At 61.6% G+C, this 56429-nt stretch carries 53 protein-coding genes and 1 tRNA gene (2 of these 54 cut by a window edge); 27 read left to right on the plus strand and 27 right to left on the minus strand.

Going from position 1 to position 56429, the window contains the following annotated elements; translation table 11 throughout:
* The 3 genes in view from AD928_RS11325 to AD928_RS11335 are tightly spaced (at most 27 nt apart) and all read left to right on the plus strand, a layout consistent with a single transcriptional unit that may run on beyond the window.
* Nucleotides 1–106: the 3' portion of a hypothetical protein gene (locus AD928_RS11325; RefSeq protein ID WP_062250626.1), read on the plus strand. The gene continues 1016 nt to the left of window position 1, outside the view; 106 of the gene's 1122 nt are visible here — the last part of the coding sequence; its start codon lies beyond the left edge, outside the window; it ends in the stop codon at nt 104–106.
* Nucleotides 106–1605: an NADH-quinone oxidoreductase subunit D-related protein gene (locus AD928_RS11330; protein ID WP_062250628.1), complete on the plus strand. Its 1500-nt coding sequence runs from the start codon at nt 106–108 to the stop codon at nt 1603–1605. The genes AD928_RS11325 and AD928_RS11330 overlap by 1 nt, the downstream gene beginning before the upstream one ends.
* A 27-nt stretch (nt 1606–1632) precedes the next feature.
* Nucleotides 1633–2145, plus strand: coding sequence for an NADH-quinone oxidoreductase subunit B family protein (locus AD928_RS11335; protein ID WP_043552111.1), 513 nt, complete (start codon nt 1633–1635; stop codon nt 2143–2145).
* Here AD928_RS11335 and AD928_RS11340 read toward each other — a convergent pair.
* The 6 genes from AD928_RS11340 to aroB form a co-directional block, all read right to left on the minus strand.
* The gene (locus AD928_RS11340) at nt 2112–3017 is read right to left on the minus strand and encodes a CDP-alcohol phosphatidyltransferase family protein (protein WP_062250630.1); all 906 of its coding nucleotides are present in this window, start codon (nt 3015–3017) and stop codon (nt 2112–2114) included. The two genes, AD928_RS11335 and AD928_RS11340, sit on opposite strands and share 34 nt — an antisense overlap.
* Nucleotides 3018–3021: 4 nt before the next feature.
* Entirely contained in the window at nt 3022–3711 is a 690-nt protein-coding gene (locus AD928_RS11345) for a phosphatidylserine decarboxylase (RefSeq protein WP_062140758.1), read from the minus strand.
* 81 nt (nt 3712–3792) lie between these two features.
* The gene (alaS, locus tag AD928_RS11350) at nt 3793–6438 is read right to left on the minus strand and encodes an alanine--tRNA ligase (protein WP_062250632.1); all 2646 of its coding nucleotides are present in this window, start codon (nt 6436–6438) and stop codon (nt 3793–3795) included.
* Between the two features lie 168 nt (nt 6439–6606).
* The gene (locus AD928_RS11355; protein ID WP_062250710.1) at nt 6607–7119 is read right to left on the minus strand and encodes a GtrA family protein; all 513 of its coding nucleotides are present in this window, start codon (nt 7117–7119) and stop codon (nt 6607–6609) included.
* 117 nt (nt 7120–7236) lie between these two features.
* Nucleotides 7237–8379 carry an OmpA family protein gene (locus AD928_RS11360; RefSeq protein ID WP_062140923.1) on the minus strand — a complete coding sequence of 381 codons (1143 nt, stop codon included), beginning with the start codon at nt 8377–8379 and terminating at the stop codon, nt 7237–7239.
* A gap of 339 nt (nt 8380–8718) precedes the next feature.
* Nucleotides 8719–10452, minus strand: coding sequence for a 3-dehydroquinate synthase (gene aroB / locus AD928_RS11365; protein WP_082779324.1), 1734 nt, complete (start codon nt 10450–10452; stop codon nt 8719–8721).
* A gap of 63 nt (nt 10453–10515) precedes the next feature.
* On the opposite strand from aroB, the gene AD928_RS11370 reads away from it, so the two are divergent.
* Genes AD928_RS11370 through AD928_RS11380 form a run of 3 tightly spaced genes read left to right on the plus strand, consistent with a single transcriptional unit; the run spans nt 10516 to nt 12856 of the window.
* On the plus strand, nt 10516–10905 hold the full coding sequence (locus AD928_RS11370) for a hypothetical protein (RefSeq protein WP_082779870.1): 390 nt from the start codon (nt 10516–10518) through the stop codon (nt 10903–10905).
* The gene (locus AD928_RS11375) at nt 10902–11840 is read left to right on the plus strand and encodes a tyrosine recombinase (protein ID WP_264821245.1); all 939 of its coding nucleotides are present in this window, start codon (nt 10902–10904) and stop codon (nt 11838–11840) included. The genes AD928_RS11370 and AD928_RS11375 overlap by 4 nt, the downstream gene beginning before the upstream one ends.
* Before the next feature lie 59 nt (nt 11841–11899).
* On the plus strand, nt 11900–12856 hold the full coding sequence (locus AD928_RS11380; protein ID WP_062250637.1) for an acetyl-CoA carboxylase carboxyltransferase subunit alpha: 957 nt from the start codon (nt 11900–11902) through the stop codon (nt 12854–12856).
* 27 nt (nt 12857–12883) lie between these two features.
* Here the strand turns inward: AD928_RS11380 and AD928_RS11385 are convergent, their stop codons facing one another.
* Entirely contained in the window at nt 12884–13639 is a 756-nt protein-coding gene (locus AD928_RS11385; protein WP_062250639.1) for a competence/damage-inducible protein A, read from the minus strand.
* A gap of 165 nt (nt 13640–13804) precedes the next feature.
* Here AD928_RS11385 and AD928_RS11390 point away from each other — a divergent pair, with 165 nt between their 5' ends.
* Genes AD928_RS11390 through AD928_RS11400 form a run of 3 tightly spaced genes read left to right on the plus strand, consistent with a single transcriptional unit; the run spans nt 13805 to nt 18294 of the window.
* Nucleotides 13805–15427, plus strand: a complete 1623-nt coding sequence (locus AD928_RS11390; protein WP_043553235.1) for a lysine--tRNA ligase — start codon at nt 13805–13807, stop codon at nt 15425–15427.
* Nucleotides 15428–15481: 54 nt separating this feature from the next.
* Nucleotides 15482–17518: a lysylphosphatidylglycerol synthase domain-containing protein gene (locus tag AD928_RS11395; protein WP_233420053.1), complete on the plus strand. Its 2037-nt coding sequence runs from the start codon at nt 15482–15484 to the stop codon at nt 17516–17518.
* A 47-nt stretch (nt 17519–17565) separates the two neighbouring features.
* Complete coding sequence (locus AD928_RS11400; RefSeq protein WP_062250641.1) at nt 17566–18294, plus strand: MarC family protein; 729 nt, start codon at nt 17566–17568, stop codon at nt 18292–18294.
* 87 nt (nt 18295–18381) lie between these two features.
* On the opposite strand, the gene AD928_RS11405 is transcribed toward AD928_RS11400, so the two are convergent.
* Together AD928_RS11405 and tsaD are read right to left on the minus strand one after the other, a co-directional pair.
* Entirely contained in the window at nt 18382–19203 is an 822-nt protein-coding gene (locus AD928_RS11405) for a 23S rRNA (adenine(2030)-N(6))-methyltransferase RlmJ (protein WP_062250643.1), read from the minus strand.
* Nucleotides 19200–20312, minus strand: a complete 1113-nt coding sequence (gene tsaD, locus AD928_RS11410) for a tRNA (adenosine(37)-N6)-threonylcarbamoyltransferase complex transferase subunit TsaD (RefSeq protein WP_062250645.1) — start codon at nt 20310–20312, stop codon at nt 19200–19202. Before tsaD ends, AD928_RS11405 begins: the two co-directional genes overlap by 4 nt.
* A gap of 172 nt (nt 20313–20484) precedes the next feature.
* Here tsaD and hemC point away from each other — a divergent pair, with 172 nt between their 5' ends.
* Together hemC and AD928_RS11420 are read left to right on the plus strand one after the other, a co-directional pair.
* Nucleotides 20485–21558 carry a hydroxymethylbilane synthase gene (gene hemC, locus AD928_RS11415; protein WP_062250647.1) on the plus strand — a complete coding sequence of 358 codons (1074 nt, stop codon included), beginning with the start codon at nt 20485–20487 and terminating at the stop codon, nt 21556–21558.
* A 9-nt stretch (nt 21559–21567) separates the two neighbouring features.
* Nucleotides 21568–22302 (plus strand): uroporphyrinogen-III synthase, encoded by a 735-nt coding sequence (locus tag AD928_RS11420; RefSeq protein WP_062250649.1) that lies wholly within the window; start codon nt 21568–21570, stop codon nt 22300–22302.
* A gap of 115 nt (nt 22303–22417) precedes the next feature.
* Here AD928_RS11420 and secB read toward each other — a convergent pair whose 3' ends face one another.
* Both secB and AD928_RS11430 read right to left on the minus strand, forming a co-directional pair.
* Nucleotides 22418–22915: a protein-export chaperone SecB gene (secB, locus tag AD928_RS11425; protein ID WP_062250651.1), complete on the minus strand. Its 498-nt coding sequence runs from the start codon at nt 22913–22915 to the stop codon at nt 22418–22420.
* Nucleotides 22916–23039: 124 nt separating this feature from the next.
* A complete protein-coding gene (locus tag AD928_RS11430) occupies nt 23040–23618 on the minus strand; it encodes a histidine phosphatase family protein (RefSeq protein WP_233420054.1) in 579 nt (192 codons plus the stop codon).
* 102 nt (nt 23619–23720) lie between these two features.
* Here AD928_RS11430 and AD928_RS11435 point away from each other — a divergent pair, with 102 nt between their 5' ends.
* From AD928_RS11435 to AD928_RS11450, 4 genes are all read left to right on the plus strand, one after another.
* Nucleotides 23721–24398 carry a Tim44/TimA family putative adaptor protein gene (locus AD928_RS11435; RefSeq protein WP_062250654.1) on the plus strand — a complete coding sequence of 226 codons (678 nt, stop codon included), beginning with the start codon at nt 23721–23723 and terminating at the stop codon, nt 24396–24398.
* Nucleotides 24395–25240 carry a DNA-methyltransferase gene (locus AD928_RS11440; protein WP_062140786.1) on the plus strand — a complete coding sequence of 282 codons (846 nt, stop codon included), beginning with the start codon at nt 24395–24397 and terminating at the stop codon, nt 25238–25240. Before AD928_RS11435 ends, AD928_RS11440 begins: the two co-directional genes overlap by 4 nt.
* A gap of 125 nt (nt 25241–25365) precedes the next feature.
* Entirely contained in the window at nt 25366–26799 is a 1434-nt protein-coding gene (locus AD928_RS11445) for a cytochrome-c peroxidase (protein WP_062250657.1), read from the plus strand.
* Between the two features lie 113 nt (nt 26800–26912).
* Nucleotides 26913–27536, plus strand: a complete 624-nt coding sequence (locus tag AD928_RS11450) for a Smr/MutS family protein (protein ID WP_062250659.1) — start codon at nt 26913–26915, stop codon at nt 27534–27536.
* Here the strand turns inward: AD928_RS11450 and AD928_RS11455 are convergent.
* The gene (locus AD928_RS11455) at nt 27501–28661 is read right to left on the minus strand and encodes a response regulator transcription factor FixJ (RefSeq protein WP_062250661.1); all 1161 of its coding nucleotides are present in this window, start codon (nt 28659–28661) and stop codon (nt 27501–27503) included. The genes AD928_RS11450 and AD928_RS11455 overlap by 36 nt on opposite strands.
* 134 nt (nt 28662–28795) lie before the next feature.
* On the minus strand, nt 28796–29710 hold the full coding sequence (hemF, locus tag AD928_RS11460) for an oxygen-dependent coproporphyrinogen oxidase (RefSeq protein ID WP_062250663.1): 915 nt from the start codon (nt 29708–29710) through the stop codon (nt 28796–28798).
* Between the two features lie 176 nt (nt 29711–29886).
* Here hemF and AD928_RS11465 point away from each other — a divergent pair, with 176 nt between their 5' ends.
* From AD928_RS11465 to AD928_RS11480, 4 genes are all read left to right on the plus strand, one after another.
* On the plus strand, nt 29887–31149 hold the full coding sequence (locus tag AD928_RS11465; RefSeq protein WP_082779874.1) for a cytochrome b: 1263 nt from the start codon (nt 29887–29889) through the stop codon (nt 31147–31149).
* A 137-nt stretch (nt 31150–31286) separates the two neighbouring features.
* Nucleotides 31287–32039, plus strand: a complete 753-nt coding sequence (locus tag AD928_RS11470; protein WP_062250716.1) for a cytochrome c1 — start codon at nt 31287–31289, stop codon at nt 32037–32039.
* Nucleotides 32026–32910: an S-methyl-5'-thioadenosine phosphorylase gene (locus AD928_RS11475; RefSeq protein WP_062250665.1), complete on the plus strand. Its 885-nt coding sequence runs from the start codon at nt 32026–32028 to the stop codon at nt 32908–32910. Before AD928_RS11470 ends, AD928_RS11475 begins: the two co-directional genes overlap by 14 nt.
* 81 nt (nt 32911–32991) lie before the next feature.
* Nucleotides 32992–33804, plus strand: coding sequence for an SDR family NAD(P)-dependent oxidoreductase (locus tag AD928_RS11480; RefSeq protein ID WP_233420056.1), 813 nt, complete (start codon nt 32992–32994; stop codon nt 33802–33804).
* Between the two features lie 229 nt (nt 33805–34033).
* On the opposite strand, the gene AD928_RS11485 is transcribed toward AD928_RS11480, so the two are convergent.
* A tRNA-Tyr gene (locus AD928_RS11485) sits at nt 34034–34119 on the minus strand.
* Between the two features lie 165 nt (nt 34120–34284).
* Between AD928_RS11485 and panB the strand changes: the two genes are divergently transcribed.
* A complete protein-coding gene (gene panB, locus AD928_RS11490; protein ID WP_062250668.1) occupies nt 34285–35106 on the plus strand; it encodes a 3-methyl-2-oxobutanoate hydroxymethyltransferase in 822 nt (273 codons plus the stop codon).
* Nucleotides 35107–35358: 252 nt separating this feature from the next.
* On the opposite strand, the gene AD928_RS11495 is transcribed toward panB, so the two are convergent.
* Nucleotides 35359–36450 carry an NADH:flavin oxidoreductase/NADH oxidase gene (locus AD928_RS11495; protein ID WP_062250669.1) on the minus strand — a complete coding sequence of 364 codons (1092 nt, stop codon included), beginning with the start codon at nt 36448–36450 and terminating at the stop codon, nt 35359–35361.
* A gap of 95 nt (nt 36451–36545) precedes the next feature.
* Here AD928_RS11495 and AD928_RS11500 point away from each other — a divergent pair, with 95 nt between their 5' ends.
* Entirely contained in the window at nt 36546–36875 is a 330-nt protein-coding gene (locus AD928_RS11500; RefSeq protein WP_062250671.1) for an ArsR/SmtB family transcription factor, read from the plus strand.
* A 115-nt stretch (nt 36876–36990) separates the two neighbouring features.
* Here AD928_RS11500 and AD928_RS11505 read toward each other — a convergent pair whose 3' ends face one another.
* The 6 genes from AD928_RS11505 to argH all read right to left on the minus strand — a co-directional run bounded on the left by AD928_RS11505 (nt 36991) and on the right by argH (nt 44808).
* Nucleotides 36991–37593 (minus strand): trypsin-like serine peptidase, encoded by a 603-nt coding sequence (locus AD928_RS11505; protein ID WP_233420057.1) that lies wholly within the window; start codon nt 37591–37593, stop codon nt 36991–36993.
* 225 nt (nt 37594–37818) lie between these two features.
* Nucleotides 37819–38805 carry a UDP-glucose 4-epimerase GalE gene (galE, locus tag AD928_RS11510; protein ID WP_062250719.1) on the minus strand — a complete coding sequence of 329 codons (987 nt, stop codon included), beginning with the start codon at nt 38803–38805 and terminating at the stop codon, nt 37819–37821.
* A 90-nt stretch (nt 38806–38895) separates the two neighbouring features.
* Nucleotides 38896–41730 (minus strand): DUF4175 domain-containing protein, encoded by a 2835-nt coding sequence (locus AD928_RS11515; protein WP_062250676.1) that lies wholly within the window; start codon nt 41728–41730, stop codon nt 38896–38898.
* The gene (lysA, locus tag AD928_RS11520) at nt 41727–43070 is read right to left on the minus strand and encodes a diaminopimelate decarboxylase (RefSeq protein ID WP_062250678.1); all 1344 of its coding nucleotides are present in this window, start codon (nt 43068–43070) and stop codon (nt 41727–41729) included. Before lysA ends, AD928_RS11515 begins: the two co-directional genes overlap by 4 nt.
* A 134-nt stretch (nt 43071–43204) precedes the next feature.
* Nucleotides 43205–43348 (minus strand): hypothetical protein, encoded by a 144-nt coding sequence (locus AD928_RS14995; protein ID WP_167347365.1) that lies wholly within the window; start codon nt 43346–43348, stop codon nt 43205–43207.
* 2 nt (nt 43349–43350) lie between these two features.
* Complete coding sequence (gene argH, locus AD928_RS11525) at nt 43351–44808, minus strand: argininosuccinate lyase (RefSeq protein WP_062250680.1); 1458 nt, start codon at nt 44806–44808, stop codon at nt 43351–43353.
* A 247-nt stretch (nt 44809–45055) separates the two neighbouring features.
* On the opposite strand from argH, the gene AD928_RS11530 reads away from it, so the two are divergent.
* From AD928_RS11530 to AD928_RS11555, 6 genes are all read left to right on the plus strand, one after another.
* Nucleotides 45056–45379, plus strand: coding sequence for a hypothetical protein (locus AD928_RS11530; protein WP_062250682.1), 324 nt, complete (start codon nt 45056–45058; stop codon nt 45377–45379).
* Between the two features lie 93 nt (nt 45380–45472).
* Entirely contained in the window at nt 45473–46330 is an 858-nt protein-coding gene (locus AD928_RS11535) for an N-formylglutamate amidohydrolase (RefSeq protein ID WP_082779872.1), read from the plus strand.
* A gap of 245 nt (nt 46331–46575) precedes the next feature.
* Entirely contained in the window at nt 46576–47451 is an 876-nt protein-coding gene (locus tag AD928_RS11540) for a shikimate dehydrogenase (protein ID WP_062250684.1), read from the plus strand.
* 50 nt (nt 47452–47501) lie between these two features.
* Nucleotides 47502–48089: a dephospho-CoA kinase gene (coaE, locus tag AD928_RS11545; protein ID WP_062250686.1), complete on the plus strand. Its 588-nt coding sequence runs from the start codon at nt 47502–47504 to the stop codon at nt 48087–48089.
* Nucleotides 48086–48763, plus strand: a complete 678-nt coding sequence (gene dnaQ / locus AD928_RS11550) for a DNA polymerase III subunit epsilon (protein ID WP_062250689.1) — start codon at nt 48086–48088, stop codon at nt 48761–48763. The genes coaE and dnaQ overlap by 4 nt, the downstream gene beginning before the upstream one ends.
* A 145-nt stretch (nt 48764–48908) precedes the next feature.
* Complete coding sequence (locus tag AD928_RS11555; protein WP_231866209.1) at nt 48909–49415, plus strand: hypothetical protein; 507 nt, start codon at nt 48909–48911, stop codon at nt 49413–49415.
* Between the two features lie 109 nt (nt 49416–49524).
* On the opposite strand, the gene AD928_RS11560 is transcribed toward AD928_RS11555, so the two are convergent.
* From AD928_RS11560 to purM, 6 genes are all read right to left on the minus strand, one after another.
* Nucleotides 49525–50637: a glycosyltransferase family 4 protein gene (locus AD928_RS11560; protein ID WP_062250692.1), complete on the minus strand. Its 1113-nt coding sequence runs from the start codon at nt 50635–50637 to the stop codon at nt 49525–49527.
* A gap of 8 nt (nt 50638–50645) precedes the next feature.
* Nucleotides 50646–52808 carry a heparinase II/III family protein gene (locus AD928_RS11565; protein WP_062250694.1) on the minus strand — a complete coding sequence of 721 codons (2163 nt, stop codon included), beginning with the start codon at nt 52806–52808 and terminating at the stop codon, nt 50646–50648.
* Between the two features lie 93 nt (nt 52809–52901).
* Nucleotides 52902–53573, minus strand: a complete 672-nt coding sequence (rpe, locus tag AD928_RS11570; RefSeq protein ID WP_062250696.1) for a ribulose-phosphate 3-epimerase — start codon at nt 53571–53573, stop codon at nt 52902–52904.
* A 63-nt stretch (nt 53574–53636) separates the two neighbouring features.
* On the minus strand, nt 53637–54965 hold the full coding sequence (locus tag AD928_RS11575; protein ID WP_062250699.1) for an RsmB/NOP family class I SAM-dependent RNA methyltransferase: 1329 nt from the start codon (nt 54963–54965) through the stop codon (nt 53637–53639).
* Between the two features lie 75 nt (nt 54966–55040).
* Nucleotides 55041–55667, minus strand: coding sequence for a phosphoribosylglycinamide formyltransferase (gene purN / locus AD928_RS11580; RefSeq protein ID WP_062250701.1), 627 nt, complete (start codon nt 55665–55667; stop codon nt 55041–55043).
* Nucleotides 55664–56429, minus strand: the 3' portion of a protein-coding gene (purM, locus tag AD928_RS11585) for a phosphoribosylformylglycinamidine cyclo-ligase (RefSeq protein ID WP_062140831.1). It continues 317 nt past the right edge of the window; only the last 766 of its 1083 coding nucleotides appear in the window; its start codon lies off the right edge, out of view; its stop codon occupies nt 55664–55666. Before purM ends, purN begins: the two co-directional genes overlap by 4 nt.

The raw sequence follows: 56429 nt of genomic DNA on the forward strand, positions 1-56429 counted from the left end.
CACGCAGGATTTGTGGCCTGAAGATGCTGCGGGTCGGGTGGCCTGTTCCGTGCTGGTGCTGACCGGATTTCTGGTGCCGCTGGCCATGATGCTGGGAGCGTTCTGATGGATGCTGTAAGCCTGATCCGCGCCGGGCAGGAGACGGACACCCCCTGGCGCTTCCGGCTGGATGAACTCGGCTGGCGCGATATGGTCGCAGCGCTTGAAAAGGATACGCTGCCGTTTGTCGGCCTGTGGTGTGACGGCACGGATGTGCATGCCCTGTTCATGCTCTCCCCCACGCAGCCGCTGGCAGCCACGCTGGCACTCGAGGATGGGCGGTATCCGGCACTTTCCCCCGTAAGACCGGTCTCGAGCCTATATGAGCGCAGAGCGTATGATCTGTATGGTGCGGAAGGCATGTGGGCGGTCGATGTGCGCTCGCTGGTGGACCATGATGTCTGGTCCGCGACTGCACCGCTGGCCGCCACCCCCGGTCCTGCTGGCGGCCATAAAGGGCAGATCGGCTTTCAGCCGTCTGACGCCTTGCTGGCGGCTGGCGGTGTGAACGCGGGCGCGGGGCCAGCAACCGGCGGCATGGAAACGCCCTTGCATGTGGCGATGGCCGTGGCGGGCGAGACCATCGCGCAGGCGGAAACGGTGTCCGGCTATGCGCATCGGGGGCTTGCGGCCCGCTGGCGGAATAGCCGTCTGGAGGATGCCTGCCGGTTGAGCGGGCGTGTGGCGGCCGGGTGCTCTGTGGTGCATCAGGCGGCCTTCTGTCAGGCCGTTGAAGCCGCGTGTGGTAGTGCTGTGGGGCCGGAAACGTCGCTGATCCGTGTGGTGTTGCTGGAACTGGAACGCATTCTGCTGCATCTGCACACGCTGGCCGGGCTGGCGCGGCGGGCCGGAGCGCTGGTGGTGGCGTCGCGTTGTGCGTGGTTTCGGGAACAGTTGCTTGCAAAGTCTGCGCCGATCATTGGGTCGCGTTTGCTCATGGACCATTGTGTGCCCGGCGGCACCAGTTTGCGTGAGGCGACAGGTCTGGGCGATCTCTGCATCAGTCTGGCAAAGCTCGGTGAAGAGATTTATCCCGGACTGGCCACGCTCTGGCGCACCTATCCAGCACTTTCTGTTCGTCTAAGTGGGGTAGGCAAGGTGGATGCTGCCCTGCTTGACCGTGTGGGGCTGGATGGGCCGGTGGCACGAGCCAGTGGGAAGGATTGTGACGGGCGGCGCACGCAGCGCGTTTACCAGACCCTCTGGCGGCTGACCGCTGGCCGACACGGCGGCACGGCGGAAGATCGGGCTCTGGTTCTGCTGGATGAAATTGGTGAAAGCCTGCGCATGCTGGGCGAAGCAGGCCCCCGGTTGGGGCTGACTGCCGGTGGCCGTGTGGACCTTACTCTTGAGGATGGAGAAGGGCTGGGGATGACGGAAGGCCCGTGGGGTAACGTCCTCTATTGGGTGCGTCTGCATGCTGGCCGCGTCGCGCAGGTCTTTGTGCATGACCCGGCCCCTGCCGCGCTGATGGTCTTTGAAGAGACGCTGGCAGGGCAGGATGTGGCGGATCTGGCTCTCGTGCGCCAGTCCCTCGGGGTGAATGCGGCGGCACTTGATGGCTAGAGAACAGGACAGGAAGGGTTTGCAGTCATGGGGCTGATCCGTGCAGTGTTTGATGCCGCTTTCCGGCAGGGTGGCCCGCGTCTGAAACCCGTTGGGCCGCGCTGGCCGTTGCTGCTGTTCCATGTGGATACCGGTGGTTGCGGCGGGTGCGGGATGGAGTTGGAAGCCCTGGCGACTGGCCCGTATGACATGGAAGGCGCAGGCTTTGGGTTTGTGCAGTCTCCACGCTCTGCGGATGTGTTGCTGGTGACAGGCACGCTCACCCGCACCATGGCCCCCGTGCTGGAAGCGGCGTGGCAGGCTATGCCGAAACCCAAAGGGGTGATTTGCGTGGGGGGCTGCGCCATGGATGGCGGCTATTTCCCGGAAAATTATTCCGTTCTGGGTGGGCTGGACCGCAAGGCGAAAATTGACCTGCAAATTCCCGGTTGCCCACCATCCCCCCAGCAGGTGCTGGACGGATTGTGTTCTCTGTTCGGGCAGCGCGTGCCGCCCGCCAGAGGGGCTCAGGCTGAGGGGTCGTCCTCAACCTCTTCCTGAAGATCTTCAGCCGCTTTTTTCAGCTTGAGAAAGCTGAAATGGCTGAGGGGCAACAGGATCATATAAATCACGCCAGCGGCGGCCAATGCGCCCCAGGGGTCTGCTACCAGCACGGCTGTATAAGCCCCCGTGCCCAGCATGACGGGCAGCACATACTGTGCCGGCACCTTGAAGTTCTTGAAAGACCAGACCCGCAACGTGGACACCAGCAGAAATGCTGTGCTGATGAGTGTGAAGGCAGGCAGCCAGGGCAGGCGGGTCAGGCGATAGAGCCAGTCGATCCCCAGCTTTTGCGCTTCCAGCCCCAGAAAGAGCGGGAAAAGCGCCAGACCGGCCCCGGCAGGTGCTGGAACGCCCGTAAAGAAGTTACTGGCGTATTTCGGCTTTTCTTCCTCACCATCCAGCGTGGCGTTAAAGCGCGCCAGACGCAGGGCCATACAGACCGTAAACATCAGGCACGGCAGAAACGCGTAGCGTCCGCCATCCTGCAACGCCCAGAAAAACAGCAGGAACGAGGGGGCTACGCCAAAGCAGACAAAGTCTGAAAGGCTGTCAAACTCTGCGCCAAACCGTGTGGAACCCCGCAGCAGGCGCGCAATGCGCCCGTCCAGCCCATCAATAAAGGCGGAAAGCAGTAAGGCGATCCCGGCTGCCTGAAAGCGGCCTTCCACAGCAAAGCGCATGCCCGTCAGGCCCGAGCAAAGCCCCAGCATGGTGAGAATGTTGGGGATCAGCCGGTTGAAGGACGGGCCACGGATTTTTTTGGTCCGCACCCGTTTGCGCAGCCGTTTGCGGCGCAGCCCTCGGGGGGTAAGCGGTGCCTGAGATGGCGAGGCAGCGGGAAGCTGCGCTGGTGTCTGCGGATCTGTCACGGGATCAGAGGCGCGCCATCACGGTTTCACCACCCACCATGGTCTGGCCGGCTGAAACCAGCGGTTCCACGCCCGGCGGCAGATACAGGTCCGTGCGGGAGCCAAAGCGGATCAGGCCGAAGCGTTCACCAGCCTCCACCTTCATGCCTTCGGACACGCTGCACACAATACGGCGGGCAATCAGACCGGCAATCTGCACCACGGCCATCATTCGGCCATCGGGCAGGGTCAGGCTGAGGGCATTACGCTCGTTCAGTTCAGACGCCTTATCAAGGCTGGCATTCAGGAACTGGCCGGGGTGGTAGGCAATGCGCGTCACCGTGCCAGCGGCGGGCATGCGGTTGATATGCACATCCAGCACGGACAGGAACGTGGCAATGCGCCAGACCGGAGCCGTGCCCATGCCCAGCTCGGCCGGGGGAGCAATTTTTTCAACAGACACCACACGGCCATCAGCCGGGGCCACAGCAACATCGCTGCGGGCAGGGGTGGTGCGTTCCGGGTCCCGGAAGAAATACAGGCAGAAGCCAAAGAACAGGCCGCTGGCGGTGCCCACATGGCGCAGCACCGGGCAGGAGAGCTTCTTGCCCAGAAAACGTGTGACCAGCGTGGTCGCGCCAGAGGCGAGCAGGAACGGCTTCGCTTCCGGGTGGGGGGGCGCCAGAACAAGTTTGAAAGAGTCGATCAGGGACATGGAGGGGTCCTCATGCAAATGGCCGGAGTGTGGGAAGAAAACAGGGGACCGTGCCAGACGTTCCCCTGCGCCGGAGAAGGATCAGACCAGACCGGCCAGAGTTTCCCGCACGGCTGCAAAAGCGGCATCGGCTGCACCGGCATCCGGGCCGCCAGCCTGCGCCATATCGCGCCGGCCACCGCCGCCCTTGCCACCCATGGCAGCACTGGCTGCGCGGACGAGGGCAACGGCATCGATTTTTTCCGTCAGCGCCGGGGCAACGGCGGCCACAACGCTACCTTTGCCATCGGCGGTGGAAATCAGCACGACCACATCCGCATTGCCCTGTTTGAGGATGGTTTCTGCCAGCCCCTTGAGTTCACGCGGCGCGGTCTCCCCTACATTGCGAGTGGCGAGACGCGCGGCACCGACCTGTTCCACACCGGCGGATTCAACAGAGCCCGCCGCCAGCTTGCGCTGAAGAGCGGAAATCTGCCGTTCCATGGTACGGCGTTCTTCCAGCAGCAGGGCCAGACGTTCCGGCGCATCGGCCACGCTGACTTTCATCATGGCGGCCATCTGTGTCAGGCGCTGTTCATTCGCAATGGAGAGGGCTTCCGCTGCGGTGCCGGCCACGGCTTCAATCCGCCGCACGCCAGCGGAGACACCGCTTTCAGACGTGATGCGGAAATGGCCGATGTCCCCGGTGCGGTCCACATGCGTGCCGCCGCAGAGTTCCAGAGACCATGCGGACTTGTTCTCATCCGGGCCACCCATGGAGACAACACGGACTTCATCACCGTATTTTTCCCCAAACAGGGCCATAGCGCCTTCTTCCACGGCCTGTTCCGGCGTCATGGAGCGGGTGACAACCTGAGAGTTTTCGCGCACCCGGCGGTTCACCTCGGCCTCAATCTCCGCCAGCTCTTCCGGCGTGATGGGGCGCGGCTGGCTGACGTCAAAGCGCAGACGGTCCGGCGTGTTCAGGCTGCCTTTCTGGGCAACATGGTCGCCAAGGCGGCGGCGCAGGGCCTCATGCAGCAGATGGGTCGCGGAGTGATGCGCGCGGATGGCGGAACGACGGTCGTGATCCACCGTGGCCGTTACGGCCAGACCGGGGCGCAGGGTGCCTTCGGTCACGGTGCCGTAATGCACAATCAGATCGCCCGCTTTTTTCTGCGTATCCGTAATGGCAACACGCAGGCCTGCGGCTGTCAGGAAGCCGGTATCACCAGCCTGACCGCCGCTTTCGCCATAGAACGGTGTCTGGTTGAGCAGCACAGCAACTTCCGTGCCCACGCCGGCGTCTTTCAGGAAGCCGTTATTGGCGATAACGGCCAGAACCTCACCATCAGCCTGTTCCGTGCTGTAGCCGAGGAATTCGGTGGCCCCGAATTTGTCCCGTGCTTCAAACCAGACGGTTTCCATTGCCGTATCACCAGAGCCAACCCATGCCGCGCGGGCGCGCTGGCGCTGTTCGTTCATGGCGGCGTCAAACCCGTCTACGTCTACGCCATGCCCGCTGCCGCGCAGGGCGTCCTGGGTGAGATCCAGCGGGAAGCCGAACGTGTCATACAGGCGGAAGGCGACATCACCCGGCAGAGCGGCACCGCTGGACAGCTTGGAGGTTTCTTCCTCCAGCAGGCCCAGACCGCGATCCAGCATGGCTTTGAAGCGTTCTTCCTCATTGCGCATGGTTTCACGGATGAGGGCTTCACCCTGCACCAGTTCCGGATACGCACCGCCCATCTGCTGGATAAGGGCCGGGAGCAGCTTGTAGAAAACCGGCTCCTTGGTGCCCATCATGTGCAGGTGGCGCATGGCACGGCGCATGATGCGGCGCAGCACGTAACCCCGGCCATCCTTGGACGGCAGAACGCCATCGGCAATCAGGAAGGCTGTGGAGCGCAGATGGTCGGCCACAACGCGGTGGCTGGATTTGAACGGGCCATCGGCAGCCTGCTGCGTGACTTCGGCAGAAGCCTTAATGAGCGCAACGAAGGTGTCCGTATCATAGTTGTCGCGCTTGCCCTGCATGATGGCGGCAAAGCGTTCCAGACCCATACCGGTATCAATGGAGGGGCGGGGCAGCGGAGAGCGCACGCCCGGCGGATCTTCAAAGAATTGCATGAAGACCAGATTCCAGATCTCGACAAAGCGGTCGCCATCTTCATCCGGGGAACCGGGCGGCCCACCGGGAACATCCGGGCCATGGTCAAAGAAGATTTCAGAACAGGGGCCGCAGGGGCCGGTGTCACCCATCCGCCAGAAGTTGTCGGACGTGGGGATGCGGATAATGCGGCTGTCATCCAGCCCGGCAATCTTGCGCCACAGGCCAGCGGCATCCTCATCTTCGGAATACACGGTGACGAGCAGCTTGTCCTTGGGCAGGCCAAAGTTGCGGGTAATGAGGGTCCAGGCCAGTTCAATCGCTTCGGGCTTGAAATAATCGCCGAAGGAGAAGTTGCCCATCATTTCAAAAAAGGTGTGATGGCGGGCCGTATAACCCACGTTATCCAGATCGTTATGCTTGCCGCCTGCCCGAACGACCTTCTGCGCGGTGGTAGCGCGGGAGTAGGGGCGGGTTTCCTGCCCCGTAAAGACGTTCTTGAACTGCACCATCCCCGCATTGGTGAACAGCAGGGTGGGATCATTGCGCGGCACCAGCGACGATGAGGGCACAATCTGATGCCCTTGTCCGGCAAAATACTCCAGAAAGGTGGTGCGAATATCGTTTGTTGTGAGCATGGCGTGAGGCAGACGGTCCTGAAACTGGTTGGGCGCGTGATCTCCCTTGCAGGAAAAGTCCTCACGGCCAGGCGAAAAGCGGAAAGGCTTCTTTAACCCGTTGCCAGATGTAGCGCACACGGCGCGGCTCTGAAAGGGGTTAGCGCGCGGGGCGGGGTGAAGAGCGCGTTATGGCTCCGGACTGGGGTTTTTGGGTGACGTTGGAAAGGCGATGGCGCTTTCGGCCAGATCCTCCACAGACGTAGGCGGTTTCTCCCGAAAAACCATTTTCTGGCTGAGGTTGAAATTGGCGAACATGCCTGCCAGAGAGCCAGCCGCCAGTGCGAGAACCGGATACGTCACGCAGAGCGGCACCGTATAGAACAGCGTATAAACTGTGCCGCGGTTCAGCAGAAAGCCAAGGCTGTTGGCCAGCAGGAACCGGAGCCATTGCAGCACCGGGTGGTCATGCTGCCCGGCCCCTTTAAAGGTCCAGAGGCGGTTGAGCATCCAGTTGATCGTGGCGGCCACAAAGTAAGCCACCAGTGTTGCTGCCGTCAGCCCGATAAGCGGACGCAGAGCGTACAGGGTGCCCGAATCCCAGACCAGACCCAGACCACCAACCGTGCCGAATTTCAGCAGGCGAATCAGTTTGGCGCGGGGGGTGGAGTCAGACGCCGGGGCAGGCGCGTCAGACTGGATAGGGGCAGAGGATGGGGAACGGGTCACGCAGAGTCCCTCAGGCGGGGCGGGAAGAACGGAGCAAAAAAAAGGGGCACCCGAAGGTACCCCTTTTTCCGATCACAAGGAACCGGTCGATTAGTGGAGGATGATTTCCACGCGACGGTTCTGAGGCTCACGGGTGTTCGGGCCGGTCGGCACCAGCGGCTTGGATTCACCATAGCCGTGGATGTCGATCGCGGTTGCCGGCACGCCGTCACGGATCAGTTCAGCCTTCACGCTGTTAGCACGACGCAGGGACAGGCCCAGGTTGTACTTTTCACCGCGCGGACCCGGGTGAGCAGCGGAGTTATCGGTGTAGCCGTTAACTTCGATGCGGGTCGTCTGAACGTGGGTGGAAGCCTGAGCAGCTTCTGCCACGATCTGGCGAGCGCGAGACGTCAGGACAGACTTATCCCAGTCGAAGAACACCAGGTAGGAGCGAGCCGGCAGCGGAGCCGGAGCTGCTACAACCGGAGCCGGCGGCGGCGGCGGCGGAGCCGTATCGAACGCATAACGCAGGCCCAGGATGAACTGGTGGTTGAAGCGGTGATCGAAGTTCGTGTTGCCACGACCGTGACCGCCGTTTGCGTAGTTCGCCGTAGAGGTGAACGCACCATCAGAGAAGGAGCCCGGCTGACCGATCATGCGGTATTCCGTGGTCACCTGGAAGCCCGGGATGCCCGTGTCGTATGCAGCACCGACGATGCCCTGATACGCGAAGCCACCGTTCGTGCCGCCCAGACGGCTGGTGTTGCCGTTGTTAAAGGCCGTGGTGGTCGGGTTGTAATGCTGCCACAGGTAGCCAGCACCAACACCAACAAACGGGGTAACCGGAGCGTCGATCCCGAACTGCTTCAGGTCGATGTCATACAGCACGTTGATGAAACCGCCGTAGGACTGGTCGCTGCCACGGGTACGACCCGGAACACCTGTGCCACCCTGGTGGTTGATGTTGGAGTAGTTATACACGCCTTCAACTTCAGCGCGCAGACCGTTGCCGAAGCCCCAGCCGAATGCACCGAAACCGGTGAAGCCAGTGCCGTGACGGAACTGGGAAGAAGAGGTGTTCTCAGAACCGTTCGCACCGCCGCCGTAGCCGGAAGTGTGAGCGTGCTGATTCTGCACCAGGTTGTAACCACCGCCCAGATCAACATAAGGGCCCGTGATCGTGGTGGCGAATGCGGCCGCCGGAGCCGCTGCCATCAGTGTCGTTGCGAGTAACGCCGTGCGGAGACGCATTTTTTCGTCCTCAATATTTTTCATCTGTTCGACTCTGCCGCTAACCATTTAGCGATCAGTGCCAGCAAGATGCCTAAAGCCGTATAAAACGATCGGTTCCCAAATAGAAACCCGAAGCTTCGTGCTCTTGGTGATTAGAAGCCATAACCGTGTTTTATTTGCAACAGTTCATTTCGGTATCCCAAGATGCTGCTGCTGCATAGTTAACTATTCAGCTTAAGACTGCTTGCGTTTAACATTGCCAGGTTGCAAATGCCGGGTCTGTCTCGTTTCTGAATAAGGCGGAATTGCGGCAGGTTATTACAGTTGGAGATAACCCGCCGCAGAAGTGGCAGTTTTCTAGGCTTTACAGCCATCTTCAATCAGAACGTCCCGTACCATTTCTGCCGGTACGTCACGGCTGGTAAAGGCTTTTCCGATTCCGTTTACAAGGACAAAAGACAGGCGCCCGTCCTGCATTTTCTTGTCGCGCTGCATGTGCGCCATAAGATCTGCTACGCGGAAGCTGTATGGCAGGTCAGTAATACTTGCAGGCATCTTCAGGGCCCGCAGATGGGCTTCCACACGTGCCAGATCTTCCGGCGGGCAGACGCCCAGCCTGACCGAGAGGGCAAAGGCCAGTTTCAGCCCGATGGACACGCCCTCCCCATGCAGCAGGCGGCCATCATATCCCAGCTCGGCTTCCAGCGCGTGGCCAAAGGTATGCCCAAGGTTGAGCAGGGCGCGGCCATTGCTGGCCTGCGCCTCGCGCTCATCCGCGGCGACGACGCGGGCCTTGAAGGCGCAGGCCTGGCGCACCGCTTCCGTCAGGGCATCGGGTTCAGCGGCCAGCACGGAGTCCCCATTTTTCTCGCACCACTGGAACAGGTCCGGGTCCCCAATCAGGCCGGATTTCACGATTTCCGCGTAGCCCGCCACCAGTTCCCGCTGGGGGAGGGTGCTAAGTGCGGAAACATCGGCCAGAACGCAAAGCGGCTGATGGAAGGCCCCCAGCAGATTCTTGCCCCAGCGGGTGTTGATGCCGGTTTTGCCGCCGACGGACGAATCAACCTGAGAGAGCAGGGTGGTGGGAATCTGCACAAAGGGCAGGCCGCGCAGAGTGGAGGCGGCCACAAAGCCCGCCAGATCCCCCACCACGCCGCCGCCAAGGGCGATGATGGTGGTGCGGCGTTCCACACCTTCTTCCAGAATCGCGTCGGTCAGGCGTTCATAGGTCTTCAGGCACTTGGAGTGCTCGCCCGGAGCAATGGTCAGGGCGCGGAACTCAATGCCGGTTTCCTTCAGAGCTTCCTGCAGGGCAGGCAGATACAGAGCGGCCACATTCTCATCTGTAATGATGATGACCTTCTTCTGTGGCAGCACCGGTGCGAGCAACGCTCCGGCCCGGCTGATCAGATTGGTGCCGATCACCACATCATAAGAAGCATGATCAAGAGCGACGGGCAGGCGGACGGGCCTGCGGGAGAGGGCCAGGCTTTCAATCACCCGGGTCGTGCTGTGGTCCACGTTGTGGTCTCCGCAATCAACAATCACATCAGCTTCGGCGTAAATGGGGTGGCGCACCGTTATAAGGCGCGCCAGCACATCCCGCGGCGAGGCTTCATTTAAGAGAGGGCGATGCGTCCGGCCCTGCACGCGGCGCAGCAGCACCGGCAGGGGGCAGCGCAGCCAGACGGACATGGCGCGTGCGCGGACCAGAGCGCGGGTACTGGCGTTCATGAACGCGCCGCCGCCGGTGGCCAGCACCATGGGCGGTCCTTCCAGCAGGCGGCGAATCACGCGGCGTTCGCCATCGCGGAAGGCAGCCTCGCCATACAGGCGGAACACATCGGCAATGGAGCAGCCGGCTGCGCGTTCTATTTCTACGTCAGCATCCACAAACGGCAGGCCAAGCCGGGTGGCCAGACGGCGGCCAATGGTGGTTTTGCCGGCGCCCATAAGACCAACAAGAACAATGCTGCGTCCGGACGGAATGAGGCTGGTTGCAGGCCAGCGCCCCACTCTTTCCAGATCAAGGGGAATCGGTGGGCTTTCCGCGGCGTCGGGGGGTGGGTACGAGATACGTGATGACATGAAACGCAGCTTACCATAGAGCAGAGAGAACGTACTTATTCTGTTGTTATGGAGCCAAAACATATGAACCGCACGGTTCTTCTGGTTGCTGCCGTTATCTGTGTTGCTCTGGTTGGGGGACTTTCGGCCCTTGGCCTGTCCGGACATCCGCCTGTGCCGCAGGCTGTGCATCGGGATATTCCGCTTGCTGCTCCGCCAGCCGCAGCACCTGCTGCTGCCATGGTGCCTGTCCCACCGGCAGGCCCGGCTGTGACTCCGGTTGGTGCGGCTAATCCCGCTGCTGCTGTGCCGCCTGCTGCACAGGGTCCGTCTGCTGCGGCGCTGGTGCCCGCAGGGCCGAGCGGTCCGGTTGTGACGTCTCCCGTTGCTCCGGCGCAGACTCCTGCTGCCGGGTCTGCTCCGGCTGCCGCTCCGGTCACTGTTCCTGTTCCGGCTGCTCCTGCGCACCCGTGAGCACGGACGCACGCGGCACAGATCTGTTTCTGGAAATGCTGGCGGCTGAACGGGCCGCTGCACCCAACACTCTGGCCGCGTACACAGCGGATTTAACCTGCTGTGAAGAGTCTCTGGCTGCACAGGGGGAAACTCTGTTGCAAGCCAGTGCCGCAGGCCTTGCGGAATGGATGGCCGATATGGGCCGCAGCGGGCAGTCCCGCCGCACCGTGGCCCGCAGGCTCTCCTGTATTAAACAGTTCTACCTGTTTCTGCTGCGTGAAGGGCTGCGGGAGGATAACCCCGCGGCGCATCTGGACGCCCCCCGGCCTGAGGCCTCGCTGCCGCATTTTCTCTCCGAATCGGAAGTTGTCGCGTTGATCGATGCCTGCGCAGTCTCGCCCGAGGCCTCGGAGGCCAAACAGCGGCGCGGGCTTGTGGCGCGGGCCGCACTGGAACTGCTCTATGCCTCCGGTCTGCGTATTTCAGAACTGCTCTCCCTGCCGCGCGAGGCGTTGGCCGGAGAACGGCAGATGCTGGTGGTGCGCGGGAAGGGCGGTCGGGAACGACTGGTGCCCTTGTCGGACAGTGCGCGCGAGGCCGCGCAGGCCTTGCTGGCACTCGATGCTCCCAAGGCCAGTCCCTATCTGTTTCCGGGCCGTGACCCGAAAAGACCGCTGACCCGGCAGGCTTTTGACAAGATTCTTTATGAAGTCGGCCTGCAGGCCGGACTGGACCCGGCGCGGCTTTCTCCCCATGTGCTGCGCCACTCCTTTGCGACGCATCTGCTGGCGCACGGGGCGGACCTGCGGGCCTTGCAAATGCTGCTGGGGCACGCGGATATCGCCACCACACAAATCTATACGCATGTGCAGACAGAACGGCTGAAACAGGCCGTGGAGTCTTTCCATCCGCTGGCCTCAGAGCGCGCCGGGCAGACCGAAAAAACAGGTTAAACGACGCGGCATGCACGAAGTGGCTTGGTTTTACGCGTGGCTGTGCTATCCGCTTGCGCATGCGTCAGTTCCTGGATTTCGAGAAGCCCGTCGCCGAACTTGAAAACAAGATCGACGAGCTGCGGCAAATGACCGACCCCGACGGGGTCAATATCGCCGAAGAAACGGCCCGCCTTTCAGATAAGGCGGAGAAGCATCTTCGTGCCATTTATGCCAAGCTCACACCCTGGCAAAAGGTGCAGGTGGCGCGTCACGCGCAGCGCCCGCACACGCAGGACTATGTCAACGCCTTGCTGACCGAGTTCACGCCGCTGGCGGGGGATCGGCTGTATGCGGATGATAAAGCCATTATTGGCGGCATGGGCCGCTTTGATGGTCAGCCTGTGGTGGTGATTGGCACGGAACGTGGTTCCGACCTTGAAACCCGTCTGGCCCACAATTTTGGCATGGCCCGTCCGGAAGGCTACCGGAAGGCCCAGAGGCTGATGAAGCTGGCAGGCCGCTTCAACCTGCCGATTCTCACCTTTATCGACACCGCAGGCGCATGGCCCGGTATTGATGCCGAGCAGCGCGGTCAGGCCGAAGCCATTGCCCGCTCCATTGAAGTCTGTCTGGAAGCCCCGGTGCCGCTGATTGCCACCGTGATTGGTGAAGGCGGGTCCGGTGGGGCTGTGGCGCTGGGTGCGGGGGACCGGGTGATGATGCTGGAAAACGCCATCTACTCCGTCATTTCGCCAGAAGCCTGCGCCTCCATCCTGTGGCGTGACCCCAAGCAGGCCAGCACGGCAGCCGAAACGCTGCGGCTGACGGCGCAGGATCTGTCTCGCCTTGGGCTGATTGACCGGATTATCCCTGAGCCGGTTGGGGGCGCGCAGCGTGACCCGAAAGCGGCTATGGCGTCCGTGCATGATGCGCTGGCGGAAGAATTGCAGGCGCTCACGCCGCTGGCTCCGGCCCGGCTGAAGGAACTGCGGCGCGAGAAATTCCTCGCCATGGGGCGTGAAAACCTGTCCTGAACGGACAGGCCTTAACGCTTTAAGGTTTCAGGGCGGTGGTTCCCCTTCCACGGGAGTGCCGCCCTTTTCTTTGAGCAGATCATAAATGGCCTGAGCAGCCTTTTCGACCTCGGCCTTGTCCTGCCCTTTGGCGACAAGGGCGACACCGCGGCGACCATCCTCACGATGGAAAGGGTAGGACCCGAGATCCAGATCCGGGAACCTGTCCTGAATCGCTTCCAGCCCTTCCGCGAGAGCACCTTCATAAAGCGAGGGCGTGTACCAGGTGCGGGAGAAGACCGGCGCACCCTGCTTCAGGGAAGGGGCCAGAGCCTCAAACATGGCCCGCATGATGCGGGGCACGCCGGCCATCACATGCACATTGCCGATGGTAAAACCGGGCGCCACGGAGACGGAATTGGGGATGGGGGTCGCGCCACGCGGCAACTTCGCCATGCGCTGGCGGGCGGCATTGAATTTTTCCGCACCAAAAAAATCTTCCAGCAGCGCGAAAGTGGGCGGGTGGAATTCCCACGGCACGCCAAATGCCTCGGCCATGCATGGTGCGGTAATGTCATCATGCGTGGGGCCAATGCCGCCGGTGGTGAAAACTTCATCAAATCTGGCGCGGAGTTCCGTCACCGTTTCAACAATCGTTTCCCGAATATCGGGAATAACGCGGATTTCCCGCAGGGGAATGCCCAGTTCTCCAAGCCGCGTGGCCAGAAACTGGATGTTGTCGTCTCGGGTGCGACCGGAGAGAATCTCATTGCCAATCAGAATGAGTGCTGCGGTGCGACGCATGAAAAACCGGTCCTTTCAGCGTGGTCCCTTGGATGGGAGCAAGCGGCTTTTGGAAAAATGAGGCCGTGCTTGCCTGCGGTCAATGGCCTCATAACTCTGTAAGAGAGCGAGGCCGTGCGTGTTTTTGGATTGACCGGGAGCGGTGCAGTTCATAGCTTCCGCACCATGTCCGAGAACCGCTCAAACCCCGAACCCATTCTTCCCCGCGCCTGGCCTTTTGAGGAAGCGCGAAAACTTGCCGAGCATGTGGATGCCCGCACGGCTGCCAAACCGGACACGGCGGCAAGCCCTGCGCTGCTGGAAACCGGCTACGGCCCGTCCGGCCTGCCGCATATTGGCACGTTTGGGGAAGTGGCACGTACGTCCTGGGTGCGTCAGGCCTATACGGCGCTGACAGGCCGCCCGACGCGCCTGCTCGCGTTCTCGGATGACATGGATGCGCTGCGCAAGGTGCCGGACAATGTGCCGAACCGGGAACTGCTGGAAAAATATATCGGCCAGCCGCTCTCCCGCGTGCCGGACCCGTTTGGCACACACGAGTCGTTTGCCGCACATAATAATGCGCGCCTGTGCAGCTTTCTCGACAGCTTCGGCTTTGAGTATGAATTTGCCTCTTCCACCACCTACTACACGTCTGGCCGGTTTGATGCCGCGCTGAAGCGCGTGCTGGAAGTGCATGATGAAATTCTGGCGGTCATTCTGCCCACGCTCGGGCCGGACCGTCGGGCCACCTATTCTCCGGTTCTGCCGCTGCACCCGCGCACGGGTGAGGTGATGCAGGTGAAAATGGACGCCATTGACGCCGCAGCGGGTACCGTCCGCTGGACCGATGCGGATGGTGAGACGTTTGAAACCCCGGTGACGGGCGGCCACGCCAAGATGCAGTGGAAGGCCGACTGGGCCATGCGCTGGTATGCTCTGGGCGTGGACTATGAAATGTCCGGCAAGGACCTGATCGACAGCGTCCGTCTGTCTGGCCGCATCTGCCGCATTCTGGGCGGAACGGCGCCTGCTGGCCTGACCTATGAGCTGTTTCTGGATGAAAACGGCCAGAAGATTTCCAAATCCAAGGGCAATGGCCTCTCGGTTGAGGAATGGCTGCGCTATGCGCCGCAGGAAAGCCTCGGCCAGTTCATGTTCAACCAGCCGCAGCGCGCCAAACGCCTGTTTTTTGATGTGATTCCCAAAACGGCGGATGACTATCTGACGCATGTGGAAAAAGCCAAAGCGTTGCAGGCTGCGGATAGTGAGAGCGTGGACCTGAAGGCCAACCCGGCCTGGTTTATCCATAAAGGCCATATCCCCACCGATGCGGGCAGCCCTGTGCCGTTTGGCATGCTGCTCAATCTGGCCAGCGTGGCCAATGCGGAAACGCCGGAAGTGCTGTGGGGCTTTATCCGCCGGTATGACCCGTCCGTTTCCCCGGACAGTCACCCGATGCTGGCCAACCTCGTCAGCCACGCCATTGCCTATTATGCGGACTTCGTGCGTCCCGCCAAAACCTTCCGCGCCCCGACGGACAAGGAACGTGCGGCTCTGGTCGATCTGGCCGAATCCCTGCGCGGGTATGAAGGCGAGGCTTCTGACGCCGCAACCCTGCAGAATCTGGTGTTCGAAATTGGCAAGCGCCATGCGTTTGAACCGCTGCGCAGCTGGTTTGGCTGTTTGTATGAGGTGCTTCTGGGCCAGAAGGAAGGCCCGCGCTTTGGTGGCTTTGTGGCTCTGTATGGGGTGGCGGAAACCGTTGCTCTGATTGAGGCTGCTCTGCTGCGAGAGTCTCAGGCGTAAGCGCGGGATCTTGTCTCCATGGTGAAGAACATGTCGTCATCACCACAAGGACAGATGCCTAAGCACCAGCCGGACGGGCCGGGGTGGAAGCGATGGCTGAAGCATCTGCCACACCTGATCGGGCTGCTGCTGATGGTGGCCGCGATCGGGGTGGTGCAGCATGAGCTGCGTCACCTGCGTCTTGCGGACATCAAGCAGGCGATGATGGCCATTCCGGGCCGTCAGCTCTGGCTGGGTGTGGCCTGCACGTTTTTCTCGTATTTCATTCTGTCGTTTTACGACCGGCTGGCCGTCATACAGGTTGGCTACAAGCAAATATCTTTCCGCCGCACGGCGTTTGCGGCGTTCTGCTCCTACGTGTTGTCGCACAACCTTGGGTTTTCTGCCGTTTCGGGTGCTGCGGTGCGGTATCGGCTGTATCGCAACTGGGGCGTCAGCTCCTTTGCCATAGCCCAGATTATTGCCTTCTGTTCTGCCACCTACCTGCTAGGGGCCGCCGTGCTGATTGGCGGCGTGCTGGTGTGGGAACCGCAGGTTATTCCCATGGCGGGCAGTCATGTGCCCAGTTGGGTGCTGGCCATTATTGGCGTGCTGCTGTGGGCTGCTGTGCTGGGCTATATCGGTATGGCCTTCAAGGTCCGCACCTTTACCTTCCGTAAATGGACGGTGGATCTGCCATCTCCGCGGATGGCCGTCATGCAGACGGTCGTCGCAGCGGCGGATGTGGCGGCGACGGCTGGCATTGCTTATGTGCTGCTGCCGCCCGGTATTGGAGTGGATTACGGTTCCTTTCTGGCGATTTATATTGCCTCCTACACCGCCGGGCTGATTGCCAGCGTACCGGGTGGTCTGGGTGTGTTTGACGGCGCAATGCTGCTGGCTCTTGGGCCGTATATGCCTGCGCCGCAAATCCTCGGCGTCGTGCTGATTTTCCGGCTGTTCTACTACATCATCCCGCTCTTCATGGCCGGGATCATGTTCGCGGGGCATGAGCTGTTCCTGCGGGGTGATGATGCGCTGGCGAAGAAGAAAAGCCGGAAGCAGAAAACCCCTGCGGCTGTGCGTATTCGCCCCAGTCAGGTGGTGCGCGAAAGTGAAGCCGATTTTTCCGTGGCTGTGGCAACGGGTACGGTCTCGCTCTGCGGTCTGATGCTGATCTGCCTCGTGCTGCTGGACCCTGTGCCCAAATTCGGTGTGGTGCAGGCGGGGTTGTTCTCGGCAGCGGGGTCCGTCAGTAACTACCTGCTCTCGCTGATGGGCGTTGCGCTGATTGGTCTGGGCATTGGTCTGTCACAGCGCGTCACGCTGGCATGGCGCGGTACGCTGGCGCTGCTGGTGACGGCAGCGATCCTCACCTTCCTGCGTGGGAATACGGTGCTGGTGCCAGTCATGCTGGGGCTTTCAGCCTTTCTCGTCGCGCCGTTCCGGGCTTGCTATTACCGCCATGCCCGCCTGCTGAGTGAGCCGCTTTCTACCTCCACTTTGCTGTGCCTGTTGCTGCTGTTTGGGTGCGTGATTGCGCTGGCTAACCGGCACGGCGCCGGGAGCTGGTGGCAGATGGTTTTCATCTTCCCGGCCTCAGGCGCTGCCCGCTGGACCATCGCGTTAGCCGTGCTGATGGCGCTGGTCGTCATTGCGCGCCTGATGTGGCCGGGCCGCATTACGGTTAAAGAATGGGATGAGGATGCCTGTGCGCATTACCTCACGCTTGATCACGCCATGCCCACCATTCAGGACCTGAAGCCGGAAGGTTTTGTGGCCGGTGAGGGCGGTGAGGCTGTGATCCCGGTCCGCCAGAGCGGGGCCTTCCTTGTGGGGCTGGGTGATCCGGCCGGGGCGCAGGAAGATTGTGTTTCCGCCATCTGGCGTATGCGGGATCTGGCCTTGCAGGACGGGCTGAAACCCGTGTTCTGGCAGGTCGGGACACCTTTTTTACGGATTTATGATGATATTGGCCTGAGTGTCTGGCCAATGGACGATGGCACAGGGCTGCATTTCTGCTATCCGGCGAACGATATTGCTCTCGCATCCAAGTTTTTTGCCACCTATAAGGGCGGCAGAATGGATTCTCCGGCCTCTGCCGGGCAATAAGGTTTTATGCAGGGCTTCGTAAGAGGCCGGTTTTGCTGGATACGTGCATGTCGGCTGATATTACTGCCTCGTTGTTTAGCGGAGGGGCCGCCCGTGTGGCGACAACCTCCTTCCTGCTGGCATTTCCCGCCCTGTTTTCCATTGTTAACCCGTTTGGGGCTGCGCTGATTTTTGCGCAGGCAACGGCTGGCCGCTCGCAGAAGGAAATCTTCGCGCTGGCCCGGCTGGTGGCGTTTTATTCGTTTGTGCTGATGGTCGTGTCCATCTGGTGCGGCAGTAAGGTGCTGGTGTTCTTCGGCGTGACCGTGAACGCCCTGCGCGTAGCTGGCGGCACCGTGGTGGCCGTGCGGGCGTGGGACCTGCTGCAAAGCCCGGAAAGCATTGAAGCGCAGAAGGAAAAGCAGGCTCTGCAGGGCGGGAAGACCGTCATGTCTCCCAACTGGTCTGACTCCGCCTTCTTCCCGCTCGCCATGCCGTTTACCGTGGGGCCGGGGACAATTGCCGTCGCCATTGCACTGGGTTCAGGTTGCCCACCGGGGGCGTCCTTTCTGGCGTATGAAGGCGGTATTACCATTGCAGCGATCTGCGTTGTGCTGATCGTGTGGCTGGCCTATTCCGGCTCGGAAAAGCTGGTTTCCATGCTGGGTGTAACGGGCACGCGTATTGTCAGCCGGATGGCTGCTCTCGTGCTGCTCTGCATTGGTGTGCAGATTCTGGCCGCAGGCGTGCAGGGCTTTGTGGTGGATATCTGGCAGCATATCAAAGCCGCTGGCTGAGGCATTTTTCTCAGGTGGTTTTGGAAAGGGCAGGCGACACACTGTGTTGCTCTGCCCTTTTTTCTGCGCGGCTTTCAGGCGGTGAGTTTATTCCGCCGTGATCTGCGTCACTGTAGCGTCTTCCGCATGCAGCAGGGTTTTTAGGCGGTTGAGCTGGGCCGTGGCCTGTTCCGCAAAGCCGTAGGGCGGTTTGATAACCACCAGCCCCGCGCCGTTCAGCCGGTCCGGGTCCACAGGTTTGCGCATCAGCAGTTCAGCAGCCAGAACATCCGATACACCGGCATCCTGCAAGGCCGTATAAAAGGCCCGGATGGGGGTACGATGCTTGATGGGATACCAGATGGCAATCATACCCGTCGGGAAGCGTGCTCGGATGGTGTGGACAGCCTGAAGCAGCCGGTCGAACTCACCGGGTTCTTCAAACGGCGGGTCAATCAGCACCAGCCCACGTTTGGCGGTTTTGGGCGGCAGCAGGGCGCGGAGGGCTTCATACCCGTCACGCTCATGCACAAACACATTCGGCGTGCGGGTAAACAGGCCGTAGAGCTTGCGCTTGTCATCGGGGTGTTTCTCGCAGCAAATCAGCTCATCCTGCGGGCGCAGCATCAGGGATGTCAGCACCGGGGAGCCGGGGTAATAGCGCGGGCCACCCGCTTTTTTGACCAGCTCCAGCCAGGGAGCGAGGGGGCTGTCCGGCCCTTCCTCGGCCAGCAGGCCGATGCCTTCTTTCCATTCCTGCGTTTTCTCGGCTTCCTCGCTGGTCAGATCATACCGGCCAATGCCCGCATGCGTATCCAGCACCATGAACGGGCTGGGTTTGCGCAGAAAATGGCCGAGCAGCGAGACCAGAAGCGCGTGCTTCATGCAGTCTGCAAAGTTTCCGGCGTGGTAGATGTGGCGGTAGTTCATACAACACTCTCTTGGGGGGCGAAGCGGGCGGCCATGTCTTCAAGCGGCCAGCGCGGGCGAGGGCGGACGGTGCTGTCATCCGGCTGGGGCAGGCCGAGGTCAGCTGCTTCCTGACAGGTTTCAAGGGCGGCCCAGCCCACCATCACGGCGTTATCCATGCACAGGCGCAGCGGCGGGGCGGCAAAGCGCAGGCCGGCACTCGCGGCAACCTCTTCCAGCCGGGCGCGCAGCACGCTGTTGGCGGCCACACCGCCCGCGGCCACCAGCAGGCCAGCTTCCGGCATCATTTTCAGAGCGTTGCTGACACGGTCCGCCACAACATCCGCCACAGCCTGCTGGAAGGAGGCTGCGAGGTCGGCTGCAAACTGGTGGGGCAGAGGCTCCAACCCATACGGTGCCAGTTTTTGCGAGAGCGCGGTTTTCAGGCCGGAAAAAGAGAAGTCACACCCTTCACGGCCCATCAGCGGGCGGGGCAGGGGGATGGCCTTCGGGTTACCGGATTGCGCCAGTTTCTCCAGTGCGGGGCCGCCGGGCCAGCCGAGGCCGAGCATCTTGGCGACTTTGTCGAACGCTTCGCCCGCCGCATCATCAATCGTGCCGCCCAGCTTGCGGTAACGGCCAACGCCTTCCACGGCAATGCACTGGCAGTGGCCGCCAGAAACCAGCAGCAGCAGGTAGGGGAAGGCGGCCCCACCGGGCACTAGGCCGGGCAGGCGGGCTGTCAGGGCGTGGGCTTCCACATGGTTGACGGCCACAAACGGCTTGCCGAGCGAGAGTGCGAGCCCCTTGGCAAAACTGGCTCCCACAATCAGCCCGCCAATCAGCCCCGGCCCCGTGCTGGCGGCGACAAAACCGACCTCACCCGGAGTCATGCCTGCGTCTTTCAGCGTGGCCTGCACGAGTCCGGGCAGCAGAGCCAGATGGGCGCGGGCGGCAATTTCCGGCACCACACCCCCAAAATCTGCATGGCCGTCCTGCGAGACGACCCTTTGTGCAAGGCAGACGCCCTCGCTGGAGAGGATGGCGCAGGCAGTCTCATCGCAGGACGATTCGATAGCCAGCACAGGTCCGGCAAGGGCGCTGTTTTTCGGCAGGTTCTGGTGGCTCATTGCCCTGTGGCTCCATGTGCTGTGATGGGAAACAAGCCCTGATATTCCGTATGCTGTCCGGGGTCGAAACGGTCTGCTGCGCGTGCCGTGCGTCTCTGGGGCGCAAGTTTTTCAGGCCTTTCGGGTATCATGGCTTCTTGTCCTCTCTCCATTCCCGGTAATAGACACTCTTATGGACTCAGCCTACCCTTCCTCGCCCGCCCCTTCGCCCGCGCTGCAGAAAGTTGCGGCGGAAGCGGCAGCTCGCCAGAAAAAGACCTCCGGGCATGCGTCCCGTCGTCTTCTGCCCCTCCGTGTCGGAACGCGAGGCTCACCCCTCGCGCTGGTCCAGACCCGTGCCTTCCTGACCATGCTCACGCGCTTCTGCCCCGTGCTGCGGGATATGGGCGCGTTTCAGGAGCATCAGATCAACACCACGGGTGATCAGGTGCAGAACCGCCGTCTGGCGGAAATTGGCGGTAAAGGGCTGTTTGCTAAGGAAATTCACGAGGCCCTGTCTGACGGACGCATTGATTTTGCCGTCCATAGCCTCAAGGATCTTGAAACCACATTGCCCCCCGGCCTCGTGCTGGCCTGCACGCTGCGGCGTGAGGATGCACGCGATGCGCTGATCCTCGGCCCTAACCTGGCCCCGACTGACCCGGATGATCCGTATTCCGCTCTGCCGGAAGGCGCGCTGGTAGGCTGTGCGTCTGTGCGCCGTCAGGCCCAGATGCTGCATGTGCGGCCCGACCTAAAGTTCGGCCTGCTGCGTGGCAACGTGCAGACCCGACTCGACAAGCTGGCTGCCCGCCAGTGTGACGCGACGCTGCTGGCTCTGGCTGGCCTGCGTCGTCTGGGTATGGCGGAACGCGCCTCTCTGGTGCTGTCCCCCACCGTCATGGTGCCAGCCGCAGGGCAGGGTATTGTGGGTGTGACGGTGCGCGAGGACGACATTGAGCTGCGCGAACTGCTGGCCGCCATTGAGGACTATGAAGCCCGCGCTGTGGCCACGGCAGAACGCGCCCTGCTGGCCGAACTGGATGGCTCCTGCCGCACGCCGATTGGTGGTTATGCGCAGTTGATCCCGGTGGTGGCGGGTGAAGAACCCAAACTGCACCTGACCGGCCTTGTGGCGCGGGAAGATGGGTCCTTCCTGCTCAAGCGCGCCATTAGCGGTTCTCCGGAGGACGCGGCGCGTCTGGGTAAGGAACTGGGTGAAAGTCTGCGGGCCGATAGTCCTGCCGATATTTTTGAAGACAAGTAAGGCAGCCTGATGCCAACCCCCGGCACCAGCTCCGGCGTGCTGGTCACGCGACCGGAGCCGGGGTTGTCTGAAACGCTGGCCGCTGTTTCTGCTGCCGGATGGGTGCCTTATGCTTCTCCGGCGTTGTGCATTACGGCCCATACTCTGCAGGCTTTGCCGCATCACTTTGCTGCCTGTGTGCTGACAAGCGGGCAGGCGGTGCAGGCTGCACAGGTTGCTCTCCCCTCCACATGCCCAATTTACGCCGTCGGTGACCGCACGGCACAACGAGCGCAAGCAGCTGGCTTTACGGCTGTGGAGAGCGCGCGCGGCGACGCGGAAGCTTTGGAAGCGTTGATTATCCGCACCCGGACGCCAGCGTCTGGCCCGCTTCTGCTCCTTTCCGGCGCGCGGCAGGGCATGGAACTGGCGGGCAGGTTGCGGCAGGCGGGCTTTCGGGTGGTGCGTCGTGTGGCGTATACGGCCCGGCCAGCCCGGCAGATTGCCCCGGACGTGCTGCGCGCTTTGCGGGCTGGCGAGATTAGCCATAGCCTGTTTTTTTCTTCGGAAAGTGCGGCAAGCTGGCTGGCCGCTTTGCCCGAGGCGTATCGGGACGCTGTGTGCCGAACAACCGCCATTGTTATCTCACAGGCAGCGGCGGTCGTGCTGGAGAAGGCCGGGTGGATGCAGAGTGTGGTCGCCCGAAAGCCCAATGCGCAGGCGATGCTGGCGGCACTGGGTTTTTGCCCTGAGGGCCGGAGCTGAAGGTCTTCAGGCCAAGGCACAAAAAAACCGGCCTCCGGAAATCTCCGAAAGCCGGTTTTCTCGAAACCGTTTAAAACCGAGGCCCGCAGCGTGTTAGCGGCGCAGGCCGTCAGTCTCAGGCATTGCCAGCGGTCTGCGGGAATTCCGCACGCTTGGCCTGCCACAGAGCCACAAAGTCGATCGGCTGCAGCACGATCGGCGGGAAGCCGCCGTCACGCGTGACATCGCTGATGATGTTGCGGGCATACGGGAAGATCAGACGCGGCACTTCAACCAGCAGCATCGGCTCAATCAGCTCCTGCGGCGGGTTGGTCAGGGTGACAACAGCAGCATAAGCCAGCTCGGCAATAAATACCGTGCGGCCAGCAGCGCCACCTTCCGTTTCCGGAGCTTCTTTTGCTTCGGTCTTGATGGCCAGCGTTACTTCATAAACAGACTGGTCGTCCTGAAGTTTGGAAGCCTGAACATCAATGTTCACGGCAATATTGGGCTGAGAGCGCAGTGTAGCAAAAATTTCTGCGCCACCGGGCACTTCAAAGGACAGGTCCCGCGTGTACTGCAGGTTAATGGCCAGCGGAAGGGCGGGCGGGGCAGACTGTTCAGAGTCAGACATGGAAAAATGCGCTTTCGTAATCAGGTCACACTGAGGTCTTTAGCGGTAGCATGCTGGTCTGGCTTCGCCAACCGTCAGAATGAGACAGAAAAAATTAAAAGGATTTTCAGGCAGTAAGCCGGAGTCAGGCAGAAAGATGCTGCCAGTCCCCATTTTCCAGACTCTCGCCACACAGGCCGAGCAGGAACCACCAGTGGGACACAACCAGCGTTGTTCCGGCATCTGGCTGCTGTGCCATAAAGGTGCGGAAATGCTGCACGCGGTTCTGCATCATGCCGTCACTTTCCGGTGCTGCTGTCCACCAGACCTCCTCCAGAGCATCAAAATTCAGATGTGGCCAGCTTTCATACAAGGTGGAGGCGCAGGAGCCTTCATCACACGAATACATGGCGCGCTCCCGCACCAGCGGGGTGATTTCCGGCGTGATGTTCAGGGCGCGGGCAAGAGGGGTGGCGGTCTCCAGCGCCCGGGTGAAGGGGGAGACGAGGATGCGCGTAATGCCTTCCCCCGCCAGTTCCTGCACAAGGCGCTGCGCATGCACGCGGCCTCGCGTGGACAAGGGAGGGTCTGAGAGGCCGGGGTCACGCCCTGTGGCAGTGTACAGCCGGTTGAATTCGCTTTCGCAGTGCCGCAGAATAATCATGGTCTCAGCACTTAGGAACAGCGACCGGACTTCCGCAAGGGGCAGAGAGAGTGTGCGCACGCATTGTAACGGGCAGGGGGCTTGTCTATGTATAAAGAAAGGTCTCCTGAACGATAAGGCTGCGCCTGAAGCCCGGGCTGGTCGAACATGGACGTGTGACAGATGGATTTTTCTTTCGGCCATTTTCCGGTCGATCTGATTCTTTTCGCTCTTGTGGCGGCGTTTCTGGCGCTGCGCCTGCGTAGTGTGCTGGGCAAGCGCGTTGGTATTCAGCCTGCCCCCATGCCCGTGCCCCCGCGCCCGGATGCAGCGGGGAAGGTGATAGACGGCAAGGCGGAACAGGTTGAAGCTGTGGCCTATGATATCCCCGGTCAGGGCACACGCGTCGGCCAGCTTCTGATGGATGTGCAGCGGCAGGACAGCACGTTTACGCCGCAGCAGTTTCTGGCCGGTGTGCAGGCCTCTTTCCAGCAGGTGGTGAAAGCCTATGCGGAAGGGGATCGCGCAACCCTGAAAACCCGTCTGACCCCGGCAGTCTATGCGTCTTTTGAGGCTGCAATGGATGCGCGGGAAGCGGCTGGTGAAAAACAGCGCAGTGAGATCAAAACGATTCGGTCTCTGGCCATTGAGGATGTGCGTCTGGTGACACTGGATGTTGGCACCGGGGCGTCTGTTGATGTGCGCATTGTGTCCGACCAGATCAGTCTGGTGACGGACGCGCAGGGCCAGCCCGTAACCGGGACGGATGCCGTAACCGAATTTTCTGATCTGTGGACGTTTGAACGCCTTCTGGGTGTTAACGGCAGCAGCTGGCGTCTGGCTTCGGCGCGGAGTGCGTGAGAGCACGGGCCGGGGCTAAACCAAAACCGCCTGCCCGAGCGCAGCGGTACAAGGTTGGCCAGCAACAGATTATCCGGGGAGACTGCCTGCGTGCGCTGCGGCGTATGGAGGCTGAGTCCGTTGATGTCATTATCACATCACCGCCCTACAATATCGGCCTGTCCTACCGGAGCTACCCGGACAGGAAGGAAGAGGACGAGTATCTGGACTGGATGCTCGATGTCGCACATGGTCTGCGCCGCGTACTGCGGGCAGATGGTTCCTTTTTCCTGAATATTTCAGGCTCCTCCGCTCAGCCCTGGTTGCCGTTTGAGCTGGCGGTCCGGCTGCGGGACCTGTTCGTGCTGCAAAATCATATCTCGTGGGTGAAATCCATTTCGGTGGGTGAGGACAGTTTCGGCCATTTCAAACCCATGAACAGCCAGCGTTTCCTCCACCGTGGGCATGAACATCTGTTCCACTTCACCCTGAGCGGGGATGTGAAGCTGGACCGGCTGAGCGCCGGGGTGCCTTACAAGGATAAATCCAATATTGCCCGCCGTGGGCATGAGCAGGACCGGCGCTGCCGGGGCGATGCGTGGTTTATTCCGTATGAAACTGTGCGGGACCGTAAACAGAAATTCGACCATCCGGGCACTTTTCCCGTTGCGCTGCCAGAGCAGTGCCTGCTGCTGCACGGGCAGGAAGAAGCGCAGGTGCTGGACCCGTTCATGGGTACGGGCACCACGCTGTTAGCCGCGCAACGCCTCGGTTGTTTTGGGGTGGGGATTGAAATTGACCCCGATTATGTCGCCATTGCGCGGCAGCGTCTGAGAGAGGATCTGGAGGCGGCGGAAGACTGACAATCGAATGTTTAAATGATTTTTATGAAAATAATCGTTTTGACATTTTGACATGTATCAAACACAACCCTGGCAACAGCGAATAAAAGCTATGCAGTGTTTCTAAGAACTCAGGAGTTGTGGTGTTGCGCAGATTAATAGCCTCGTTAGTAGGGGTAGGTGTTCTGGCTTATGGTGGAACAATTGCCTTCCTTACCCATTTTGACCATGTGACGGCCCCCAAATTACCTGCTGCTTCACCGACGTTAAAAGACCCAGTGGCTCTTGCCGCCTTCAATGCTGTGCGGGAATCCCGCTGTGATTACTGCCACGCGACGGGCCGTGATCTGCCGTTCTATTTCAAGCTGCCGATTGCCAACCAGCTGATGGAAAAAGACCTGCATGAAGGTCTGCGTCATTTCCGCATTGAGCCGGTTCTGGAAGCCTTCAAGGAAGGCAAGCCGCCGACGGAAGAGCAGCTGTCCCGTATTGAAGAAGTCATTACGCAGAACCGCATGCCGCCGAGCATGTATCTGCTCATGCACTGGCATGCGCATCTCTCTGACGGGGAGCGTCAGGCTGTGCTGAAGTGGGTGGAAGACATCCGCCGCAAATACTACGCCAACACGGGTGCAGCCTCCCAGTTTGCCGGTGAGCCTATCCGCCCCGTGCCGGAAAGCGTGCCGGTGGATGCCGCCAAGGTTGCGCTGGGCCGCAAGCTGTTCTTTGACAAAAACCTCTCTGGTGACGGCACGCTGAACTGCGCAAGCTGCCATGACCTGAACCACGGTGGCGTGGACCATCTGGTGACGGCCACGGGCATTGGCGGCCAGAAAGGCCCCATCAATGTGCCGACGGTGTATGACGCGTACTTCAAGATTGCCCAGTTCTGGAACGGTCGTGCGGATGATCTGGCAGCACAGGCCGCTGGCCCCGTGATGAACCCGGTGGAAATGGGCTCGCATGACTGGGCCGGTGTGGCGCAGAAGCTGGCGGGCAATCCGGAATACGCGCCGATGTTCCAGTCCGCCTTTGGCACAGATGCGGCGATGGATCAGAACACCATTACCTCCGCGATTGCCGAGTTTGAAAAAACGCTGATCACGCCGGACAGCCCGTTTGATGACTATCTGAAGGGCAACAGCAGCGCGCTGAGCGAACAGGCCAAACGTGGCTATGAAAAGTTCAAGAGCATTGGCTGCTCTGGCTGCCATAGCGGCATTGGTGTGGGTGGTGGTGCGTATGAAGCGATGGGTCTGGAAGGCGATTACTTCAAGGATCGTGGCGGCAAGCTGACCGCTGCTGATGAAGGCCGCTATGATGTGACGCACAAGGATGAAGATCACTTCCGCTTTGTGGTCCCCACCCTGCGGAACATCGACCAGTCTGCCCCGTATTTCCACGATGGCAGCGTGAAGACGCTGGACGAGGCCGTGCGGAAAATGGCGAAATATCAGACGCCGGATGCGGCTATTTCTGATCAGGACGTGAGCGACATTGTGGCGTTCCTCAAGAGCCTGACCGGGAAGTATGAAGGTCACTCTCTGGCCGACATGGGGCAGCCTGCTCCAGCCCGGTAATGCGCAGAAAAAACGGGGGATCAGCCAGATAAATGCGCTGGTCCCTTGAAAGACGGCCCCTCGGCAGGTGATAAGCTTGCCAAGGGGCCGTTTTTATTTGGGAAGGAATACCAGTGGTCAGGCGGCGTCATCTCCGTGAAGAAGAAAAGGCGCTGTGGTCCATAGTGGTGCGGGACGTAGCGCCCTTGCATGTGCCGCGTCCGGGCCTCTCCCCCGAGAATGCCACTGAAGATGAGCAGGCGACTGCGGCGGAAGAGGCCAAAGGCAAGCGTCTGGCTCTGGCCGCGCAGAAAAAACAGCCCCGGCATAAAAGACGTTTAACCACGGTGGATATCCCGCTGTTTGTGCCAGCCGCCGTGCCTCCTGTGCGGGTGCAGCATGTGGTGCAGCCGGTGGAGGAAATCGGGCGGCGTTCTCCGGGTGTCGATAATTACAGCTGGCGCACCTTTACCGACGGCAAGATGAAGGTGGAGCGGCGGCTCGACCTGCACGGCATGGTTGCGGAAGATGCGTTCCGCCGACTGATGGAATTTATGGATGTGTCATTCCGCTGCGGCCTGCGCTGCGTGGAAGTGGTGACAGGCCTTGGTACCGGGCAGGAGGGCGGCATCCTGCGGCGGGAGCTGCCACACTGGCTGGCCCGCGCGGAGATGCGCCATCGGATTCTGGGCGTGACCTATCCCCATGCGGGAAATAAGGGGTCAGTCCGTATTCTGCTGCGTCGCCGTCGGCGGTAACGGCTTGCCCGCAGGGGCATCCCGCCAGCGCGGAATATTAACGGACAGCCACCGGCGGAGCGCCAGAATACGGTCCAGATCCGGCATCATATCCGCATAGAGTGTTGAGCAGGGGAGGCCTGCAAAAAGCAGCTGATTCTGCTCCCGGGCGTGGGCGCGTAAAGCGGGCTCATTGGCAGCGACCTGTGCGGCGTGCCGGAACCGGGCAACCAGATCTGGCGGAGACAGGTTGGGCAGCATCAGCCCGGCTTTCAGGCTGGCAGCCGAAGCCGCTGTTTTCCACACGTCATAGAGCCGCCCGGAGGGCAGGCGCTTTCTTTCCTGTTTGAAAATGGTCGTGAAGTCAGGCGGCAGGCGCAGGCGCGGGGAGACTGAAGCCGGCAGCACATTGGAGAAGAGGGGCTGCGTGTTCGGCTCATCATCCTGCAGGGAGGCCATCCGTTCTTCATACTCTTCGTCAAACGGAAGCTGAATGACATCCACAGTGCCAGCCTTCAGCGCGGCAATGGCGGTGTCCGGCGTGCCGTAGCCCGGAGCGGGCAAAGGATGCATGCCCAAAAGGTCCAGAGCCACAAGGGTGGGCAGTTCCGGGCCGGAAACAGCAGAAACGGCCACGCGTAAGGGGCGGCCCTGCAGGAAGCTGGCAAAACTGCGGTGCAGGCTGATTTTGCCAATGGTGACTGTGGGCTGATAGCTCATGAAAACGGGGAGCCAGCGCTGGGCATCGTAATGCACGCGGGGATCGCCCGTCAGAGCGGCAATCAGGCCGGAGCCGGGCACGACCAGGCCAGAAGGCGGGGTCGCCTGTTCCTGCTGAATGTCAAACAGATTGCCACCCGTCACACCATCCCAGCCGGTGGTCAGGCGGAGGGGGAAGGGATCTGCATAATGCATCTCTTCCGCAAGGATCGGGGCCAGCAGGGCGGCCCACTGGCCACAGATGCTCTCGGAGGAGCCGCCTACAATCAGCGGCGGCAGAGGCTGGGTATTCAGCGGCGTGGCGGAGCGTGCGGCGTGGCGCGGCAGCAGAGACGCGACAGCGGCGCCCCCCAGACCGCTTAAGAGCAGGCGGCGGGAGATCGGTCTGGCGGAAGAAGAATGATCTGGCTGATCAGTGCGCGGCACGTGTGAAAAACCTCCCAGTCGGCGTATCTGTCTGAGCGTCCTTAAAGGGGCGGGGCCGGAAGACTCAGGGAGTGGAGTCCTGCAAGCCCCGCCAGACCGCACCAGCGATCTGCGGCAAAATTACGGTCGGTCGCTCAGGGCCACTTCACTTCCGGCGGCATGCTCATCAGAATCGCTTCCGTATGACCTCCGGTTTTCAGGCCAAACAGCGTGCCGCGGTCATGCAGAAGATTGAATTCCACATAGCGACCACGGCGGATGAGCTGCGCCTCGCGCTGTTCCGGCGTCCAGGGTTCCATCATCCGGTCCCGGATAATTTCGGGATAGGTTTCCAGAAAACCAAGGCCGACATCTTTGGTGAAGGCGAAGTCCTGCGCGGTGTCCCCGCTATCCAGCCGGTCATAAAAGATGCCGCCCAAACCGCGCGGTTCGTTGCGGTGTGGCAGATAGAAGTATTTGTCACACCAGGCTTTGAAGCGCGGATAATACTCGGGGTCATGGCGGGCGCAGGCCTGCTCAAACCCGGCGTGGAAACGGGCGGCGTCATCAATGGCTTCCGCACTTTCGGGGAACATGGGGGTAATATCCCCGCCGCCGCCAAACCAGCCCTGCGTGGTGATGATCATACGGGTGTTGAAGTGCGCTGCAGGCACCAGCGGGCTGCACATATGCGCCACAAGGCTGATGCCGGTTGCAAAAAAGCGCGGGTCTTCCGACGCACCGGGAATGGTGGCAGCAAATTCCGGGGAGAACGTGCCTTCCACCGTGGAGACATTCACGCCCACTTTTTCAAAAACGCGGCCCCGCATCAGGCTCATCACACCGCCACCGCCGGGGGTGCCGTCCTGATTCTGGCGGTTCCAGCTTTTGCGCTCAAACTGGCCTGCGGCTTCATGCCCCGGCAGGATAGGCGCGTTCTGCTGCACGGCGTCCTGCTCTATCTGCTCAAAGGCAGCGCAGATCTTATCACGCAGGGTTTCAAACCACTCTTTAGCTTCCGCTTTCAGAGCTGTATGGGCGGGCACAGAATACGCTTTGGTGGGAGTCATAGCCGGGTCTTTTTTCCTCTCACGCGCGGATGGAGGCTCACCCGCGCCTGCTAAAGGCCTTAGAGGTGCGCCTTCCTGACGATCATTGCAAGATCATGCCGTTCATCGTTAAACACGACAACACTGTTCTGTACGGCGTTCGGGATGCCGTGTCTGGCAGAGGTGAGGGGGAACGGATGGCAGGCACACCATCGTGTCAGGATCAGGCCTATCAGCCGCCAACGGGGCCGGTTTCGGTGCAGCCCGTGCCGGAAACGTTGGCTGGTTCCGTAGCGGGTGGTCCAGCTCAGACGCATACGGCCTATGGGTTTGTGCGGGAGTATATGGCGTTTCTCCTGCCGCGAGACCTCAACCTGCTGTGGACCATTGGCGCCATGCTGGTGGCCGTTCTGGCTCTGATGCTGCTGAGCGGCCTGACACTGGCGCTGACCTATACGCCCGATGCCTCGCTGGCCTTTACCTCTGTCGAAACGCTGGAGCGGCGCGTGCCCTTCGGCTGGCTTCTGCGCAGTATGCATATGACGGGGGCTACGTTCTTCATGGCCGCCCTCTATCTGCATGTGTTCCGGGGGCTGTGTTACGGCTCCTACCGTGCGCCGCGTCAGGGGCTGTGGGGTGTTGGCACGGTTCTGCTGATGATGGTGATGATCACCGCCTTTGCCGGGTATGTACTGCCGTGGGGCCAGATGTCCTATTGGGGGGCCGATGTAGCAGGCAAAGCTGTTGGCGCGATCCCGCTGGTAGGGAACACGCTGGAGCGGGTTTTTCTGGGCGGTGATGCACCGGGCACGGCCACATTGCACCGGATGTTCGTGCTGCACTTCACGCTCGCTTTTGCCATTGTCGGCATGGTCATCCTGCATGTGGCGGTTCTGCATGCCAAAGGTAGCACAAGCCCGTCAGGCCCTGCGGGGCAGAACCGGGCGCGGATGCTGCCGTTCCACCCCTATTTTACAGTCAAGGATGGTCTGGGCGTGGTGGTGCTAGCCATTCTGTTCACGCTGGTCATGTGCCTCTGGCCGGGGCTGGTGACTGAGGTGGAAAATTACCGTCCAGCCAACCCTCTGCACACGCCTGCGGACATTGAGCCGGAATGGTATTTCCTGCCGTTTTACGGGATGTTGCAGGCTGTGCCCTCCAAGTTTTTCGGGCTGCTGGTGTCTGGTGGCGCGGTGGCCATCCTGTTGTTTGTGCCCTGGCTGGACCGGGGGACGTCCGCCACCTTTGCGGCTGGCCGGTGGGGCGGCCTGCGTTGGCTGCCACGTGTGGCGTTGGCGGTTCTGGTCTGTTCCTTTGTGCTGGCCGGGCTTGCAGGGCGGCACCATGTGCAGGGTGTCTGGTTGCTAATCGGGCGTCTGGCAACGCTGGGATATTACCTTTATTTCCTCGGTTTTCTGCCATTTTATAGTCGGCTGGCGCGTAAGGAGGCACGGTCTTGAAGACGCGGAGGTCTTTCCCGGTGCGGTCTTTTGCGGCTGTCCGCTGGCATGGTTTGGGCTGGTTGCCGCGTGTTGCGCTGGGCGTGCTGGTTTGTTCCGTCACGCCGGTTGGGCACGGTGCGTTCACACCCTCCGCACTGGCAGCGCCTCCCCCGGGAGCTCCGGCCCATGCGCCTGCACAGAACTGGTCTTTCAACGGGCCTTTAGGGCATTTTGATCTGGGAGCCGTACAGCGCGGCTATGCGGTGTTTGCCGGCGTTTGTGCCTCCTGCCACAGCCTGACGCAGGTGCATTTTTCAGACCTTGGCGATATGGGGCTTACCTCGGAGCAGGTGACGGCTCTTGCGGCCTCCTGGCAGGTTGTCGCTGGGCGGGATGCGGAAGGGCATCTCAAACATCGCAAAGCCACTCCGGATGATGCGCTGCCCCGGCCCTATGCGGACCCGGATGCCGCACGCGCCGCAAACCGTGGCGCAGTGCCGCCTGATCTGTCCCGCATTACGCAGGTCTATCCCGGCGGGCCGGACCGCGTATATGCGCTGCTGACGGGCTATGTGCCTGCAAAGGTGCCTGCCTCTGGCGCAGGGACTGATGCAGAAAGGCATCCTGCGCCAACGCCCCCGGAAGCAGGGTTTGCCAACCCCTATGCCATTGGCCACCGCACAGCCATGCCGCCGCCTTTGCGGGACAATGCCGTGCTGTATGCGGATGGTACCCAGCCCACTGCGCAGCAGGAAGCGCGGGATGTCACAACCTTTCTGGCGTGGATTTCCAACCCGCATGCGGATGACAAACGCAGGCTGGGGGTTGGGGTTGTGCTCTATCTGTGTTTTCTCGCCTGTCTTCTTGTTATCCTGAAACGGAGAATCTGGTCTCATGTCTCAAAATGAAGTTGTGGAACCCGTCATCGGTCTTATTGGCGGGTCCGGCCTGTATGATATTGACGGGCTGGAAGAGAAGGAATGGCGGACTGTTGAAACCCCGTGGGGTCTGCCGTCTGACCAGCTTCTGTTTGGCAGACTGGATGGCGTGCGCTGCGTCTTTCTGCCGCGCCATGGCCGGGGGCACCCCATTCCGCCGTCTCGCCTGAACTACCGCGCCAATATTGCCGCGATGAAAATGTCCGGCGTGACGGACATTGTCTCGCTCTCTGCCGTCGGGTCTTTGAAAGAAGAGCTGCCGCCGGGGCATTTTGTGATTGTTGATCAGTTTATTGACCGCACCATCTGGCGGGAAAAAAGCTTTTTTGACACCGGCTGCGTGGCCCATATCTCCATGGCGGACCCGCTGTGCGCCCGTATTGGCGACGTGCTGGAAGCCCAGACCAAGGCGCTGAACATTGAGGCGACCCGTGGCGGTACGTATCTGGTGATGGAAGGCCCGCAGTTTTCCACCCGTGCGGAAAGCAACCTGTATCGCTCATGGGGCTGCTCCGTGATTGGCATGACCAACATGCCGGAAGCGACTTTGGCGCGGGAAGCCGAGATTTGCTACGCGACCGTCGCCATGGTGACGGATTATGACTGCTGGCACGAAGACCACGACAACGTGACGGTAGAAAGCGTGGTGAAAACCATGCAGGGCAACTCCGCCAAAGCGAAGGCGCTGGTGAAAGCGGTGATTCCCGCCCTCGGCCAGCCGCGCGGTCTGTGTTCTGCCGGGTGTGACAGAGCGCTGGAATATGCCCTGATTACCGCCCCGGAAGCGCGGGACCCTGCGCTTATCAGCAAACTGAAGGCGGTAGCCGGGCGCGTAATGTAAGGCTGATAACCAGGTGGCCTCTCTTGCACGTCTCACAAAAACGGGCGAATGCTAGCCAAAAGAATGGATGGCTTTGCTCTCGTGACGACTTCTGAACATCTTCGCTCTTCAACCCGCCCGCTGGCCCTTGTAACCGGGGCCGCGGGGGGCATTGGTGTGCCGCTTGTCAGCCGTCTGGTGGCGGCAGGCTATCATGTTCTGGCGCTCAGCCGGAGCGGGGGCGATGAGCAGCCGTTTGTCACGCCGATACCGTGTGACCTGACGAAGCCTGAGCAGATTGAACAGGTTGTGGCGCAGATTGCCACGCTCGGCCGCCGGGTGCAGGCGCTGGTGCACTGCGCCGGTGTGATTGTGCCGCAGCGCATGGGGGGCGGCGATACAGCCTCTGTCTCTTGCCAGCTGGCCGTCAATCTTGAAGCTCCCATTCTCCTGACCATGAAGCTGCTGCCGCATATCCCCTCGGGCGGGCATGTGGTGTTTATCAACTCCATGGCCGCTCTCGTGCCGCTGGAGGGCAGCAGTATCTACACGGCCAGCAAGTTTGGGCTGCGCGGGTTTGCGCTCTCTCTGGCGCAGGATGTGCGCAAACGCGGCATCCATGTCTCGTCCGTTTTTCCGGGCGCGGTCGATACGCCCATGCTCAAGCGCGAGATTGATAACGGTGGCTCACCGCTCAACTTCGTCACCGCTCCCGCCACCGCAGACGGCATAGCCGCTATTGTGATGGGCCTGCTGCGCCGCCCGCGTGCGGAGGTGTTCTGCCCCAGCTCAGATGGCATTCTGGCTCAGTTGATGCTGATGATGCCCCGCGTCTGGCGGCTGATCCTGCCGATCCTGCTCAAAAAAGGCCGCAAGGGACTGCGGAAGTATCTGGATGGGCAGGGGCGGTGCTGAGGCGGCAATCCTGAGAGTTCGTTTCTCTGATGCCGTGTTGTGAGGTTTTGTAACGGAAGGGGTGGGATTCCAACTCACCGTGCAGAATGCTGCATGGGAATTTCGTTGCATGCCGCCGCTTTCAGGGCGTGTACACGCAAAATTGCCCCACAGATAAAATCTGTCGGGTAAACACAGCACAATTCGTATTTACGAAGCGCTAAGCTAGTATTTTTATTTTCAGAAAAAATGGTGGAGGAGGTTGGATTCGAACCAACGTAGGCGTACGCCAGCGGATTTACAGTCCGCCCCCTTTAGCCACTCGGGCACTCCTCCGGGGTTGTTGAGGGAGGAATTAGAGGTCAGGCGGCCTGTTGTCAACACTCTGTTTTCATTCTCTTTCCGTATTCAGGAAAAAACTTTGCAGGCGATGGGTGGACAGGGGTGCCATCAGGCGTGAAAGGTGCCGCTCAGCAGCTTTTTTGAGCAGGAGAGACAGTCTTGAGCAAACATGTGACAGCCAGACGGCACACCCCGCGATCCCTCGTGGCGCTGGACGCCCCCATTGTCGCGCTGACGGCCTACACCACCCCCATGGCCCGCCTGATGGACCCGCATTGTGACCTCCTGCTGGTGGGGGATTCTCTGGGCATGGTGGTCTATGGCATGGACTCCACGCTGGCCGTTACGCCTGAGATGATGATTGCGCACGGGCAGGCCGTGGTGCGCGGTAGCCAGAACGCCTGTGTGGCGATTGATCTGCCGTTTGGCAGCTACCAGCAGAGCCCGCAGCAGGCCTTTGCTGTCTCGGCTGAAATCATGGCGAAAACCGGGGCTGGCTGCGTGAAGCTGGAAGGCGGCGTGGAAATGGCTGAAACTGTCCACTTCCTCACTCAGCGCGGTATTCCGGTCATCGGCCATATCGGCCTCAAGCCGCAGGCTGTGCATACGCACGGCGGTTTCCGCACCGTAGGGCGTGGGAGCGAGGCCGAGCAGGTGATGCAGGACGCAAAAGCGATTGAAGCCGCCGGGGCTTTTTCCATTGTGATTGAAAGCACCATGGAACCGCTGGCGCGTGAGATTTCGGAAACGCTCTCCGTGCCGACAATCGGCATTGGGGCCTCTCCGGCCTGTGGTGGTCAGATTCTGGTCGGGGAAGATATGCTCGGGCTTTTCTCTGATTTCACCCCGCGTTTTGTTAAACGCTTTGCAGCGATTGGCGAGCAGGTGGACAAAGCCGTGGCAGAGTATGCCGAAGCTGTGCGCAACCGCAGCTTTCCGGGTCCGGAGCAGTGCGTTGGGATGCCGAAAAAGGAATCCTGAAAAACTGTTCGGGAGTAAGGTATTTTACAGAGTGGCTTGAAATGGCTGCTTTAAAAAAGCAAGCCAGAGGCATGCAGCCGTATTTTGAGTCCGCGTAATAGGATTTTAAAATAGTCACTGATTATCAGATTTTATCTGAAAGGGCGGGGCATGTGGCTCCGCTCTTTCAGGCTTTTACAAAGAAATCGTGTCTGCAAGAAAATTCTCTCTGCTTCCCGTGATTGGGACAAACAGAGAGGAATCTAGCAGGCTTTACTGGTAACGGTTCAGCCACCAGCCATACGGCGGGGGCAGAACGCCTGCGGGTTGCTTTTTATGCACGGCCCGCGCCGCAGCATAGGGCCAGTGCGGGTCAGCCAGCAGCGGGCGGCCAAGAGCCACGGCGTCCAGCGTGCCGGTGCGGATCAGCGCATCAGCCTGTCGCCCTTCACTGATATACCAGGAGGTGGAAACGGGCAGGCCGGTTTCCTGTTTGATCTGGTGTGCATACGGCGCCATGAACGCCGCACCCCATGGGATCTGACCATTTGGGGAGGAAAAGCCGATGCTCACATCCAGAAAATCCAGCCCGGACTCTTTGAGTTTTTTGAGGAGGGCGACGGAATCCCGCAGGTTTTCATCGTCATGGCCGTCAAATTCAATTACGCCAAACCGAATGGTCAGCGGCAGGTTTTCCGGCCAGACTTTCCGCACGGCTTCCAGCGTTTCCACCAGAAAACGCCCCCGGTTTTCAGCAGAGCCACCATACTGGTCTGTGCGTTTGTTGGCGTCCGGAGAGAAAAAACTCTGAGCCAGATAGCCATGCGCAAAATGCAGCATCAGCCACTGGAAGCCTGCATCCCGTGCGCGTTCCACGGCTTTGACAAAGTCTGCTTTCACGCGGGCAATATCGTCCAGCGTCATTTCCGTCGGCGTGCGGGGCAGGTTGGCACCAAACGGAATGGCAGAGGGAGCAATGGGCTGCCAGGCGCGCGGGTCGCCTTCAGGGATATGGTCATCCCCTTCCCACGGCAGGTTAGCGCTTGCCTTGCGGCCTGCATGCGCAATCTGAATGCCCGGCACAGCGCCAGCCTTGCGAATGGACTCCACAATCGGGGCGAAAGCCGCAGCCTGTTCATCATTCCACAGGCCGAGGCAGCCCGGGGTGATGCGGCCTTCGGGAGAAACGCCCGTGGCTTCCACCACCACCAGACCAGAGCCGCCCCGGGCAAGGCCGGCGTAATGCACATGGTGCCAGTCATTCGGCACACCATCCTGCGCCATATACTGGCACATGGGGGCAACAGTAATACGGTTGCGTAAGGTGACGTCTTTTAAGGTATAGGGGTCAAAGAGAGTTGGCATGGATGAGGCCCTTTTTCAAAATGAAGCGGGTGAGTGAATAGTTCGACAATAATCGAACTATTATCGTGCGCAAGGGCAAAGGGCAGGAAAAACGTATGAAGCAGTATGAGCATCCGCCTGCAGAGGCGTTTCAGTTAACGGCCATTCTGCATGCGCTGTCCGACCCGTATCGGCTGTCCATTGTGCAGAAACTCTCGGTTTTGCAGCCGCAACCCTGCGCTCCGTTGCAGGGAGACAGGCCGAAATCCTCCGTCTCTCACCATTTTAGTGTGCTGCGAAAAGCGGGGCTGGTGCGGACTCTGGTTGTGGGTGTGACTCACATGAACAGCCTGCGGGATGCTGAGCTGGAGGCGCGCTTTCCCGGTTTGCTGAAAACGATTCTGGAGGCTGCGGCGCGGAGTGAAGGACTGCCTGCGCAGGTTTGACGACGTTACGAATGTCTTGCGCTTTTTGGAAGGGCGCGCGCGGGAGGCTGCTGCAAAGTGCGTTGGTCACCGCACGGTAAGGTGCGGGATGGCGTGTTACGCTAGGAAGAAAACGCTATTGCGGATCTTCCGACGTGCCGCTTCGACTATTTAAGAGCGGCACCGCCTGACCGCCCGCGTGGGCGCTGCTTGCCAGAACCTGCACTCCCAGCATATGCCATCCTGAAGCGTCCTGATAGAGCAGGGGCGCGCCGCTGCTGCCGTGTGTGCCGGCGCAGTCATGGGAGAACAGAGGATTGCCGCTCCTGTCGTGCGTCAGGCCGGTCATATGGCAATGCAGATCCGCCGTGATGACATCCGGCATGTTCTGCTCGTAGCCTCCCAGCACAACCGCCATACCGGGTTTAATGTCGTCGGGTGTGGTGCTGACGTGAAAGGCCTCATCCGGGCGCGCAATCGGGTGGTCCAGCACCAGTGTGGCATGGTCCAGCCCGGCGCTCAGGCTTTCTTTGTTGGGAGAATAACCGGGCGGCACAATAAAGCGGACAACGCGCGCATGGGCCGTGAATTTATCGCCACTATAGGCGCGTAGAAAATGCACGCTGCTGGGCTGAACGAAGCGTTGAGGCTGCGTGAGCCAGAGGCAATGGGCTGCTGTTTCCACCAATACAGGGCTGATCAGAAAGCCGGTGCAGCGGGAACCGAGTTCCGTCTGCACCCGGCCAATGGCAGACCACGGGGCCTGTGTGGTGGAGACGCGCTGCCGAGGGTCCGCAAAGGGCGTGACCCCGGCCAGATGAGTACGGTAGTCCGGCCCCTCTGCATAAGCAGGGACATGGCTGCCCCGGCTGTTACAAATGCGGCGACCTCACACCTCGCGGGCAAAGCCCTGCGTAATGTCTGCAAACAGACGTAAAGCAGGGCCAAGGGAAAGTGTTTCGGCTTAGTCTGCATAACCCTGCGGGTGGTCTTTGCGCCATGCAAAGGCGGTTTCCACAATACGGTCGATATCCGTGAATTCCGGAGCCCAGCCGGTGGCGGCCATCAGGCGTTTGGGGCTGGCCACCAGACACGGCGGATCGCCGGGGCGGCGGTCACCCGCCTGCCAGGGCACTTCAAGCCCGGTCACGCGGGCGACGCTTTCAATAATTTCACGGTTGGAATTGCCGCGCCCGGTGCCAACGTTAAACGTCACGCTCTTCTCGTTCAGCAGGGGCAGAACAGCCAGATGCGCGCGGGCCAGATCCGTGACATGCACATAGTCACGGATACAGGTGCCGTCTGGCGTGGGGTAATCCTGCCCGAACAGGGTCAGAGCCGCGCGGCGCTTGAGGGCGGCGTCAATCACCAGCGGGATCAGATGCGTTTCCGGCCGATGGTCTTCCCCGGCGCGGCCAGCAGGATCAGCACCGGCGGCGTTGAAGTAGCGCAGGCACGCGCTCTTCAGCCCATGGATACGGTCGGCCCAGTACAGGGCGCGTTCCACCATGTATTTGCTCTCACCATATGGGGAGCCGGGGTCAACAGGGGTGTCTTCGCTGATCGGTTCATCCCCGGCAGAGCCGAACAGAGCCGCAGTGGACGAGAACACAAACCGTTTGATGCCATGGCGCACGCAGGCATCAATCAGCCCGAAGCCGATGCCCGCATTGGCGGACATATAGAGCATCGGGTCCTGCATGCTCTCACCTACCAGAGAGAGGGCGGCAAAATGCAGCACACCATCCCACGGACCATCGGCCAGCACGCGGTTCAGGCACTCCAGATCTGCCAGGTCCCCATGAATGAAAGTTGCCGCATCCGGTACGGCAGAGCGATGGCCCGTGCGCAGGCTGTCGAACACCACAACGTCATGCCCATCATCCAGAAGGGCCAGAACAACGTGGCTACCAACATATCCGGCGCCACCAGTAACAAGAAAACGAGCCATAAAATTGATACTCATATCCATTAAAAGATGGCTGAGACCCTAGGGCTTTTGAGCGCCCGGAAGCAAGGCCGAGGCCGCCCTTTTCTGGCTTCAGAAGGGTTTGAGCAGGCGGTCCAGATAGTCCAGTTCCTGCTGTGGGCGGGTGCGATCGGAATCGCGGCGGCGCAGTTCCTGCTCAATCTCACGCGCGCGCTGGCGAGCGACGTTATCGGGGATATGCGTGCCGTCGTCCGGGGCCTGATCCCCGCCTTCACCCATGCGACGGCCCAGAGGGTCGCGCTTGTCTTTGCCGTTCTCCTGACCGTCGCTGTCATCCGCGTCATCAGAGGGCGAGGCTCCCCCATCGCCTTCGTCTGCGCTACCCTGACCTTGCGACCCTTCACCCTGTCCACCGGACTGGCCGCCACTATTGCCGCCAAAAGCAGGGAGGAAACTGGGTGTGGCGTTCTGGCCGTTGCCCTTCATGGTGTCCTGCATCTGCTGGCGGCTTTTGCGCAGGGCTTCCAGCACTTTTTCTTCCGCAGTGGCGGCGGCGGCATCATCTCCGTCGGCCAATGCCTTGCGGGCATCGTGCATGCTTTTCTGTGCGTCTGAGAAGGCCGGGGGCGTTTTGCCGGTCAGTTCCTTGAATTCGTCTTTCAGCTCATCCAATGCCCGGTCCAGCGCGTGCTGAGTGGCGCGCTCTGTGCGGCGTGCAGCGGCCTGCGCTTCGGCCTTGGCCGGGTCGAGGGCAGGTTGCTGTGCATCGCCTGAAGAGGTGTCCGGATGCTGAGGGGCTGCGTGCGGCGAGGGAGCATTCTGGTCAGTGCCCGGGGGTACGGGGAGGCCCAGTTTACGCAGCAGTTCGGAGGTGGACATCGCGCCGTAATCTTCGTCGCCGTCCTCATCCGTATCCATATCGTTCTGCTGGCGGGACTGGGCGCGGAGGGTTTCATCCAGACGCGACTGCGCGTGGTCCAGCAGGGATGTTTCCTTGCCTGTCAGGTCCCGCAAGGCGGCGGCCTGTTCACGCGCTTTCTGCTGCGCCACCATCTGTTGCGCCATGGCTGCCATATCCTGCGGGGTGGCGTTGCGCATGCGCTCGGTGGCGTCTTCCATTTGTTGCAGCCGTTGCAGAGCATCGGCAGAATGGCCGTTGGCGGCATCACGCTGCAACTGCTGCATCAGGCGGGAAAAGGCCTTGTCCCCGGCTTTGGAAAAACCGGGCAGATCCGGAATGGCCGTATGTTCCCGCATGGCCTGCGCCGCAAGAGCCTGCATCTTGCGGGCAATGGCGTCTTTCAGGGTTTTCAGCCGGGCTTCCAGTTCCTCCCGCGCCTGCGGGGATTGCTGGCCGTCTTCCCGCATGTGCTGCAACTGCTGGGCCACGGCAGCCTGAGCGGCGCGTACCTCAATGGAGGCCTGAGCGCTGGCATCATCGCCTTTGCGGCGGTCTTCAATATCCAGTGCCAGATCCCACAGCAGATTCGTCGTGCTGGTGCGGGCGGTTTCCGTATCCACTTCCTTGTCGTCCAGCATGGCGACGAGGCTGGTGAGGGTCAGGAACATGCCCGTGTGGTCATTAATCGGGCCGGGGGTTTCGCCAAGTGCGGCGAGGTCTGTTGCGGTCTCGCTCCGGCTTTCGCGCCCCAGAGCAAAGCGTTTGCGCAGGTCCAGCACCGCGCGGGCCACGGGGGAGTGGAACACGCGCGCGCCCAGCCGGAAGGTGGCGGGTTTGCTCTGGCCCTCATGCCCGCTGACGGCAGTGGCCACCACGTTGCCGGTTACTTCCTCGCCCGCCCATGGGTCTTCTGAGAGGTCCGGCGTGCTGATACCCTTGGCTGATTTGGGATGACCGCTGAGAGGCAGAGGCACTGTGAGCGTGCGGGACGGCCCGCGCCCCGGATGAACCAGATGTAGCTGCACAGAGAGCGAGGCCAGCCCGTAGGCATGCGCGGCTTCATACGGCAGGCGGGTGCGCCAGTCTGTTTTGCCTGCGCCCGGGTTAGGGCCCCATGCAGCGGTCGGGGCCGCATCGGGAAGAACCGTGAGCGGCCAGCGGGCCAGCGTGCGGCCTCGTCCCGCGACGCGCACAAGGCCGCTGTGGCGCAGGGTGACTTCAATTTTCCAGCTCTGACGGTCCAGCGTCTGACGCGCTTCATCCTGCATGACCAGCCAGCCTGCGCTGCGCAGAACGGGGTGGGAGGACAGGCCCGTGACAATAACGGTCAGCCGCGCGCCTTCCGGGACGGAAGGCGCAGGAGCGTTGGGATTAAGAAAAACCGGGGCTTCCGGCGCGTAAGCCGGAGGTGTGATCCACGCTTCCACATGCGCCATCGGCACGTCCGGATCATCCCGGCCGGGGATGAACGCGGCGAGAAGACGACCGGGCGCGGACGACCCTGCCATAACCCCGGTGCCAACGAAAGCCGCCAGCAGAGCCGCCCCAATCCAGCGGCGCGCCGGACTGGCAGGCAGCAGGCGCGGCCATCCGGCGCGTAACGTGCCCAGAGTGGCCAGAACGCGCTGCTGATGCGCCTGCCACAACGGCTGCGGCAGGCCTTTGCGGGCACCGGCGGGCTGATCTGTCAGGGTGGCAAGCGGGCGGTTGTGGAGGCCGGAGGCGCGTTCAATCCGGCGGTCAATGGCGTCCGCGGTGGGGGCCTCCAGGCGGGAGAGGTCATTATGCAGCCGCCAGCCGCACAGGCTGAGCCATCCGGCGACTGCCACAAGCCGCAGGCCGTCCGGCAGATGTTGCGGCAGGCGTAAAAGCCCCGCTACGCCATACACGCCAAGGAGCGCCAGCGTGGGCTGAAGAGCGGGCCAGAGCTGTTCGGTATGCAGCACAAAGGCCGCGTACTGGCGGACGGTCGCCAGCCGGGCCGCCAGAGAACCTCCGTCCGCAGTGGAGGAGGCCAGATCCTGTTTCAAATCCGCCGTCTTCATGCGGTTCCGGCAAGGTGGGAGGGCACGCTTTCATCCTGCCACAGGGCTTCAAGCGGCTGGCGAGGGCGGATGACGTGCCATGAACCCTTGTCTACCAGCACTTCCGCTGCCAGCGGGCGGCTGTTGTAGGTGGAGCTCATGACAGCGCCGTAAGCCCCGGTGTCCAGAATGGCGACGCGTGCGCCGCGCTGCATGGGGGGAAGGGCGCGGTCCCGCGCGAAGGTATCCCCACTTTCACACACCGGGCCAACCACATGGGCCGGGGCAGCGGGCAGGGCGGCGTCATGCGGGCTGAGGGGAACAATGCCATGCCACGCATCATACATGCTGGGGCGCAGCAGGTCATTCATGGCGGCATCCAGCACAAGGAACGGGGCTTCATCACCACGCGCCTTGTTCAGAATGACGGTGCTGAGCAGCAGGCCGGAGGGGCCAACGGGCCAGCGCCCCGGCTCAATGGCCAGACGGACATTCAGGCCGCCGAGTTCTGCCCTGATGGCCCCGGCCAGTGCTTCCGGCTGGCCTTCCGGCTCATTACGATAGGAAATGCCAAGGCCGCCGCCGCAATCCACAACCTCAACCGTCTGACCCGCAGCGCGCACGGTCTGCACCAGTTCGGCAATGCGGGCATAGGCTGCGCGATAGGGCGCAACGGAGGTGATCTGGCTGCCTATGTGGGTGGAGAACCCGACCGCCCGGATGCCCGGCAGGCTTGCGGCTCGGGCGTAAAGGGCTGCGGCGTCATCATACGGGATGCCAAACTTGTTGGCGGCTAGTCCGGTGGTAATTTTGGCGTGGGTTTTGGCGTCCACGTCCGGGTTCACGCGCAGGGTGATGGTGGCGTCTTTGCCCAGTTTGCGGGCAATGCCGGAAATAATGTCCAGCTCTTCCGCACTTTCCACATTGATCTGCCCGATGCCCAGACCGATGGCATGCTCCAGCTCGGCATCACTTTTACCCACGCCTGAAAAGACAATGTGGCTGGCCGGGATGCCGGCTTTGAGTGCGCGGGCCAGTTCGCCACCACTGACGATATCTGCACCAAAGCCTTCTTCACGCAGGAGGGAGAGAACGGCCAGATGGTCATTGGCTTTCACGGCGTAATGGATGGAGGCGTTCAGCCCGGCATCCTGCATGGCCTGCCGCATCCGGTGCATGCGTGCGCGCAGGGTGTCACCGCTCAGCACCCAGCAGGGGGTGCCGACTTTATCCGCAATGGCGTTAAGCGCCACGCCATCCAGCATCAGGCCGCAGAGCGGGTCCATCTCCAGAAACGGACGGCTGGCCAGCAGCTCCGCAACGGATGGGTCCGGGTCATGAAACGTCACATCATCGGCCATGGGGCGCGTAAGCCTTGAAAATAAAATGCTCCGGCACCCATGGGGCAGGGCGGTGTCTGCCGGACCCGGAGCGTGTTTGTTCTGTTATACCGCCAGCCTGACAGATTGCCAGTCATCATGCCAGTGGCGCAGGCTTAGTCTGCCGGCGGATAGCTCTGCGGATAGGTGATTTTATCCTGCGGCCCCGGCGCGTGGGGGGAGCCTTTCTTGCCGCAGCCGCTCAGCGGCAGGGCCAGCACGACCAGCGCCAGAAAACTGACAATCAGACGGATCTTCATGCTCAGGCCCCTTTGTTCTCTGCTGCGGGTTCAGCATCCAGCGCAGCCAGCCATTTGCGGGCTTCACGCTGCACATTGCTGCCTGCGGCGCCGCCCTCGCTGGTGCGGGAGGCAATGGAGGCTTCAACCGTCAGCACGGAATAGATATCGTCCGTAATGCCCGGTTCTTCTGCCTGCATTTCTGCCAGAGACAGATCGGCCAGATCCACGCCTTTTTCTTCTGCCTTGGCGACCAGACGGCCCGTAACGTGATGCGCCGTGCGGAACGGCACCTTCAGCACCCGCACCAGCCAGTCGGCAATGTCAGTGGCGGTGGAGAAGCCGGAGCCAGCCAGCGCACGCATCTGAGCCGTGTTGGCCGTCATGTCCCGCACCATGCCGTCACAGGCGGCAAGGGAGAGGGCTGCGGCATCCGTTGCGGCAAAAACAGGCTCTTTATCTTCCTGCATGTCTTTGGCGTAGGCCAGCGGCAGGCCTTTCATGACCGTCAGCAGGCTGACAAGGCTGCCGGTAATGCGGCCTGTTTTGGCGCGGACCAGTTCAGCTGCATCCGGGTTGCGCTTTTGCGGCATGATGGAGGAGCCGGTGGTGAACGCGTCGGACAGCCGGATGAAGGAGAACGGCGAGGAGCACCAGATGACAATCTCTTCCGCCAGACGGGAGAGGTGCATGGCCATGATGGACAGGGCCGAGAGATATTCCAGCGCAAAATCCCGGTCCGAGACGGAATCGAGCGAGTTGGCCGTCGGGCGGTCAAAGCCCAGCGTGCGGGCGGTCATCTTCCGGTCGATGGGGAAGGATGTGCCCGCCAGCGCAGCGGAGCCGAGCGGGCATTCGTTCAGGCGTTTGCGGGTGTCTGCCAGACGGCCCCGGTCCCGCGCCAGCATTTCCACATACGCCATCAGGTGGTGGCCAAAGGTCACGGGCTGTGCGGTTTGCAGGTGGGTAAAACCGGGCATGGGGTCTGACGCATGCTCTTCTGCACGGCGGGCGAGGGCGCGCATCAGGGAGGCCACCTGCTGGTCCAGCCCGTCCAGCGCGTCACGCGTCCACAGGCGGAAATCGGTCGCAACCTGATCGTTCCGGGAGCGGGCGGTGTGCAGGCGTTTGCCGGGTTCCCCAATCCGTTCGGACAGGCGAGCTTCGATATTCATGTGAATATCTTCCAGCGCTTCAGAAAATTCAAAGCGTCCGGCTTCAATATCCTTGCCGATGGCCGTCAGGCCTTCGCGGATAGCGGCTTCATCCTCGGCAGAGATAATGCCTGTATGGGCCAGCATGGCCGCATGGGCCAGAGACCCTGCAATATCCTGCTTCCACATGGCTTTATCAAACCCGATCGAGGCGTTGATGGCCTGCATGATCTGGGAAGGGCCACCGGCAAACCGGCCGCCCCACTGCATGTTGGCGTCTGCTTTGGCCCCGGAGGCCGTGGTGGTGTCCGTGCTGCTCAGAGACATGTCATGCCCCAACCCGTATCCTTAAAAGTGTCTGTGTGCTGCATCCGGCGGGTGTGCCCCGTGGGTGCAGCGTGCAAAGCGTGCACCCTACTGATGCGCGCGCCGTGGCGCAAACCATGAGGATACGCCATGATGCCGTTATCACCTGTTGTGAGGGCGGGGCTGCCCTGCTACGCGGCATGGGTTTTCGTAACGCGGGATCATCCCTATCTTGCGCAGGCAAGAGGAACAGGATTCCAAGGAGTTCATGACTATGAGTGCAACGAACAAACTTACGACCTACGCTGTGATTGATCCCGGCCCGAATGTGCTGCTGGAAGTCACGAAGTCCGCAAGCCCGATTGAAGCCGTAAAGAAAATCGAAGAGAAAATGCGCGGCTCTGAGTATGTGGCATCCCGTTCCTATGATCTGGGCGGCGAAGAATCGCTGGACGGGTCCGACCCGGTCTATCTGGTGTATGACCTGACGGACGCGGAACTGGATGATGAAGGCCTGACGGGTGAAGATGCCGGTCTGGTGCGCGCGCAGGCTGATGAAGCTGGCGTGGTTGTCTCTTCCGCCAAAGGCTGAGGCATGAGGACTTCTGGCAAGATGCCGGAGTGCTGAGCAGGAGGCCGCCCGGTTTTGCCGTGGTGGCCTTTTTGTTTGATGGAAGGATGCAGGATGACAGGCAGCAACGCAAAAACAGCTTCAAGTTTTGCCGTCTATGGCACCGATCAGGGCGGCCCGTTTGTGCTGGTGAGCGACCATGCCGGCCGCGCTGTGCCGCCCGCACTCGGTGATCTGGGCGTGAGTGCAGAAGAGCGTGCCCGCCATATTGGCTGGGATATCGGGATTGATGGCGTGGGCCGTCAGTTGGCTGCTCTGCTGCCTGCCGTGCTGATTGAGCAGGTTTATTCCCGGCTGGTGATTGATTGTAACCGCGCACCCGGCCACCCGACCTCCATTGTCACGGTGAGCGACGGCACGCCTGTTCCTGCCAATGAGGGGCTGACGCCAGAGCAGATTGCCACCCGGCATGAGGCCATTCTGCATCCCTATCACGCGCGCATTACGCAGGAACTGGATGCCCGTTTGAAAGCCGGTCGCCCGACGGCTGTTGTGGCGCTGCACAGCTTCACGCCGGAAATGCGGGACTTCAAACGGCCCTGGCATGCTGGCATTCTGCATAATCATGATTCGCGTCTGGCCCATATCATGCTCGACCTGCTGCGACAGGATGGGCTGACGGTGGGGGACAATGAGCCCTATGCGCTCACGGATACGTCCGACTACACCATCCCGCTGCACGGTGAAAAACGGCAGCTGCCGCATCTGGAAATTGAAATCCGGCAGGATCTGATTGCTGATGAAGCTGGCCAGAAAGATTGGGCTGAGCGTCTGGCGCGCCTGCTGCCGGAAGCATGGGCGCAGTTCTGCAAAATCTATGGGGCCAGCGGGACTGTGGAGGCGCTCACCGCGCAGGATAACCAGCAATCCGCTCCGGCATCTGCAAAGCAGGCGGGTCAGGCCAGCCGGTAGTCTGGCAGGTAAGCGTGTGTCTTGGCTGAGTATAAGGCGACAGAGAGTGGGACTGAAACGGAGAAGTATGCAGGTTGCATGCGTGCGATTCAGAACTGTTCCGGGCTCTTTATGTGTCGCCTTTGCGTCCGTGCGTGTTGCCCTTAATGTTTGATAAAGCCATTTTTTGAAACAGGAGCCCCCTTTCGCTGTCTGTGCGGAGGGGCGCGCATCCGTTTTTCCCGTCTGAAACGCCAGAGAACAGCATGACCAAAACGCCCGATTCTGTTTCCACCAAACCTCAGATCATCACCGGCAAGGCACGTCTGGCCGGGGTGCTGGGCTGGCCGGTTTCGCACTCCCGTTCTCCCGCGCTGCATAATTACTGGCTGCGACGGTACAGGATTGATGGCGCGTATGTGCCGCTCCCCGTAAAGCCGGAACAGTTTGAAGCCGCCGTGCGCGGGTTGCAGGCCGCCGGGTTCCGGGGCGCGAATGTCACCATTCCGCACAAGGAAGCTGCCTGTGCGCTGGCGGATGAGCTGGACCCGTCCGCTCAGCGGGCCGGAGCAGTTAATACGCTGGTGTTTGAAGAGGATGGCCGGATTCGGGGACTCTCAACCGATGGCGGAGGCTTTGTGGCCAGCATGGACGCCAGCGGCATCAGTCTTCCGGCGTCTGGTCGGGCGTTGCTGCTAGGGGCCGGAGGCGCTGCGCGGTCTGTCGCGGCGGCGTTGCAGGACCGGGGGCTGCATGTAGCCGTGACCAACCGCACGCAGGCACGGGCCGAGAGCCTTGCCGCTGTTCTGCCGGGGCTGGAGGTTGTGCCGTGGGAGACGTGGGAAGCCGGGCTGGGCGGGTATGACCTGCTGGTGAACACCACCTCACTGGGCATGGAAGGCGGTCCGGACCCGATGTTCCGTCCCTCTCTGAAAGCGGCCTCTCATAAACTGGTTGTGGCGGACATTGTTTACGTACCGCGCCTGACCCCACTGCTGGCTGAGGCAGAACAGCACGGCCTGAAAACGCTGGGGGGGCTGGGCATGTTGCTGCATCAGGCGCGCCTCGGTTTCCGCGAATGGTTCGGGCAGGACCCGGTTGTGGATGCGGAAACAGAAGCAACTGTGACGGCCAGCTTGTAACGCGCTGGCGGGGGAGCGCGGCGCGCATCAGGCAAACAGAAAGGTCTGAGATGAAAGTTGTGGGGCTGACAGGTGGGATGGGCATGGGCAAAAGCACTGTGGCCAGCATGTTCCGGCAGGCGGGCGTTCCGGTGTTTGATGCTGATGCCACCGTGCGCCAGCTTCAGGCCGATCATGGTCCAGCCCTTGGGCCGATTGCGGAACTGGTGCCGCAGGCGGTGGTGAATGGGCATCTGGACAGAGCCGTTCTTCGGCGCGCCGTGGCGGAAACGCCGGGCCTGTTGCGGCAGCTTGAGAGAATTATTCACCCAATGGTGCGGGCGGCCCGACAGGCGTTTCTCAGCCGCCACCGTCGGCAAGGCGCGCGCTGCGTGCTGCTGGATATTCCGCTGTTGTTTGAAACCGGCAGCCAGCGGGCCTGTGACCATGTCCTGCTGGTGTCCGCTCCGCCGCGTTTACAGGCTGAGCGGGTGGCGCGGCGGCGTGGGCTGCCAAAAGCCGAGGCCCGGCGGCTGATGGCCCGGCAAATGCCCGATGCCAGAAAGAGACGGCTGGCGGATACGGTGATAGAGACTGGTGTGGCTCTGGGCGCAACGCAGCGGCAGGTTCGATCTCTGATTAAGGCACTAAAGGCATGAAACGCTCCATTCTGTTCGATACGGAAACCACAGGGCTGGACCCGGCCACCGGGGACAGGGTGATTGAAATTGCGGCCCTCGAACTGGTGGGTGACCTGCCAACTGGCAAGAGCTACCGCGTATTGATTGACCCGGAGCGGGACGTACCGGAAGAGGCCTCCCGCGTGCATGGCTTTACGGCAGCGGATCTTCAGGGGAAGCCGAAATTTGCCGAGGTTGTGGATGAATTTCTCAGCTTTATTGGTGATGACCAGCTGATTGCCCACAATGCCCGCTTTGACTTTGGCTTTCTGAATGCGGAACTGAAACGGGCGGGGCGTAAGCCGCTGGATCTGGGCCGTATGGTGGATACGCTGGATATGGCGCGTGAGCGCTTCCCCGGTATGCCCAACAGTCTGGATGCGCTGTGCCGCCGTTTTGGCATCGATCTGTCTGCCCGAACCACGCATAACGCCCTGCTGGACTGCAAGCTTCTGGCCGATGTGTATGTGGAGCTGATGGGGGGGCGCCAGCACGGGCTTGGGCTGGTGGCAGATGGCACCAACGGTCATGCCGTGATGTATGAGGGGCCGGTGAATCGTCGGGTTGTGCGGGTTGTGCCCACGCAGGAAGAACTGGCGGCGCACCGCGCTTTTGTGGAAGAACTCAAGGAACCTGTGTGGACTGCTGAATAGAGGCAGCATATCTTTTTAAAAAGGTTACTGTCTTTATGGTCTTGCCGTGTTTCTTCTTTCCGTAAAACATGGCAAGACGAAAAGGCGCTGCATCTGGATCCCCCGGACTTTGGCGGCCGCCATCCTGACAGCAAGGAGCCTGTTGATGCGCTCTGCATCCCTTCACATTGCGACTGCCCTGGCCTTGTGTGGTACATGGTCTTTGACCGCCTGTGCCCAGACGACGCTTGGGCCTGTAACGGGTGAAGTCTCGTTTCACACCAGTTCAGCCGATCTGGGTGTGGGCTATACGTGGGGCCATGGGGTTCTGACTTACGGCGGGCGGACCTATCCGTTCTCCGTCAAGGGCGCTTCCGCCGCAGCAATCGGCTATTCATCCGGTGATAGTGTGGGCAAGGTTTATAATCTTCAGCGGATTGAAGATTTTGCCGGTACGTTCTGGGCGCTCTCCGGTGAAGCAACCGTGGGGCGTGGTGTCAGCGGCCAGCTGATGGAAAATGACAACGGCGTGCGGATTCGTCTGGACTACACGCGAGGTGGGGCACGAATTGCCGCTTCTCCGTCTCGTCTGACCATCCGTTTGCTCAAAACGCCGGAGCAGTCTTCCGGTGAGCATACAGGCAACGCAAAGGCCCATTCTGCGGCCAAATAAGTTTTGAGATCTGACGGGGCGCAGAGGGTATGAGAGGGGCAAAGCCTCTCGCCTGCGCCCGTCATTTTGTCTGCTTAGCGCACCAATTTTTTGACGGTCTCTGCGTTGCTCAGCCGTTGGTAAGCAGTTGCACTGTCTTCTGAATAATCTGCTTTTCTTCAAACAGTGCCAGAGCGCGCTCCCGTCCGGCTTGTCCCATACGGGTGCGCAGGGGCACGTCCTGCACCAGCTGGCGCAGGGCCGCAGCGAGCGGTGCGACTGTAGCAGGTGGCACCAGCAGGCCGGTTTCTCCTGAGACAACCTGTTCGCGCGGGCCGCTGATATCGGTGCTGACCACGGGCAGACCCGTCATCATCGCTTCGATAATGGACATGGGCAGCCCTTCAAAATGGCTGGGCAGCGTGAAGATATCCGCAGCAGCCAAAACCGCAGGCGTATCAGCCCGATATCCCAGACATTTCAGGCGCGAGCCAAGGGCGGCCTGTGCTTCGGCAAAGCAGCTATCCAGTGCCGCACCGTGGTCAGAGGTCAGGCGTTCGCCCACCACCCAGAGTTCGGCCTCGGGTACGCTGCGCATGGCGTCCAGCAGTTCCGGATAGCCTTTGTGGCGCACCAGACGAGAGACCACCATGATAACCGGCGTCTCTTCTGCCGTGCCCAGTTCCTGACGGATGCGGGCGCGGGCTGCCGGGTCTGGCCGGAAGCGGGAGCTGTCCCGCCCATTGCCAATGGCGATGGGGTTGCGGGCGATATGTAGCCGTCGGGCATCCTCGGCTTCTTCCTGCGAGACGGTGAGATAAACATCTGTGATGCGCCCGCAGAGAAATTCCAGAACCAGCGCCAGTCCGCGCCGCAGCGCAGACCCCGGCTGATTGAACAGAAAACCGTGGCAGGTATAGGCAATGCGGGGCACGCCACAGAGTTTGGCGGCCGCGCGGGCTAAAATACCGCTGATGGGCATATGTGCATGCACCATGTCCGGCTTTTCCCGCCGGATCAGCCGCACCAGCGCCCAGAAAGCCCGGGCCTGCGCCAGAGGGGAAAAAGAGCGGGCAAAAGGGAGCGTTTCCACCCGGAACCCGGCCTGCCGTGGCGGCGCGACCAAAGGGCCATCTGCACAAACTCCCACCACCTCATGCCCCTCTTCCCGCAGGGCGCGCATGAGGGGGAGAAGGAAGTGATTCAGGGAAAAATCGACGTTCGTGATTTCAAGAATTTTCACGCCCGGCCTTACTCAGTCATCAGGGTGAGCGCCCAGCGGACCGGGCGCATGGCCGGGGCGGAGGGGGCAGTTCCGGCAGGTTTGCTGGAAGCAGCGGATTCAGAGGCCTGTGCAGATGTCCCGTGATTTGTAGCGGGGGCATCCTGCCCGGCAAAAAGCGCCTCCGCCATGCTCGGCGTTTCCTGCGTGGCGTGTTCGGCCTGATCCGTATGGCTCAGGCCTGTCGTGCTGGCAGCCTGATAGGGCATGCTGTCGGCGGGAGGCGCATCATGCAGCAGTGGGCTGAAGGCGTCTTCTTCGCTGTGTTGCGGGGCTGCGGCGTAAGCCTCACCCTCCTGCACATAACCCTGCATGTCCGTCTGGGCGTAGGCATGGTCTGGGTAGGCGGCTGACGCATCCTGTTCGGCGTAGCCCTCGTTTTCTGGCTGATAGGCCTCGTGCTCAGTTGCCGCATGAGACTGGCCGTAAAACGCGTCCTGTTCACTGGCGGTGTCCGCGTGGTCGGCGGAATAAGCGGCATTGTCTTCCGGGTAGGTATCGCCCTGCGCATGGGCAGCGGCGCGGTCTGCACCGTGCGCCCCGGTTTCCTGAGCCTCTTCTTCGCCTTCAGTAGCACGTTCTTCCGGTGGTTCGGGTGCTTCTGGCGGGCAGAGGACAATTTGCAGAGAGTCCACGCGCTCGCCACTGCCCAGATAGACGCTGTCTTCCAGATAAGCGGCCACGTTGGCCTGAAACAGCCAGCTTTCTTCCTGCGTGTAGAGCAGGAAGCCGTGTTCGATTTCTTCCACGGTAATGTCGGGATGCAGATGGAAGCGCACACAGAAATCCCGGCTTTCTGTGCCCTCAAGGGCTTCCGCCCCGCGCAGGGTCTGGCCATCCTTGCCCAGATAAAGCTGGCGGGAATACACGCCGCCGCCCTGGGACTTGTAGCCATCATGCGTCATGTGCAGCCAGTGCGCGCCGTCCTGCGAGGCCTGCGCGCGCGTGACGGTTGGCCGGTGCGTAATGGCCCCGCTCTGGTTCCGCGTAAGGGGGGAGAGCGTGCCCATTTCCAGCACGGAATGCGCCGCAGGGACGCGCAGCGCCTCAGCCCAGCCACGCTGCGTGCTGGACCCGCAATTGACGATAATCCGCTGGCGGCCAGAGGAAAATTCAAAGGAAAGCATGCCCGCATGGGCCGTGCTGTCATAACCCGCCGGGGCGGGGCCGGAGGCATCGGCAAACAGCATGGTGCGGCCGCTCGTCAGGCGGATATAGCCGCTTTCCGGCTGGCTGGCGGCGACGACGCGCCCGCGGGAGGCACGGTTGAGCACCTGCTCGATCAACTGCGGGTCGCGCTCCCGGCTGCCGTTAAAGAGCATCAGCCCGCCATCCCCGTGCCGCATGGCGCGCAGGGCCGGAGCTGCGCGGTCGGCCACTTCCATCAGGCGGGAGGGCAGGGGCAGGCGGGCTGTCTGGAGAATGCTGAGCATTTCCGCCAGTTCCCGCACGGCCTGAAACTGGTCTTCCGGGCAGCGGGTGATGTGGCTGCCATCCGCAAGGAACTGCTGATCAATTTCCTGATCAATCAGCTTGAGATAGCGGGACAGAAATTCCGGATGGTCAGGAATGGCGACAGCAACGGCCAGCAGGCCTTTCAGGGCCGTCAGCGCGCGCCAGCCACGGACTCCCTCCGGCATCAGCGCCATAATGGAGCGGGCTTCCATAATCAGCGCAGCCATCAGGTTCTGCCGGAAATTGTCATCCGCAGCAGCAGCGAAAAATTCGTAATAGGAGAGCCACGCGGCCAGACGCGCCCCGGTTACGGAAGGGTCAGTAATCGGGCGTTCAGAGGCAGGCTGGCCAATCCATGTGGCGACCATGCTGCGCGCCTTGATGCGGGCAGATTCCGCACCCAGTTCCCGCAGGTCCCGCAGCCAGGTAAAGCCTTGCAGCCAGCGGCGATAGGCTTCCGGCCAGGCGGGGTTATCCCACTGCAAATGCTGGAGGTTACGCACAACCCCTTCAAACAGGCTCTGGTTCCGCACCAGACGCTCACCCACCAGAGGGTTCCCCGGCCAGAGGTCTCGCAATGTCAGGGCCGGTGCGGCAGGCACACGGCTAAAACCAGCCAGCGGGTTCCGCATGGCAAAGGTCAGACGGGCATCACGGGTCCAGCGGCGCAGGGGCATCAGGCAGGGAGTGCTCCGAAGTGAGAGGGCAGGGAGGACAGAGGATCTGTCAGGAATGATAAAGCCCTGTGCAAAGGGGCGGAATGATCTGCATCATGCTGTAACGCGAGACCGCAGGGCGTCTATCGCTGCGGCGTAGTCCGGCTGAGCATAAATCGCACTGCCGGCAATCAGCACATCCGCTCCGGCCTCTATCGCCAGAGGGGCGGTTTTCGGGTCAATCCCGCCATCGACGGCCAGACGGATGTCCCGACCTGTGGCCGTAATCATTTCCCGCAGGCGGCGGATTTTGGGGAGCTGACTGGTCAGAAATTTCTGGCCGCCAAACCCGGGGTTGACGCTCATTACCAGAATCACGTCCACCAGATCCAGAATTTCGCTCACCGCTTCCGGGGGTGTTGCCGGACACAGCACAATGCCGGGTTTGGCCCCAAGCGCACGGATATGCTGGAGCGAGCGGTGGGCATGCGGCCCGGCTTCAATATGAATAAGGATATGGTCCGCGCCAGCCCTGGCGAAGGCTTCCAGATACGGGTCGGCGGGCTCGATCATCAGATGCACGTCAAACGGCAACGTGCTGTAAGGCCGCAGCGCTTTGACCACCTGCGGGCCGAAGGAGATGTTGGGCACAAAATGCCCGTCCATCACGTCCAGATGAATCCAGTCTGCCCCGGCTTTGGCCACGGCCTGCACTTCCTCGCCCAGACGGGCGAAGTCGGCAGCGAGAACACTGGGAGCAATAAGGGGGCAGGTTACAGAGTGCATAACTTTTGTTATCCGCAATCCCGCCGCCCGACGCAACTCTGTTAAAGCGCGTTTGGAAGATTGTTACGCAGGCACGATGAAGCGGGCCGCAAAAAACCCATCCATGCTGCCTTTGTCCAGCCACATACCCGGGTGGGTGCGCAGCCAGCCTTCCGGCGTAAGAGCTTCTGGCAGAAAGGAAAGTTCTTCCGGCGTAAAGGGGGAGGGGATCAGCCCCATCTCCTGCGCAGCGCGGGCCCGGGCCGGGCCTTCCTCATCCTGCAGGGAGCAGACGGCGTAAATCAGCCGGCCACCGGGGCGCAGCATGGATTTGGCCGCAGCAAGCAGCCGATCCTGCCCGGCTGTCAGCGCGTTCAGGTCACGCGGGCGTTTGACCCACAGAACATCCGGGTGGCGGCGTGCCGTACCGGTGGCGGAGCAGGGCGCATCCAGCAGAATGGCGTCAAACAGCGCATCCGGTTTCCATGTGGCAGCGTCGTCCTGCACAATCTGCACAGGGTAGGCCAGCCGTGCCATGTTTTCCTGCAGGCGCAGCAGGCGGGTTGCGTTCTGTTCCACCGCAGTCACGTCTGCGCCAGTGGCGGCAAGCTGCGCGGTTTTTCCGCCGGGAGCAGCGCACAGATCGGCCACCCGTTCGCCCGGCTTGGCCGCCAGCAGGCGCGCCGGGAGAGTTGCTGCGGCGTCCTGCACCCAGAATGCGCCTTCCTCATATCCCGGCAGTTCCGTCACCCGGGTGCCAGCGGGCAGGCGAATGGAGCCGTTGGGTAGTTCCACCCCGCCTTCCGGTGCAGTGGCGCCGGGGCGGAGGGTGATATCCAGCGGGGCTTCATGACGGATCCCCTGAGCAATGGCGCGCGCAGCCCCTTTGCCCAGCGTGTTCCAGGAACTCCACAGCCATGACGGGACATTCAGGCGTGGCTGGTCCAGCCCTTCCAGCAGAGCGGGGCCTTTATCGGCCACCTTACGCAGCACGGCATTGGCCAGCCCGGCAAACGGGGCCAGCTTGCGGCGGCGCAGCAGAGAGACCGTGGTGCCAACGGCGGCATGCGGCGGGGTTTCCAGAAACAGGAGCTGCGCACAGCCCATCATCAGCGCCACGCGCACAGGTTCCGGCGGTTCCTTGCGCAGGAAGGGCTCCAGCACGGTACGCAGGGTGCCCATGTGGCGCAGAGTAGCGGCAGCCAGACGGTGTGCTGCCGCACGGTCACGCGGCGGGGCCTCATGCTCGTTAGCCGAGCGGGACAGGGTGGTTTCCAGCATGCGCCGGTGTTCCACCACGCCGCACAGAATATCAAACGCAACGTCCCGCGTGGGGTCAGCAGGCTGGGGGGCGTTGTTCCGGCGCGCTGCATTGCGTCTGGGGTTACGGGGGCGGCGGGGTTCTGCTGTCATCAGCTCACTATCTGTTCAGGCAATCAGGTCGGGCCATAAAGGCGGGGGAGGTGGCAGGCCAGACCTGCCGGAGCATTACGCCACCAGCAGGGCGGCGTCTGCTGATATCGGGGCTTGGCTCTTGGTCAGATACCGGCGCAGGACGTCGGGGTAGAGCTGGTGTTCCTGCCGCAGCACGCGCGCAGCAAGGGTATCAGCCGTATCACCCGGCAGAACCGGAACCGCTGCCTGCCCCAGAATGGGGCCTTCATCCATGCCTTCTGTGACCAGATGCACGGTGCAGCCGTGGATGCGCACGCCAGCGTCCAGCGCGCGCTCATGCGTATGCAGGCCGGGGAAGACGGGCAGCAGACTAGGGTGGATATTCAGCATTTTCCCCGCCCACTGAGTGGTGAGGAACGGGGTGAGCAGGCGCATATAACCCGCCAGACAGACGACTTCCGCCCCGGCGTCCCGCAGGGCGGCATTAACGGCGCGTTCATGCGCGTCACGGTCTTTTTTATAGAGGCGGTGGTCGATCGCCACGGTCTCAAGCCCTGCGGCGCGAGCCATGTCCAGCCCCGGTGCGTCTGGTTTGTTGCTCAGCACAAGGCAGATGCGGGCGGGGAAGTCCGGCTGTTTGCAGGCTTCAATCAGGGCTGTGGCGTTGCTGCCCCGGCCACTGAGCAGAATGGCGACCGGGGTTTTAGGCGTCTCACTCATGCTGCGTGAAAATCCGGGGACGCAACCATCTTCAGGCCAGCTTTGGCCGCGCTGTCAGCAGCCTTGGCGATATGGCCAATCAGCGTGCCCTCTTCGCCCAGTTCTTTCAGGCGGGCCAGAACTTCGTCCGGTTTGGGGGTGATGAGCACCATGCCCACGCCACAGTTAAACACGCGCAGCATTTCTTCATTCGCCACGTCACCCGTGCGGGCCAGCCAGTTGAAGACGGGCGGCACCGGCCATGCGGCGTCAATCACAGCGTCCAGCCCGTCGGGCAGGATGCGGGGCAGATTGCCCGGCAGGCCGCCACCAGTGATGTGCGCTGCGGCATGCAGCAGGCCTGCGCGATGCAGGTCCAGCACCGTGCGGACGTAAAGTTTTGTCGGGGTCAGCAGGGCTTCACCCAGATTTTTGCCCGGCGCAAAGGCTGCCGGGTCCGTCCAGGCCAGATGGGCATCGGCCACAATGCGGCGCACCAGAGAATAGCCGTTGGAATGCACACCGCTGGAGGGCAGGGCAATCAGCGCGTCCCCGTCCGCAATGCCAGCGGGCAGCAGGGCGGAGCGTTCTGCCGCACCCACAGAGAAGCCCGCCAGATCATAATGCCCATCGGCATACATGCCGGGCATTTCGGCCGTCTCACCACCGACCAGCGCACAGCCGGACTGTTCACAGCCCTGCGCAATGCCGCGCACAACCTTGGCGGCACTTTCAACAGACAGGCGGCCCGTTGCAAAATAATCGAGGAAGAAAAGCGGTTCC

It is taken from the genome of Acetobacter cerevisiae, assembly GCF_001580535.1.
Lineage (GTDB): Bacteria > Pseudomonadota > Alphaproteobacteria > Acetobacterales > Acetobacteraceae > Acetobacter > Acetobacter cerevisiae.

Excerpts from the sequence above, each read along its gene's own strand:
- AD928_RS11330 (WP_062250628.1), top strand. The coding sequence starts at position 106 with ATGGATGCTGTAAGCCTGATCCGCGCCGGGCAGGAGACGGACACCCCC.
- AD928_RS11335 (WP_043552111.1), top strand. The coding sequence starts at position 1,633 with ATGGGGCTGATCCGTGCAGTGTTTGATGCCGCTTTCCGGCAGGGTGGC.
- AD928_RS11345 (WP_062140758.1), bottom strand. The coding sequence starts at position 3,711 with ATGTCCCTGATCGACTCTTTCAAACTTGTTCTGGCGCCCCCCCACCCG.
- alaS (WP_062250632.1), bottom strand. The coding sequence starts at position 6,438 with ATGCTCACAACAAACGATATTCGCACCACCTTTCTGGAGTATTTTGCC.
- AD928_RS11360 (WP_062140923.1), bottom strand. The coding sequence starts at position 8,379 with ATGCGTCTCCGCACGGCGTTACTCGCAACGACACTGATGGCAGCGGCT.
- aroB (WP_082779324.1), bottom strand. The coding sequence starts at position 10,452 with ATGTCATCACGTATCTCGTACCCACCCCCCGACGCCGCGGAAAGCCCA.
- AD928_RS11370 (WP_082779870.1), top strand. The coding sequence starts at position 10,516 with ATGAACCGCACGGTTCTTCTGGTTGCTGCCGTTATCTGTGTTGCTCTG.
- AD928_RS11380 (WP_062250637.1), top strand. The coding sequence starts at position 11,900 with ATGCGTCAGTTCCTGGATTTCGAGAAGCCCGTCGCCGAACTTGAAAAC.
- AD928_RS11385 (WP_062250639.1), bottom strand. The coding sequence starts at position 13,639 with ATGCGTCGCACCGCAGCACTCATTCTGATTGGCAATGAGATTCTCTCC.
- AD928_RS11390 (WP_043553235.1), top strand. The coding sequence starts at position 13,805 with ATGTCCGAGAACCGCTCAAACCCCGAACCCATTCTTCCCCGCGCCTGG.
- AD928_RS11395 (WP_233420053.1), top strand. The coding sequence starts at position 15,482 with ATGCCTAAGCACCAGCCGGACGGGCCGGGGTGGAAGCGATGGCTGAAG.
- AD928_RS11400 (WP_062250641.1), top strand. The coding sequence starts at position 17,566 with ATGTCGGCTGATATTACTGCCTCGTTGTTTAGCGGAGGGGCCGCCCGT.
- AD928_RS11405 (WP_062250643.1), bottom strand. The coding sequence starts at position 19,203 with ATGAACTACCGCCACATCTACCACGCCGGAAACTTTGCAGACTGCATG.
- tsaD (WP_062250645.1), bottom strand. The coding sequence starts at position 20,312 with ATGAGCCACCAGAACCTGCCGAAAAACAGCGCCCTTGCCGGACCTGTG.
- hemC (WP_062250647.1), top strand. The coding sequence starts at position 20,485 with ATGGACTCAGCCTACCCTTCCTCGCCCGCCCCTTCGCCCGCGCTGCAG.
- AD928_RS11420 (WP_062250649.1), top strand. The coding sequence starts at position 21,568 with ATGCCAACCCCCGGCACCAGCTCCGGCGTGCTGGTCACGCGACCGGAG.
- secB (WP_062250651.1), bottom strand. The coding sequence starts at position 22,915 with ATGTCTGACTCTGAACAGTCTGCCCCGCCCGCCCTTCCGCTGGCCATT.
- AD928_RS11435 (WP_062250654.1), top strand. The coding sequence starts at position 23,721 with ATGGATTTTTCTTTCGGCCATTTTCCGGTCGATCTGATTCTTTTCGCT.
- hemF (WP_062250663.1), bottom strand. The coding sequence starts at position 29,710 with ATGACTCCCACCAAAGCGTATTCTGTGCCCGCCCATACAGCTCTGAAA.
- AD928_RS11465 (WP_082779874.1), top strand. The coding sequence starts at position 29,887 with ATGGCAGGCACACCATCGTGTCAGGATCAGGCCTATCAGCCGCCAACG.
- AD928_RS11475 (WP_062250665.1), top strand. The coding sequence starts at position 32,026 with ATGTCTCAAAATGAAGTTGTGGAACCCGTCATCGGTCTTATTGGCGGG.
- AD928_RS11495 (WP_062250669.1), bottom strand. The coding sequence starts at position 36,450 with ATGCCAACTCTCTTTGACCCCTATACCTTAAAAGACGTCACCTTACGC.
- AD928_RS11500 (WP_062250671.1), top strand. The coding sequence starts at position 36,546 with ATGAAGCAGTATGAGCATCCGCCTGCAGAGGCGTTTCAGTTAACGGCC.
- galE (WP_062250719.1), bottom strand. The coding sequence starts at position 38,805 with ATGGCTCGTTTTCTTGTTACTGGTGGCGCCGGATATGTTGGTAGCCAC.
- AD928_RS11515 (WP_062250676.1), bottom strand. The coding sequence starts at position 41,730 with ATGAAGACGGCGGATTTGAAACAGGATCTGGCCTCCTCCACTGCGGAC.
- lysA (WP_062250678.1), bottom strand. The coding sequence starts at position 43,070 with ATGGCCGATGATGTGACGTTTCATGACCCGGACCCATCCGTTGCGGAG.
- AD928_RS14995 (WP_167347365.1), bottom strand. The coding sequence starts at position 43,348 with ATGAAGATCCGTCTGATTGTCAGTTTTCTGGCGCTGGTCGTGCTGGCC.
- argH (WP_062250680.1), bottom strand. The coding sequence starts at position 44,808 with ATGTCTCTGAGCAGCACGGACACCACCACGGCCTCCGGGGCCAAAGCA.
- AD928_RS11530 (WP_062250682.1), top strand. The coding sequence starts at position 45,056 with ATGACTATGAGTGCAACGAACAAACTTACGACCTACGCTGTGATTGAT.
- AD928_RS11535 (WP_082779872.1), top strand. The coding sequence starts at position 45,473 with ATGACAGGCAGCAACGCAAAAACAGCTTCAAGTTTTGCCGTCTATGGC.
- AD928_RS11540 (WP_062250684.1), top strand. The coding sequence starts at position 46,576 with ATGACCAAAACGCCCGATTCTGTTTCCACCAAACCTCAGATCATCACC.
- coaE (WP_062250686.1), top strand. The coding sequence starts at position 47,502 with ATGAAAGTTGTGGGGCTGACAGGTGGGATGGGCATGGGCAAAAGCACT.
- dnaQ (WP_062250689.1), top strand. The coding sequence starts at position 48,086 with ATGAAACGCTCCATTCTGTTCGATACGGAAACCACAGGGCTGGACCCG.
- AD928_RS11555 (WP_231866209.1), top strand. The coding sequence starts at position 48,909 with ATGCGCTCTGCATCCCTTCACATTGCGACTGCCCTGGCCTTGTGTGGT.
- AD928_RS11565 (WP_062250694.1), bottom strand. The coding sequence starts at position 52,808 with ATGCCCCTGCGCCGCTGGACCCGTGATGCCCGTCTGACCTTTGCCATG.
- rpe (WP_062250696.1), bottom strand. The coding sequence starts at position 53,573 with ATGCACTCTGTAACCTGCCCCCTTATTGCTCCCAGTGTTCTCGCTGCC.
- AD928_RS11575 (WP_062250699.1), bottom strand. The coding sequence starts at position 54,965 with ATGACAGCAGAACCCCGCCGCCCCCGTAACCCCAGACGCAATGCAGCG.
- purN (WP_062250701.1), bottom strand. The coding sequence starts at position 55,667 with ATGAGTGAGACGCCTAAAACCCCGGTCGCCATTCTGCTCAGTGGCCGG.